Raw genomic sequence first — 57,671 nt, forward strand, 5'->3', positions numbered from 1 at the left:
TGCGAGACGCGTTGGGAAACCTTGCGTTACAAGCGGGCGAGGACATTGACGCGAGGTGGGCGTTATTGGACGGGGTAGGATCCACTGTGGCTCAGGTTGTGGGTGGTTCTGTGACAGAGCTTGCAAACTATTCGCATTGGGGTTCTCAGGATTTCGAGTCTGTGGGGTGGGATGCTGCTGTGAACTTCACGGGTGAGACCACTGATGCTGGTTACGGGTTGAGTATGTATCTGTCGAGGACGTATGATCCGATGGCGGGGGTGTGGTTATCGCAGGATTCCTGGCGTGGGTTGTTGATGGAGCCTCAAACGGTAGCCCGGTATGGGTACGTCCTTAACAGTCCAACAACGTTGACGGATGAGTTAGGGTTCAAGCCGTTAGGAAAGTGTGATGGTCCGTGTCAACCCTCGAAACCTCCGGCGGGTAAGTATCTGTGTTATATCAACGGGAAGCCGTATGAGTGTAACGAGGCTGCGGGTACGAGCCGTCCGGTAAATCCGACGGTGACGCAGGGGTATAAGAACCAGGTGGTGTATCAGGCGAGCGTGAGTAAACCGCAGGTAAAACCGAAACCTACGCCCTCTACGAGACCGCAGGCAAAGAGCCCATCGGGTAATAACGCCTTTGTTGCTGAGACTCACTGTGCGGGTGCGGGGAAGTTTCAGCGGTGTCAGGAGCGTGGTTCTGCAGCTACGGGTGTTCCGTTTGCGTTGTTGTCCCACTACTTTTTTGGTGGCGGCGCAACCGTCTACTTAGACTGGGGCTACTTCAAGCGAGATAGGGCTTTTTATAATTGGGTTTATGCAAATCTGGCAGTTGGTCAAGCGAAGCAGTACACTCCTCTCGGAGATAACCTTTCGATGCATATGGCTATTGGTACATACACGATAACGAGAACGTCGCAGAATTGTTTTACTGTGTATTATTTATATAATTTTGATCCAGATAAGTGGACGAATGTTCCGTATCTTCCTCTTTATGTGGGGAACAAGTGGGGCTTGCGCGTTCTTTTGAGGTGAAGGCTACTGGGTGTTTTTGATGGGGCATGTTAGATTCAGGAAATTTTTAAGTTCTTGGAAGATGAAGTTTTTCGGGATTATTTTTTTGGTGGTTTTTCTTTCGATCAGCATCTTTGCTTTGTGGTTATCCGGTTACTCTGGGCGGTATCTTGCGGCGGTCTTAGCGCCTGGAATAAGTTTGGGTCAGTATGAGATTGTGGGCGGTGGTTCTTGGGGAGTGTTCAATGCTGCTGGCCATGTATTGATGCGAGTCGAGCCTGAAACTGTTCATCGCCTACTGGAGAGCAAGAAGGTTTTTACAAATTGTGACACTGCGTTAGAGTGCCCGTCTCCTCTCTGGGCACCTAAAAACTATGTTCTTGAAAATGTATGGGACGACTTGGAAGGGCATGGCTTTTACGTTCGGGATCAGTGGTTCTGCACGTATAAAGGAGAAGGCGGAACGCAAATTGCTGACCTTGATGTTATGTGTGTAAATGAGTCCGAAAATCTAGTATATTTTGGTCGGTATTATTCTTAGAGCTTCCTACGTAAGTTCCCGGGCCGCTCCTAATAGCACTACGGGCAGCGTGAGCGCGGTGGTAGAGGCTGCAAAGCTCGGGTTGTGGCCAGTCAGAGCATTTGGTGTATTTTGGGCGTTTCCTCGTACGCGCCAGATTAACATAACAAAGTATTATTCAACTCTTTAAAAAACAACTCATAGTTATCAAAATTCACGCGAGTCTCCTATTGAAGAAAGACTAGTTATGCTGCTAGCTTTAACATCGCCAATTATATAGTTTCAATAATTTAGAAAGAAAACCAATGTCGCTTCGCTTGTCCAAAACAATGACGTTCAAAAATACAGTAATCGGTTATGGCGCGCTCTTTTCTCTCATCGGTGCCACTTTAAAGCGACTCCGCAGGCCGCATCGGCTCAGGAATTGATACCGGAACAGTCACGAGTATCTCTCTCCGAGCTTTCTGCAATCAGCAACACAGAAATCTCGCCCACAGACTGGCAAGTAGCTATCGATGGCCTGATTTCTAGCAATCTCTCGAGAACGGCAAAAACGCTACCGACAGTCATTGAATACACTTTTCAAGTTCCTGTTGAAGGCCGCACAGTGGCATTTACAGTCGGCACACCACGAGACGGCCTTATAGCACCTCGTCTCGGTGTAGGAGAAGACAAGAATGGGCCTTATATACTCTTCAACCAAACCGATCAAGATTTCATTGCAGCGGGTACTTTCTGGGTTGTCGGTGCAGCACTATGCGCTATCCCCGCTGTAGGCTGGGTCGGATGTACAGCGCTCACTGCCCTGCTGGCCGCTGTCGGAGTGTTTCTGGCTAACACCGGAAAATGCAAGAACAACAAGCAACTCAAATCCTATATTTTCAACCCCACTGTCGGACGTTTTTCTTGCGTCTAGCTAACGCTTTTATCTCATGAAGTGGTTGTTTCTTTTTACGGTGTTTTTAGGCGTAAAAAGAAACAACCATTCAGGATGGTAAGAATAGCTCCTCTACAGAGGTATCCAAGACTTTGGCAAGCATGAAAGCCAGCGGGAGGCTTGGATTGAGTTTGCAATTTTCGATCGAGATAATGGTCTGTCGTGAGACACCGCACCGCTCCCCTAATGTTGCCTGCGACCAGCCTTTCGCTAAACGCTGAGACCTCACGTTATTCTTCATCCGGCTCTCCCCCATATGATCTCACCAGCAGACGGTATCTCACGCCGTAGTCGATCAGAATCAGAAGAAGCAAGGCCACCGGAAGAGCCCATCCTGGAATCACGGGAAAAAACAGAAGGATCGCTAAGGAAAACGTGATCACCACAATCAAGTCGCGGAATACAGCAACACTCACACGATTTGCGATTAAGTTTTCTATGCTCGATTCGGATCTCGTAAAATTTTTCTTTTCGTGCCCTCGCTTAACCGTCAGCACTCCGATGAGAAGTCCGAGAGAACATATACCATAAGACACCCATTTTACCCACGGGGGTGGTGGAACTGGTTGAAGATTTATCAAGCCCAGTAGCAAACCGTATGCAACCATTACGATCACAACAACAGAAAGATACTTAATCCAGAGCTTCATCGGAGTCCTTCACGGGATATGGCACAAAAATATGCGTAAAGACATCTTTACATATCGCTGCTGCCTGTACAAGCAAGAATCAAAATCAGTATGCTGAAGTGGTTGCACATGTGCGGCAAAAACCGAGAGACACCCCAGCCCGCTCATCTTTAAGTAGGCGGGTCCTTTTAGTACCCACCTGACGAAGAAACCGCCCCGTCTGACAAAAATTCTTCTATATTACGAAAAGCCCTTACTCTCCCAAAGCGGCCAAGAAACGCCTGTGAAATCCTGCGATGTCAACGCTCTGACTGGGTTTGCACTTACCAGGCAGCGGGGAGAACAGAGATTTTTGAGCTTGATGTTATGTGTATAAACCAGTCAGAGCATTTGGTGTATTTTGGGCGTTACTATTCTTAGGGAAAGAGTAGTTGCCAATGGCTACTGGTGTAGGAGCGATGATGAGAAATGATGTTGTTCCGGTCTTTGAATGTGAATGGTGTGTAACTAAGCTGCTGAGGCCTGGGGTTGCTCCGGTTCGAGCTTAGGGACTCCGTCGTTTAGCGACTGGAGAGAATAATGGAGTAAATTTACATGGCAATAATACTGAGGTGTATCGCTGTTGATATGAGTCAGCTTCCGGAATCTTTTGTGGACGAGCTGGGTGAGTCTATGGGAGAGACCAGGTTTCACCTGACTCTGAATAAGGAATATATGGCGATGGGTATCACTAACCAACGTGGGGAATGGTGGTACTACATTGAGGATGACTTTGGTAGCAGTTATCCGATATGGCACCCTCGGGCGATCTTCGTGGAGGTGGATGACCTAATTCCTGAGAATTGGGTCTCTTGTGATCACGTGGGTTACAACGGCGAGAAGTACACGACGGTAAGTTTTCCTGAGTGGGCTCGTGATCCGTATTTCTATGAACGGCTTGTTGGCGGGGACGAGGTAACGGTAGCGATTTATGAGGCTGAGCGGGAGAAACTTTTGGTTCCGTATCGCCCGGCACCTATCGAGCCTGAGGAGGATAAGTTCTATCGGTATGGGTTTGAACTTGGGGTTGGATGAGTGAGATTTCGGTTCTTGGTGCCAGTAAGCTCGGGTGCGGGGTTAGCAGCGAGTGCGGGACGGAACAAAAGGGGATTCGTGTTGAAGAGGACAGTTGTTCTTTCGGAGCGGGGGCAAGCTGAGTACAATCGGCACAGGACGCTTCAGTATCTTTTGATTCCGTTTGCCCTGTGGAGCGCTATTTCCCTTGTGTCACGGCTCGCAGGTGGTTCTTCAGCGTCTTTCGGTGATTGGCTTTCAAAGAATGGCAGCCCCCTCTCCGTCGGTCTTCTCCTGGCGGTCGCAGTAGTGATTCTTATGATGTATGTTCTTGCTTACAGCCCTAGGAAGAAGCTGCGTATGATTCAGCGCAGTGGTTTTTCTGGTGACCTATTTCTTTTGCGCAGGTCGTTTGGTTTATTTCCCGATCTTGAGGCGAAGGGCGGACAAAAGCTTTTTAGTATTTTTGAAGACGAAATTATGGTTGTGGGCTTTTCCGTTGAGGAGGTGCTGATCTGGGGTAACCGGCAGGGGGCGCTCCCGTATGTAGCTCTAAAGCTTTCTGAGATACGTGATGCTCGTTTGGGGTATGGACGGTCGATTTCCGGTAAATCGTTGGGTCTTGAACTGCGGATCAACACCGTTCCTGAAACCAGGGTCGTTCTGTTACTTCAATCCAATGAGACCCTGGGCTTCTTTCGTATCGGCTATGAGAGGCTCACCGCAGTTGTGGATAGGGTGGCGGCAAGCCTCCCCTAAAAGCGGGTTGTGCTTGGTGAGTAAAGCGCGTTTTGAGCCATTAAAACCTCAATATTTTGCATCTACTCTGGGGCTAAACGTAAAGTAGGGGGGTTGAGGTGGGACGCAAATGGTTGGCGTTCACGAAGCACCGTTAATCCACTGCGCAACCTCGGGCGTCAGATCCACGCTGCTCCTGTTCCTCGCGGAGAAAAATTTATCACGCTCACCCCTCAGCGTGTGCTGCAATAGAAGAGGGCTCCAGGGGCTCCTCGAGATTTCTCAGCTGTTTGTCGGGGAGTGGCTGCCGGGTTGATCTGATCTTTATCCTGTAACAGTTATCCTGAGGTGTACGAGTGTGTGGTGATGGGAGGTGTCTAGTTCTGGTCAATATGGAAGAGGCTGCCGTGCAGGAGCCCCCTCGGTTATTACAGGGTGTTTCCGCGAGAATGAGGATGCAGATAATAAACGTTGTCGCGCTGTTGCTGATGGCGTTTATCCTGATTGACGGTGTATGGGTGCTTCTTTTCTTTTTGGACGAGTCTTCCCTTCAGGCGTTCCTGGCTGTTGTTATTGTGGGGGCGGCACTGCTGCTCATCCTGGCCGTGTGGAGTGTGTGGCGGATCCGGGCGGAGCGTCGTTTGGGCTACACAACGCTTGAGCGTAGGTTTCGTCACCTGTATCAATTGGACGCCAAAACGGGCGCCGTGATTCGGCAGCCGGGAGAGGCCTTTCCCGAGAAAATAAGCTGAGACCCGAGGCCGGGACGCGGACCAAAACGCTAGGACGTGGGGCCGAGTGCCGGGGCGTGGATCCGGATACACGTCCCAGCATTTCGGAGACGCGGAACCGAATCGCTAGGAAGCGGCCACAGACGCCCCTGACGACCGGGGATTCTCGGCAAGCATCGAGTCGATGATCGCGTCCACCTCCGCAAATGACAGGTCGGGGTGCAGGAAGGCGAGGCGGGCCACGGTTTCACCATCCCACGCGCTGGGGCTGATAAACGCGGTTCCCTGCTGAAGAAGCCGCTGTGCCCACTCGTTATAGTCGGTGGCGTTCCATCCCGCGCGGCGGAATACCACCACCGACAGCTCGGGTTCCCAGAGCAGTTCGAGTTCCTGCGATTCCCGGATGCGCTGGGCGGCGTACTGCGCCAATTCGATTCCTCGCTCGATGGCCACGCTGTAGGCGTGGGTGCCGTGAACGGAGAGGGAGAACCACAGGGGGAGTCCGCGGGGGCGCCGGGTGAGCTGGTAGGCGTAGTCGCTGGGGTTCCATTCGGTGGGCGAGCCGGTGTGGATGACGTCGAGATAGGATTCGTCCTGCGTGTGCACCGCGCGGGCAAGGTGCGGTTCTCGGTAGAGGAGAGCCCCGCAGTCGAAGGGGGTGAACAGCCACTTGTGCGGGTCGATCACTATGGAATCTGCCCGTTCGATTCCCGTCAGCCTGTCCCGAAAGTTTTCCGAGAGTAGGAGCGCCCCGCCGTAGGCCGCGTCGATGTGGAACCACAGGTTTTGCTCCGCGGCGAGGAGGCCAATCTGGTCGAGTTCGTCGATGATTCCGGCGTTTGTGGTTCCGGCGGTTGCCACCACTCCCACCACGGTTTCCGGGTTGGGGTCGGCATCGAGGGCGGCGCGAAGCGCATCGGCGGTGAGGCGGTAGCCCGGGGTGGGAACAACCAGGGCCGTCATGCCCAGTAGGTTGAGGGTGTTGGCCACCGAGGAGTGTACCTGGTCGCTCACGGCGATCCGGCAGGTGTGGTGTGGGATACCGCGGCGGCGGGCACCCGTGTCGCGGGCCACCGCCAGGGCCGACATATTTCCGGCGGAGCCTCCGCTCACAAACGCACCCCCGGCCCCCGCGGGGAGTCCGGCCTTAGTCGCGAGGAGCTGGAGCACCTGGTTTTCGGCGGCGATTGCGCCGGAGGCCTCAAGCCACGACACCGCGTGAAGCGAGGAGGCCGAGAGCACCATGTCAAAAAGGGCTGCGGTTTTGGCCGGGGCCCCTGGGATGAAGGAGAGGAAGCGGGGTGAGTCGCACGAGATCACGGTGGGCTCGAGGTGCGTGGCCCACGTGGACAAAACGTTTTCCACGTCGCGACCCTCGGGGCCGATCAGGTCCGAGAGAGCCTCGGTAATGTCGTTGGCGTTACCGGTGCGCCCCAGGGGGGTCGGATTAAGGCTGAGCCGATTGCGGACGTGAGAGAGAACTGCGTCGCTGATTCGCGGGTCTAGAGTGTGCATCAACCAACTTCCTTGTGTGGGCGACCGGGTGTGGGTCATCCGTCAATCGCGTAAATGGACTCTATCAGACCCATAAACTCCTTGTCACGTTGGCCGTGTGCCGGGAGGGTTCGGATGGTGCCGGATGGTGCGAGCGGTGACACGGAAAGCGGAGCCGTGACGCGGCTACGACTCCAGCGCGAGGAGGAGGCGCCCAAACTGCTCCTCCGACTCGCTCAGGTGTCCGCGCATGTAGCGTTCTGCGGCGGCCCCGTCCTCCGCCATGATGGCGGCGGCAACAGAGGCGTGCTCCAGGCGAAAAACGTCGGCGAGGCTCGTGCGCTCGCCGTAGACGCTGTGCCAATCGGAGTGGAACCAGAGGGTGTTGGCGCTGAGAAAAAGTTCGGTGCGGGCATCCGCAACCGCCCGGTGGAGAACCGGGTTGCCGGAGGCCTCGGCGATCAGTAGGTGAAAGTTTGTGTCGACCCGGTGATACGCGCTGAGGTCCGGAACCTCCTGGTCGAGAAGGTCCACAATAGCCTTGCGGATGGCCGTAGAGCCGCGTTCAGCCGCGAGCCTGGCGGCGGCGGGTTCAATGATTCTGCGGTATTCCATGTGGTCTCGCAGCATTTCGCGGAACTCGGCCGCGATGAAGGCGCGATCGTTTGCGAGGTCTGTGGGGGGTTCGAGCACGCGGCTTCCGCCGCCTCGGCCCAGGGTGGTCTCCACCACGCCCTCGGCGGCGAGCGAGCGGATGGCCTCGCGCACCGTGTTGCGGCTCACGTCGAGCGCCGCGGCAAGCTCGCGTTCCGTGGGGAGCCGCTCCCCCGGGGTGAAGCCTCCCAGGGCGATGCGCTTGCGGAGGATGCCCGCGACCGTTGTTGCGGATGACTCCCGAGAGCGCGTGCCGGGTGGGGCGGGCGGCTGTTTAACATCATCCATATCTTCGACGATAGCGCGAAAAGACTGTAGAGACTGCGTTAAAGAGGCAAAAAAATTGCACGAAAGTGTTGCGGCGATCGTGTTCGGGGTGTGAAAGTTCGTGCAAATGAGACGTTCACATTTGACAGTGGGCGGGATGCGGCGGTATCTTTTCACAATGAATTTGGGTCAAGTTAGACCCAAATATCTGATCGATGCAGAGTAGCACGGTTGAAAGGGGCCACTCGTGAGCACAGCAGTAGATACCAACCCGTCTTCACCCTCACCCGCAACACCATCGCAAAGCACTCGGGTGAACAAGCCATGGAAGGTCGCCTCGGCTACCCTTATTGGGACGAGCGTCGAGTGGTACGACTACGGCATCTACGGATTTGCTGCCGCTGTTGTCTTTCCCACGGTTTTCTTTCCCACCCTCGATGCGCCGGTCGCGATCCTGGCCTCCTTTGCCACCCTCGCGGTGGGATCTCTGGGAAGACCCATCGGCGCGGCCATCTTTGGCCATATCGGGGATCGCCACGGACGAAAGAAGTCCCTTTTTATCTCGCTCATGCTCATGGGGCTTATGACAGTAACGATCGGCCTATTGCCGGGCTACGCCGTCATCGGGGCTGCCGCGCCCATGATTCTGCTTCTTATCCGCATTATGCAGTCGCTTGCGGTGGGTGGTGAGTGGGGCGGAGCGCTGCTCTTTGCGGTGGAGAGCGCGCCGAGGCGTTGGCGGGCGCTCTTCGGCTCCTTCACCCAGATGGGAAGCGGCCTCGGGTTTTTCATGTCCTCCGGCGCTTTTAGTCTTATCGCCCTTCTGGGGGACGAAGCCGTGCTGGAGTGGGCCTGGCGACTGCCGTTCCTCGCCTCCGCCGTGCTCATCCTCACGGGACTGTACATCCGCTATCAGCTTGAGGAAACCACGGAGTATCAGGCTGTACAGAGGGAAACCGAGAAGAAGGCGCGTGTCGCAAACCTCCCGCTCTTTGAGGTGCTGCGCAGCTCCTGGGATGTGCTGCTGCTCGCGATCGGAGGGTTCCTCGTGACCATCGCGGGCTTCTACATCATCGTGAACTTCATCTCTGCCTACTCGGCGGATCAACTGCAACTCTCCGCCGGAGACATTGCCAACGCCGGCATGGTGGCCTCCACCGTTTCGATTGTCTTTACCCCGATCGTGGCCATTGTGGCCGATATGTACGGGGTGCGCCGGATAACCATCCTGGGGTTGGCGCTGCACCTGGCGGTGGCCTGGCCAATGTTTATGCTGCTCGATTTGGGAACCTCGTGGGGTCTTTTTGCCGCGATGAGCCTCGGAATGTTTGTGAGTACCATCGCCTACGCCCCCATCGGCACCCTGGTGTCTGGCTGGTTCCCGGCCGAGGTGCGGCAGACCGGGCTCTCGCTCGCCTACCAAATATCCGGGGTAATCGGCGGTGGCCTCACCCCGATGGTGGCACAGTTCCTATCGATACAGGACGGCGGTGGATGGAGCACGGTCGCCCTATTTTTTGCGGGCATGGGTGCGGTGAGCCTCCTCTGCGTGCTGTTCAAGCGCGGCCCGGGGTATCTTAGTTTTGGCGATAAGGCCACCGCGGGTGCGCAGGAGAGGAGCCTTTAGTGTCTCATACCGTTGAGGAGGCTGTCGAGGAGCAGCGCGCGGCGCTGCTACAACTGAGTCACAGCATCCACGCCGAACCGGAAATAGGGTTTGAGGAGCACCGGGCGGTGCGGCGAGTAGCCGACTACCTGGCGCAGCACGGGATCGACTCGACAATCGGCGGATACGGTCTGGCCACCTCACTCGAGGCGCGGGTGGGTGAGGGCGGTCCCGTGGTGGCTTTTCTCGCGGAGTACGACGCGCTTCCCGACATCGGCCACGCGTGTGGACACAACGTGATCTGCGCCGCCTCCGTGGGGGCTTTTGTGGCCCTCGCCTCACGAATCCGGGAGATCGGCGGCACGGCCGTTTTGCTGGGAACCCCGGCCGAAGAAAACGGCACCGGGAAAGAAATTATGGCGCGGGCGGGTGCCTTTAACGGGGTCGATGCGGCGCTGATGATTCACCCCCACGGCGGCCCGGATATTACCGAGACCGCCTTTTTGGGGTTGCGCGAGGTAGAGGTAACCTTCCGCGGGCGTTCGGCCCACGCGTCTGCGGTTCCCCACCTGGCGCTTAACGCTCTCGACGGTGTGGTGGCCGCCTATCAGGGGGTGGCTGCGCTGCGTCAACACATTCTTCCGAGCGATCGGGTACACGGGATTATCACCCACGGGGGCGAGAGTCCCAACGTGATCCCGGCCCACGCATCGGCTCACTTTTATGTTCGTTCGGCCAGCCTTGAGCGGTTGGCCGACATCTCACGTCGGGTGCAGCAGATTGTCGACGGGGCCGCCGCGATGTCGAACACTGCGGCGGAGGTGCGCTGGGATGCCAATCCTCCCTGTGTGCCGGTGCGCTTTAATCGGGCTCTGGGTGAGCGATTTATTTCACATCTTGGTGCACGGGGGCGTACCGTACACCGGGATGATCCGCGCGAGGATGCCAGCACCGGCTCCACAGACCTGGGGAACGTGAGCGTTCGGGTGCCGTCAATTCATCCCATGGTGGGAATCGCGACGGGTGCGGGGATCCACACGCAGGATTTTGCGAACAAGGCAGTGAGCGCCGAGGCGGACCGGGCGGTTATCGACTCGGCAATTACCCTAGCCCACACGGCCGAGGAGTACCTGGTCTCGGAGGAGCTTCGGGTTCAGGTGCGGGCCGAATTCGAGGCGGACGGTGGTGTTGTGGATCTTGAACAGTTGTTCGCGTGAGCGTGGCGAGGGCATAACTGGAGCGTGCCCTCGCCGCACTATAGAGGGTGGTGTTAGCTCCAGGAGGCGGTTCCCCCTCCCGTTCCCAAGACGGTTGATATCGCTCCCGCAAGAATGTAACCGAGCAGGTGTGAGTTACCGTCAAAGAAGTTAATCTCAAGGCCGAGTGGTGTTGAGTTTATCTGGAAGCTGACCGTGTCGGAGAAGAGCCGAGCGAGATCGTCCGTGTGTAGTCCGGCGTTGACCAGTACTCCCGCCCCGGGGGTAAATAGTCCCCCGGCATCCCCGTCGAGGTGCTTGCTGCTTCCGCCGCCCTTCATATCAATGTGTAGACGAGAGTAAAAAAGGGCCCCGATGACGGTTCCTGAGACATCGTAGACCTGGTCTTGAGTACCCTGAGAGGTGGTGTCCGAAACGGTGTGTGCCGGGCGTTCCTGTGCGGCGGTCGGGGAGGCGTTGGCCGGGCCGGCGGTGAGGAGCGCTCCCGTTGCGAGGCTGAGTCCTACCGTGAGTGCCAGAGCCTTGACGATTACTTTTTTCATGATCTTCTCCTTATTAACTGGTTATCGATTCACGAATCCGTTTCTTTCACTGTTCATTTCTCGTGGCGAGTATCACGCTGCGCGGGGGATGACTTTGCCGTGTAAAACGGTCATCCATCGTGGCGACTTGGGGGTCTCCTCGGTGAATCTTTATTCGCTTGCCCAAAGCGTAGTTTATAAACCTAGTTTAATTAAAAGGTTTTCTTATGATTTTGCTGAGTGTTGTTGGCGCGTGACTTGGCTTCTCGAGGCGTTTGATCGCTTTGTTGAGGGTGCCCAGCGCTGTCCGTGTGTGAATGCTCATACTGAGGATGTACGACTTTTTCCGGTTTATTGACCGGGGTGTGCGGGTGTGAGTCGGAGTACCTTTCTGGTGGTGATCCTTAGTGCAGCTTCCACACGAGTACGCCCCGTGTCGTCTCAATGCGTCGATACGGGGCGTACGGTTTAGGGGGTGTGTAATTTTTATGCGGTGATTGTTTGCGTGAGCGCGACGAGGGCATGACTAGAATGAATTCTCGCCACGCTGCAGCAGAACCTTAGGGTTGTTGTTTAGACCAGGACGCGGTTCCGCCGCCCACGCCGACTACGGTTGAAACTCCTCCTGCTTCTAAATGACCGAGGAGGTTTGAGCTGCTGTCAAAAAATAGCACACTAAAACCAGCCGCGGCGGCGGTGATCTGGAAGCTCACCGTGTGGGCGAAGAGTCGTTCGGAATCATTTGTAGACAGGGTTCCTGTGACTAAAGCTCCTCCGCCCGGAGTAAATATTCCCCCGGCGTTCCCCTTGAGGGTTTCAAATACCACGCCGCTTCCGTCTTGCACCTGAACGCCAAGCTGAAGATAAAAGATAGCGCTGGCGACGTTTCCAGTAACATTATAAGTTTCTTTGAATTTTTGGGAACTTACCGTTTCTGAAGGGGCGTGGATTGTTTTTGCTGGGGAGCTGCTTAACTGGGTGGCGTTGGCGGGGCCTGCCGTGAGTACTGCTCCTAATGCGAGACCGAGTCCTGTCAGGAGGGCTAGGGGCTTACGTATGGTGTGTTTCATCTTCTCCCTTGATTCTTATCGACATTGGTAATTTAGTAAGCCTCTTTATGTTGTCAGTGAACAACATGGCTAGAGGCAATTAAAGCAATTATAAAAATATCAGTGAAAATATAATTCATCCATGGATTATGCTGATAAATTTTGCTTATAATCCTAATTATATGACTCTGGCATATAAATGGCAATAAAATAACGTTGCTTATGTTATTTCTTTGTTGCGCAGGGATAAGTTCGAGATCGGGGCGTCTGTGGCGGGGATTCCCCTACCGACTCAGCAATTGACCGGGGTCATCCCGCGGTGGAGTGTCTGGTCTCGCAGGGGGCGGAGGTTCGGCTTGAGGTTAGTACCACCAGGATGCGGTTCCTCTCCCGGCTCCAAGCGCGGTTGATGCTGATTCCGCAAGGATGCGGCCGAGCATCTTCGTATCACTGTCGAAAAAGCTCACCGCAACACCACCTGGTAATGAGACTACCCGGAAGGTTACCGTGTCGGATTGGAGTCGTTCGAGGTCATTGGTATAGAGCTCAGCGTTAATCAATGCTCCTGTCCCGAGGGTAAATATGCCATCGGCGTTGCCGTCGAATCTTGGAGCGCTTCCGTTCTCCATCTCAATGTGTATGCGAGCGTAGGCGAAGGCTCCTATGATGGCTCCGAAGGCAACATAGGTCTGCTCTTGTGTATCCTGCGAAGGTGTATCTGAAACGGTCTGTGCCGGGCGTACCTGTGCGGTGTGTGGAGGGGAAGCGTTGGCGGGGCTGGCTATATGAGCTGCACCCGTTGCGAGACTAAGCCCTGCTGTGAGGGCGAGGGCTTTATGGATTGCATTTTTCATAATCTTCTCCTTGTTGCTGGTTATCGATTCATGAATCCGTTTCTCACTGCTCATCTTCTCGTGGCGAGTATTGCGTTGTGCGAGGGGTGATGTGTAAAACGGTCATCCATCGTGGCGACTGGGAGGGGTCGTCTCGGTGAATCTCTTATTGCTTGCCCAGATTATAGTTTATGAACCTGGTTTAATTAAGAGATTGTTGTGCGATTGTACTTGGCATTTGTAATACGCAGCTTTTTGTCTGAGGGTGTGCGTGTTTGTGTGATTGCGCTGGTGGTTTTCTGCCCGTGAGTGCCTGTTGTGCTTTCCGGTGCTCGCCTCTGTGGAAGCCAGATCCCCATGCGAGCGCGCCCCGCATCGTCTAGCGTATTGATGCGGGGCGCAGCGAGTCTCTCGAGAAACCGGTACGGCTCTCTAGGCGGTTGTGGTTGTATACATCATGCGGCAAACCGCGTTATCGTGGTTGCCAAATAGAAGTCTGTCGATGGATAGCGGTCCGGACCCCACCAGGGCGATTGCGAGCGCTCCCGCCGCCAGCGTGAGCACAAATTCGTAACCGCCATCCTGAACAAAAATTCCAGAGGGAGCGTGGACCATAAAGAGGGCGCCGAGCATGCTGAGGGTAAGTAAGAGGGCAAAGAGTCGAGTAAGAACTCCGAGAATGAGAGCAGCTCCTCCCACAAGCTCCAGAGTGGCGACGGCAATTGCTGCGATGTCTGCGGCGGGGATGCCCATCTCGGTGAAGCTTCCCTGCGTTCCGGCAATCGTAAATTCAAAGTATTTTTGCCAACCGTGAGCAAAGAATATAAACCCAAAGGTAAGGCGAAGAATCGTTGAGGCAACGGCAAGGTTTTGTGCGGTACGTGTCATTCGTTCACTTTCGTTGAGGGGGTACGAGAAGTGGGCCGACAACGATGATGCTTGGAGGTTGGGGCCGCAATAAAACACTGGCAGAAATGTTTGACCCAAACCTCATCTTTCAGCCTTTGCAGATATTTTTCCCATGAATTTTCCAGGAAAACTGTGTCTACTCGGTCGCTGTGAGCGACATTAAAGCAATTTAATTTCCTTTAATGTGTCTTAAAGTGCGCTCAGAGCGAGTGTTGGTGAGGCTGGGATACTTGGGTGTCTCTTGCGGGGTCGGACAATCCGACCCCGCAAGGACGGCGTGCATTGGTAGTTCGGGGGACGTCACCACCAAGGCTGCCTGGTTGTCCGTGTCGTCCTTGCCCACGAATATGAAAATTATATCAACCGAGTTTATTATTTTTGTTCCGATAGAAAAGAAATAAGATCCTTTGACCTACTGTTCAGCTTTGGTTTACGAGGTGTTAGCGATCAATCGAGATGCGTCAGGCGCACGCGGCCACTGCCGAACCTACTGCTCAGCGTGCAGGTGGGTGGCGTTAGCGTGAACCCCCCAATTGCGCGGCGACCGTGAGCGCCTGGGTATCGGTGAGCGTGGCAACATAGTCGATCACGGCACGCCCCCGGCCACGCCGACGCAGGCTGTTCTCGTCGGTGGGCCCCCGCAGGAGCTCAGGGTTATCGCGGTGGAGAGCACGGTAGGCCTCCGTGGTGGAGTCCACCCACTCGACCAGGCGGCGCGGCGCGCGTACAGCATCATTCGGGTCGGTAAGCCACTCGTCTAGGCCCAACACAAGCGATTCGACGATGCGGGCCTGGCCCCGCTGCGATGTGGCGAGGGAGGGATTTTCCAAAACAAAACGGGAGTGCACAAACTTAAGCACCAGCACGTCGTGCCAAGCCTGGCGCTCCAGCTGAATGTGTCCGCTGCGAACGTGCGGGTTGGCTTCTACCACGATCGACCCCTGAAGCCGCTCCAGCCAGCGGTGGGTAAACATCGAGAGCGTGCGCTCGGTGGCAGTTCCTCCGTCAAAGGGAACCGCGAGAAGATCCTCCACAAGTTCGTTATTAATTCGCTGGACGGATGCCCGAAATGCGTCGTCATCGGCAATCCACGTGTCCCGCGCTTTAATGCGACGCCGAAGAATCTCCAGGGAGTAGCCGGGGTTGCGCGGATGCTCCAGCAGGCTCTCGAGGGGTGCCTCCGAAAAAGCGCGCTGCTCCCGCAGCCAGGTGCGTAACTCGGCGGACACCGAGGGCTGCTGAAGCACCCCCGCGCGGTAGAAGTCGTCGAGGTCGTGTATTGAGTAGGCGATGTCATCGGCGATATCCATCACCTGACACTCGATAGTCTGCTGCCACCGCCCAATCTGCGGATACGCCGACCTCACCGAAGCCGCCTCGTGCGCGTGCAGGCTGTAAATAGAAAACTTATGGGCCCCGGACGAGTCAATATCGCCAACACCGTGGGGTCGCTCGTGGAGTGGCAGATCGCTGTGGTTTAGCCACTCTCTCCGGCTCCACGGATACTTCAGTACGGCCGCCCGAACCGCCGCCGTGAGGTTCAGTCCGGGCTGGGCAGCGCCGTGAGTATCAAGCTCGGTGAGGATGCGGAAGGTTTGAGCGTTCCCTTCAAAACCCTCCGGTAGACCAAGGTGCTCTCGCGCAACCCGGTCAAGCACGCGTTCCCCGAGGTGACCAAAGGGCGGATGTCCCAGGTCGTGTGCGCTCGCGGCGGCCTGTACTACAATCGGATCACAGCCTCCCAGGCTCTCCACTATGTGCCCGGCTTGACTCTTATCGTGGTGCAGATTGACGGCTATTGCCCGTCCCACCGAGGTGACTTTAATCGAGTGGGTGAGCCTATTGTGAATCGTTGAACCCAGGTTCGCCTGGGGGATCACCTGGGTTACGGCAGAGAGCCGTGAGAAGTAGGGGGAGAAACGGAGCCGTTCCAGGTCGGTTCGGTAGTCGTGTGTGGCATGAGCGCCGGGAACGGGCGCCTCGGACACGGCGCGGGCATGCCGGGGATCGTCGTGTTTTGTGTGGGAAGGACTGTCGGGCTCAAGGCTGTCCCGGGACTGCCAGGGGGCATTGGGTGTGTGCACTGGTGAGTCTTGCTGTGTTGCGGACTCCGCTGTGTGGGAGCGCGACTGTGGTTGAGGGTCCGACACCGTGTGAGTACCTCCTGATTGTGGTCTACATCAATGGTAGGGCGTGCCTCCCCCGTCTGCACACCAGATGACTCTAATGTCTATTCTTAGCAGGACCGAACAACCGCGGTTGGTGGCTCAGTCTTCGGGTGCAACAGTATCGTGAGGCTTAATCAGGTGCGCTTCCAACTCTGAACACCCCATAATGGCCTCTATACACACGGCGCTACCACCCACCAGAAAGCTTCGGGCGTAGATATCCGCACCGACAAACCAGGCGTGACCTTCTGGAATCCAATACATGGGCACTCGATTGAGACGTGCGATTTTTGCGCTCACCGTTGTGTTGAGTGTGTCCTCGTGGAGGTGTATCACACGATCGGGAGGCACGGTTACCCGCGGTTTTTTGTTGAGGGTTGAGGGGGAATCGCCATAGCCCTCCCGTGTTAAAAAGGTGAGGCTCTGGGCTTGCGTATGTTTCTCCAGCAATCGGGCAAGTGTGAAGGCCGTAGCGGAGTCCGCCTGACCCATCGGGGGCTCCTCAGCAACCTCCCGTAACCTTGCGGGGTCGGTAGAGGTAAGAACATCCGACCACTGGGGCCACCAGCTTCTCTCCATAACCTGGGGAGAGAGCTCTCCCCAGCGAAGAGCGTTTCCCCGTGTCGAGCGGGCGGGAAATGAGGACACGAGCGTACGCGCGAAAGGTATCGGGCATACGGCTCGACACTGTGGAAGGGTCGGCCCTGTTCAGATCTTCTAGCAGTTCTTGTGTAGTAGCCATCTCTGTCTTTCTACGTCTATAGCGTATTACCCAGCTTAAAACCCTTCTCGGAATCGCCCTCGCGGGTGTAAGAGAATCCATCGGCACCGATTGTGACGGCCATCTCCGAGTCGTCGGTGCGCGCGATCACCGGCTGCGGGTTACCGTCGAGGTCGAGCACGAGTGAACCGTCGGTGTACCAGGAGGGAACAACCGGGTTGCCCCACCAATCGCGTCGCTGATTATCGTGAACATCCCAGGTGATTACGGGATTGTCGGGGTCGCCCGTGTAATAGTCTTGCGTGTAGATTTCCACGCGGTGACCGTCGGGGTCGCGTAGGTAAAGGTAAAAGGCGTTTGAGACACCGTGCCGTCCGGGGCCACGTTCGATGTGATCCGAGAGGCGCAGCGATCCGAGCTTGTCGCAGATTGCGAGGATATTGTGCTTCTCGTGGGTGGAAAACGCAACGTGGTGCATCCGGGGGCCGTCACCGCCCGTCATCGCGGTGTCGTGCACGGTGGGTTTGCGGCGCATCCAAGCGGCGTACACGACGCCCTGCTCATCCTGAATGTCTTCCGTGACGCGAAAGCCTAAGTCTTGCATGAACCTGGTGGCGCGCGGCACGTCGGGGGTGATCTGGTTGAAGTGATCCAATCGCACCAGCGCCCCGGGGGTGTAGAGATCGTAGCGCCAGGCGAGGCGTTCAACGTGCTCTACCTCGTGGAAAAACTCGTAGGGAAAGCCGAGGGGGTCTTCCACTCTCACAGAATCGCCGATGCCCCGCGTAAAGCCGTGCGGGCGGCGCTCGACCCGGCAGCCCAGCTCTTCGTAGAAGGCCACAGCCAGGTCGAGGTCTTCGGGGGTGCGAACCCGATAAGAGAACGCGGCCACAGCGGCAACCGGCCCCTGACGCAGCACCAGGTTGTGGTGAATGAACTCTTCGAGTGAGCGCAGGTACACGGCGTTTTTGTCTTCGGCGGTGACGGTGAGGCCGAGGACGTTCACGTAGAAGTCTCGTGAAACCTCAAGGTTAGTGACGATGAGCTCCATATACGCGCAGCGCAGGATATCGGGGGCGGGCGACGTGGGTGTGGGCACCGGGTTGTTGGTGTTGATAGAGGTTTCTGTGGTGACGTAGAAACCGGAGGAGGTTTTGGTGCGGTTTTTTATCTCAGACATAGGGCATCCTTGCAATACGAGAAATAGGGGATTATTTTGCTGTTCCAAAACGCGGAGAGTGCGACTCGTTCAGCGTGATGTGAACGGCCTGCTGGTCGGTGTAGAAATCAATCGAGCGGTAGCCTCCCTCGTGGCCGAGGCCCGAGGCCTTAACCCCGCCAAACGGGGTGCGCAGGTCACGCACGTTGTTTGAGTTGAGCCAGACCATGCCCGCCTCAACGGCCTGGGCAAAATTGTGGGCCCGTTTGAGCTGCGAGGTCCACACGTAGGCGGCGAGCCCGTAGGCGGTGTTGTTTGCGAGCTCTAGAGCCTCCTCTTCCGTGTCAAAGGGGGTGATAGCCACAACCGGGCCGAAGATTTCCTCCTGGAAAATGCGAGCATCGGGCGCGACATCGACAAAAACCGTGGGGGCAACATAGTTACCCGTGGGGAAGCCCTCGGGGCGTCCGCCACCGGCCACCAGGCGCCCCTCACTCTTGCCGAGCTCAACGTAGCTCATCACCTTGTTGTAGTGCTCCGGGTGCACAAGCGCACCCACTTCGGTGGCCGGGTCTGAGGGGAGGCCCACAACAACGTTTTTGGCACGCTCCGCGTAGCGCTCCACAAAATCGTCGTAGATCTCACGCTGCACCAGGATTCGACTGCCCGCGGTGCAGCGCTCACCGTTGAGACTGAACACACCAAAGACGGTTGCGTCGAGGGCGGCCTCAAGGTCGGCGTCGGCAAAGACGATGGCGGGGCTTTTGCCGCCGAGCTCCATTGATAGGCCCTTGAGATAGGGTGCAGCATTGCCAAATATGATCTGCCCGGTACGGCTCTCGCCGGTGAAAGAAATAAGGGGAACGTCTGGATGTTTCACGAGGGCGTCACCCGCTTCCTCGCCGAGTCCGTTCACGAGGTTAAACACGCCGTCGGGGATGCCCGCCTCCCGGAATATTTCGGCCCACAGTGAGGCTGAGAGTGGCGTGAATTCGGCGGGTTTGAGTACTACGGTGTTTCCGGTCGCTAGCGCGGGCGCGAGTTTCCACGATTCCAGCATGAAGGGGGTATTCCAGGGCGTGATGAGTCCCGCGACGCCGATCGGTTTGCGGTTGACGTAGTTCATCTGGCGGTCGGGCACTTTAAAGGTGTTGTCGTGCTGTGCCACGATGAGATCACCGAAGAAGCGAAAGTTTTCTGCGGCTCGTCGTGCCTGTCCCCGGGCCTGGGTGATGGGCAGGCCCGAGTCAAAACTTTCTAGCTCGGCAAGCTGCGCGTCCCGCGATTCCACAATATCGGCCACTCTGTGCATGATCCGTGCGCGTTCCCGGGGGAGCAGCCGCGGCCAGGCGCCGCTTTTAAAAGCTTTTTTTGCGGCGCTAACGGCCAGGTCAATATCGGCCTTTTGTCCCGCTGCGGCCCGAATGTAGGTTTTGTTTGATACCGGATCAAGAACATCAAAGGTTTCTCCGCCGACGGAATCAACAAACGTGCCGTCGATGAAGTGACGGATTTTATCGGGCAGTCCGGTGGGTGGGTGCTGGGTCATGATCCTGTCTCTCGTTGTGGTGCGGGTCGTGGATTACGCTGTGGGCTGTGGGCTTGAGGTGGGTGGGCTGTAGGTTTGTGATGCGGATGTGTGGTTTTGTGGTGTGGGCCGCCGTGCTGTATTAGGCGGCCGGGGCGGGAAGGGCGTGTTTGTTTTGGTGTGCAAGGACCGCCTCAAGTGTGGCTAGGCGGTGGTTGCGTGCTGCTAGCTCGATGTCGATACCGGGTGCGGGGGCTTCGATGAGCTGTAAAATACGCTCGTGCTCCGTGATCGATTCTTGCGCTCGGTCGGGTACAAAGCTGAAGGATGATTCGCGCAGCAGACTCATGCGGTTCCATCCGCGGTGAACCAGGTCGAGGATGTGGGGGTTGGGGCAGCTCTCGAAGAGGACACTGTGAAACTCTAGGTTGAGGGCGGTAAATTGTTTCGGCTCAAAGTTGTTAAGTGTGTCGCGCATGTTCTCGTTGATCTCCCGTGCTCGGGTCATCTGGGCGGGAGAGATATTCGGGGACGCAAGGGCTGTGGCCGAGCCCTCGACAAGCGCGAGGGTCTGCATGGTGTGCAAGTACTCGGTCTCTCGGAGGAGAGCGACCTGAGCGCCCACGTTGCGCTCAAAAGTAACCAGGCTCTCGGCCTCAAGTCTGCGAATCGCCTCGCGCACCGGCACCACAGACATACCCAGCTCACGCGCAAGGGACGCAAGGCCCAGGCGAAAGCCCGGAGCGTATTGACCGGCATCGATTCTTTTGCGGAGTACACGGTAGGCGCGCTCAGATTTTGATTCGGATGCTCGAGGGGAGCCTGAGATTGTGCTCACACTTGTGTCTGGGGTGACATCTGTTCGTGGTCTTGTGCGTGTCTTTGATCCCGTGCTCATGCCTGATCCGCCTCGTATTGGGCTCGCCACGCGCTATTCATGGGGAAAAGGCCATCGACCGATGCTCCGGCGGCTACCTGTTCGGCAATCCAGGCATCCTCGTGTTCTTGCCGGACGGCGTCGGCCGCAACCTCGGCGAGTAGCGGTGGGGGGATCACAATAACACCGTCGCGATCGCCCATGATGATGTCCCCCGGTTGTACTGCCGCGCCGCCGCAGGCAATCGTGACGTCGGTCTCCCACGGTACGTGTTTGCGTCCGAGCACGCTCGGGTGAGGACCCTGCGAGAAGACGGGGATGTCAAACTCCCGCACCGCAGCGAAGTCGCGCACCCCGCCGTCGGTAACGATTCCGGCGGCACCTCGCACCTGGGCGCGCAGTGCAAGTACGTCTCCCACGGTTCCAGTTTCGGGAATTCCCCGTGCCTCGATAACAAGCACCTCACCCTCAGCTACGGTGTCGAAGGCGCGTTTTTGCGCGTTAAAACCACCGCCGTGCTGAGCAAAGAGATCGGGGCGGAAGGGGATAAAGCGGAGGGTTTTTGCGGTGCCGAGTATTTTGGCGTGTTCATGATTGGGGTGAACTCCGTCGATAAAGATGTTTATATAACCTCGTTTACGCAGCGCGGCGGAGACGGTGGCCACCGCAACACCTGAGAGTTGGGCACGAATTGTGTCGGTGAGAACGGGTGCCGTTGCTGGTGCTTGACTTGATCTTGATCCTGATCCTGATCCTGGTCCTAGTGCCTGTGCCTGTGCTGTGGCGGTTGCTGCAGCTGGGGTTGGCGTTGTTACCGGTGTTGTCGCTGTCGCCAGGGGAGTTGCTCTGCCCGCGTTGACGGCGGCCGCGTGTTCCTGCTCGCTGCCCCAGGCCTCGATTCGCTGTAGGTCATCGACCCGCGGTGTGGCGCCATATTCTCCAAAGGGAATGTTTCCCTGAGTGATCGTTGTAATCAGTTTTCCGGTGGTGGGGTTTCCGGGTGCTTTGGGGGCGTCAACCTCAACCTCAACCGTGTCGCCGGGTAGTACAACGGATGAGCCTGCCGGGGTTCCGGTGAGTATCACATCGCCGGTTTCGAGGGTCATCAACTGGGAGAGGTCAGCGATAAGCCGACCGAAGGTGAACGCAAGTGTATCGCTTGTGTCCTGTTGCACGAGTGTGCCGTTGACCCAGGTGCGTACGCGCCAGGCGTCTTCTGCGATTCCCGCGGTGGGAATGAGTCGCGGCCCAATGGGGGTAAAACCGTCGCCGCCCTTGGAGCGTACATTTGATCCCTTATCAACCGCGCGCAGATCGTAGAGGCCAAAGTCGTTGGCAGCGGTAACCTGGGTGACGTGCGACCAACCATCCTCGGGGGAAACTCGGCGCGCCGGTGTGCCAACAATGAGGGCAATTTCACCCTCGAAGGCGAGGAGTTCGGTATCGGCGGGGAGCTCAATGCTGCTCCCTGTTGCCGCCAGTGAGGAACTCGGCTTAAAAAAGTAGGAGGGCTGGGAGGGGGTGCGGCCGCGCTGCGTCATGCGCGAGGGATAATTGAGGTGTACCGCAATGATCTTACCGGGGCTTGCAAATCCTTCTATCATGGCTGCCTCTCTGCGTTGTCGCTAGGAGCAAAGCTCTCTATCAGGTTTTCGGTTTCACGAGCCAGGATCGATACATCGGCTCCTACCGCAACAAAATCGGCACCCGCCTCCAGGTAACGCTGGGCATCGGCTCTTATAAAGGCGTTGACCCCCACCGGCTTGCCGGCCCGCTTTGCGATGTGGATGACCTCTAACACGCGAGAAACAACCTCGGGATGGTTTTGCTGACCCAGAAAACCCATCGAGGCGGCCAGGTCCGAGGGGCCGATAAATACTGCGTCAACACCATCGACGTTAAGAATACGTTCGACATCTGCAACCGCGTCGACCGATTCGATCTGTACCGTGAGACTGATGGTGTCGTGCGCCCCATTAAGGTATCCCTCCACACGATTCCAGCGGGAGGAGCGCGCAAGTGCCGCACCAACTCCCCTTACCCCGTCCTGGGAATAGCGGATTGCCCGCACAATGTTCTCGGCCTCCTCGGCGGAATCAACCATGGGGATGAGCAGGTTCTGAACGCCCAGATCAAGATACTGTTTAATGAGTACCGTGTCGTCGCTGGGGAGGCGCACGAGCGGTGTCACGGGATAGGCCGACATTGCGTAGAGCTGAGCAAGCACGGACTCCAGACTGTTGGGCGAGTGCTCCACGTCGATAAGTATCCAGTCACACCCGCTACCTGCAACTATCTCGGCCACAACCGGGTTGGCAGAACACACCCACAGTCCGAGGAGTGCCCGATCGGAAGAGGCCAGGTGATCTCGCAGGGTAGCGGGGAGGTCTAGACGAATCGGCATGTCACCGACCCCAATTGCCCGTAGTCCGCGTGTATTGTGTCGCCGCGCTCGACCCACACGGGGCGAGTGAAGGAACCCGCCAGGATAATCTCGCCCGCGCCGAGTGACTGCCCGTGCTGGGCGAGTTTGTCGGTGAGCCAGGCAACCCCCATTGCTGGATGACCCAGCACGGCGGCGGCAACCCCCGACTCCTCGATTGTTTCGTTGCGATAGAGGAGAGCGGATACCCAGCGCAGGTCGATCTCATCCACTCTGACCGGACGTCCCCCCAGGACCATCGCGCCCATCGCGGCGTTATCACTGATGGTGTCGATGATGGTGCGACCCTCAAGCTCGAGGCGTGAGTTGAGCACCTCAATCGCGGGCACCACATAGGCGGTCGCGTCGAGAACATCAAAGATGGTGGTGTGGCGGCCGGTAAGAGGCTTGGAGAGAACAAACGCCAGCTCTACCTCGATGCGGACGTTTGAAAAACGGTTGAACTCTATGGTCGAGCCCGTTTGATAGACCATATCGTCGTGGATAACACCGTAGTCGGGTTCGGTGATTCCCGTGGCGACCTGCATAGCCCTCGAGGTGAGGCCAATCTTGTGGCCGACCAATCTGGCACCGTGTGCGACGCGGCGATCCGACCACACTTTTTGTATAGCGTACGAGTCTTCGATAACCATATCGGGATAACGCGCGGTGAGGCGCGGCAGGGTTATGCGTTCGCGATCAGCTCGTACAAGCTCATCGGCGATAGTCTCAATCTGAGTGCGGTTGAGCACGTATCCTCCACTTCGTCGGGTAGTGTTCAAATCGTATACGATCTGCAAGAGGCGGCAACAGTATTCTCGAAAAAATATTTGGCAGCGGAGATGCTTCTCCCCCTATGTGACACGTGCCGATGTGACCCATAGGCCGGGTCTACATGCTGATAACCTGAGGTTCCGAAACCGCCTTCAGGCCCTCTACCCCAAATTCACGACCGTAGCCCGAGTGCTTAACCCCGCCAAAGGGCACCATCGGGTTGAGCGTGCCGTGCGCGTTAATCCACACGGTTCCCGAGTGGATACGCGCGGCAATCTCTCTGGCCCGCTCTCGATTCGCGGACCACACCGAAGCCCCCAGTCCAACTTCAAGCTCGTTGGCCAGGCCAATAACTTCGTCAAGATCGGTATAACGGATGATCGGTAGTGCCGGACCAAATTGCTCCTCCACAACCAGGTCGTTGTGGGGGTCGATATCGGTGACGAGGGTGGCGGGATAAAAATTGCCCACGGCCTCCCTGTTCGGGTCGCCACCCAGAACGACCCGAGCCCCCGAGGCCCTGGCCGACTCTACTAGGCGGTCAACAATCTCGTACTGCGCCCGATTCTGCAGGGGGCCCAAGACGTTCTGTTCCTCAAGACCTCTGCCCATGGGAACATTTTTGGCAAACGCGGTGAGTTCTGCGACCACCTCGTCGTAGACTGAATCGTGCACGTAGAGCCGTTTCATGGCGGCACAGGTTTGTCCCGTATTAATAAATGCACCCCAAAACAGGCCCTCGGCGATTTCCTTGGGATTGACATCGGGGAGCACAATCCCCGCATCGTTCCCCCCGAGCTCGAGCGTGAGCCGCGTGACGTTGTTTGCGCTCGCCGCGATGATTTTCTTGCCTACCGGGGTAGAACCGGTAAACATGATCTTTCCGATTGCGGGGTGGGTAACCATTGCTTCGCCCACGGTGCGGCCGGGACCTGCAACCACACTGAGCACACCCTCGGGAAGTACCTGATTGAGCACGGAAGCCAGGGCGAGGCCCGAGAGTGTTGTGGTTTCAGCTGGTTTGGTGATGACGGTGTTGCCCATGCGCAGTGACGGGGCTATCTGCCAGATCGCTATCATCATGGGCCAGTTCCACGGGGCGATTGCGCCAACCACCCCGATGGGGCGATAGTGCATCTCTGCGTAGCTTTCTCCGTCATCCACCAGCACCTCCACTGGGAGCTCGGTGTCGGCCGCGCTGCGTAACCAAACGGCGCAGGCACCAACTTCGAAGCGAGCATTGGGTCCGTTGAGTGGCTTGCCCTGTTCGCGAGAGAGCAGCTCGGCAAGGGCTTCGGCGGACTCTTCAACCGCATCGGCCGCCCGGTGCAGATAGTTTCTGCGTTTTTCGTCGCTGAGGGCGGCCCAGGATATTTGAGCGGACGTGGCCCGTGTAACTGCGGCCTCAAGATCAGGAACACCCTGCACGGGTGCCTGGGATATGAGTTCTCCTGTGGCTGGATCGAAGACGTCTCGTTTTTCGCCGTGTGCGGGCGTGATGGTAGCAATAAGGTCTGTGTAATTTTGCATGGTTCTCCACCTCGAGTCCTGATTTTGTTGATACTAAATCTAGGCGTTTTTTTGGGGAACGGGTTGCTTGTGGGGGTAGTGAGGTTGTCCGAGGGTGAACAGGTGAGAGGCGGCGGTAAACGGGTTACCGCCGCCTGATCGGTTATTGGTAGCTAGCCCTACCTGTGCTTTCTATGTGATCCATCAGCATCACTCCTTAGGGTTGAGCACCCTCAGGAGTTGGACTCGGCAAGATCGTCTGAGCTCCATTGAGGAAGCCTGCTTTTGTTGAGACATAGACGCCGGGCTGGCCGGGCAGGCCACAGACGGATCCGCCCCTGCTCACCACACCGATTTGATAGTAGACGTCTTTGCCGTCTTTGCGTCCCTTTTTGACGAGAGGACCACCGGAATCACCGTGACACCCATTAGCTTTCTCTTTTCCCGCACAAATATTTGCATCGGTGACGGGTTGCATGCCGGGATAGCCGTCCCAGGCAATCTGACACTCGTCGAGGGGAACGAGTGGCACCGTAACCTTTTGGAGTTTGTTAGGAAGGTAAGGGAAATCGGGGTTCGTGTTGCCCCACCCCATAACGGTTGCGAGAGTTCCCGCTCCGAGTAGTGCGTCGGTTCCCGGCGTGGGTAGTGAAACCGGCAAGATACCATCAATGCTCTCGGACAGTACAACGAGCGCTACATCGAGTGATCTATCAGCCTCAACCCTTAGAACCCCGCGAGTCTGTCCAAGAGACGTGTTGTTCAGATCACTGCGCCCAACTGTCACGCTGAGCCGCGAAACGTCCGTAATGTGATCAAAACAGTGCGCTGCGGTAAGCACCGCATAGCTGTAAAGTAGCGACCCCCCCCGCAGGTATGTTTGCCATTCACCTGAATGGACGCCATAAATTCGAATTCTTTGGGGTCGGCATCCGATCCTCCTATTATGCGAGGTGATATGTCGGGCTGGGTTGCCGTCTCGGAGCTTACGACTTCAGGGGTCTCCTGCGCCTGTGCACTCATGGCTCCAGAAGTAAATGCAAAAGCGCCAATCGCAACTGAAGCAAGCCCTGTCATGAATGACTTATACATACAATCTCCTTTCCTGTTATGTTTTAGTGATTAAGGAGATTAGCGCACTTAAATATTTAACAATATATATTTGAGTTTAAATATATTAAAGTTTAGTGAACACTATGCGCAGTGCCGCACGGTTTGAGTGGGGGTGGTATGGGTTTGGGGGTGCTGTGTGGTTTGTTTTTGAGAGTGCCTGTTTTGAATTTACGCTTTGTTTCCCAGTGGGTGTGTGGTTTACAGGATCTTCTCAGGATAAATAACTTTTTTATAACGTCCCGTGGGGGTGGGGGAGTGTCTATCGTGTAGACCTGGGCTCCGGCGAGTATGAGATCGGGGGCTGGCGTTGACTCAATGGGCATGGGAGCAACCGTTTTCCGAGGAGTGGGGGGAGGAGGGGGCGCTGCCGCACGAGGCATCTGCCTGCGAGGGGAGATCCATTGCCGGGTTCTGATCCAGAAAACCGTGGGGTTTAAACCAGAACCCGGAGTAGTCGACCGGCATAATGGGCCAGTCTTCTGTCCGCGGAATGTGTGTGGGGCCAAAAACATGCCACAGCACGATGTCTTGGGAGTCGAGGCTGCGGTCTTGCGCGGTCCACTCCGGCAACCCGGCGCCCGGTGCGTGTGCGTTGGGGTAGGGCCCCGCCGGGAAGAGTTCATTGGGACTGTAGCGGGTTGCCCACAGGTGTTTTGTGGCAAAGGTGGCGCGCCCGTACACGGTTGATTCGGGCTGGGCCAGGAGGGTTGAGCGTCCCTCGGGAATGAGCCAATAGGCGGTGGGCTGGCCAACGTAATTTGTGCGCTGTGCGCTACGCACCTCCCAGACTCGGCTGCTCTGTGGGTTTGCCAGGCGCTGCGCCGCAAGCTCGTTTTTAAGGGGGGTTGTGTTCCACGTGAAGGCGTTGCCGTGCGGGTTGTCGGGGCCCGTGGGAATTCCACTCATCTCGACCTCGTGGAGGGTATTGTTTTCGCCATCGATCGCAACGTCGAGGCGTGCACAAAAAAGGTGCTGGTGCACGGGGGTAAAGATTCCCGGGGCAATTTCTGGGGCGTGCGGGTCGAGAGTACCGGGTGTGTTGGCGCCCGCAAATACGATTCCTGTAGCCTTTGCCTCAACCTGAATCGAACCGTCGAGGTAGAAGTACCAGAAGAATCCGTAGTCGTAGTTGCCCACGGTTGAAAAGTAGCTAACCACAAGCCTGCGACTGCGGCGCACCTCTGTTTTTCCTTCGAGGTCGGTGTGTTTCCAGAGAATGCCGTAGTCTTCCTCGTGCATACACACCACCTGAGGAATTTTGACGGGGTTGCCGTGATCGTCGGGAACAAAGCCGTCGAAATAATGAATGACCCCGAGGCAGTCACAGCCGAGTGACAGGGAGTTTGCGCTTTTCCCGAGCAGATACTCACCGGCATCAAAGTAGCTGATCCAGTGTCGGCTCTTTGTGGTGTCACCGTAGGGAACCACCATTTCGGGGACACTTGCCCGCGTGATGATCGGGCGGTCTTCTTCGCCATCGCGAAAGCTAATCTGATTGAGGATCAGACCCTCCTGCTGGCTGAAGCCCACTCGAAACTTCCAGTTTTGCCACTCCACCAGGCTGCCGGTGACGGAAAAACTGGGGCCCTCCGGCTGGGTGATTTCGATGGGCTTGAGTGAGGTTCTTGCAGGGCCCTGAACATCCAGAGTGTAGTTGCCGTGCTGCTCGGGAACGGGAACATCACCCTCGTCTTCGCAGCGGATGACGGCTGATTGCGTGAGATCAAGGTGTAATATCAGCCCCTCAACGGGGTGTGCCCAGGGGCTGTCGTCTTCATGAAAACGAAGGTAGGTGAGTGAACGAATAATGCGTTTGCCGTTTTCTTCTTCCCGATTAAAGAAGCCCGGGGCAAGGGGGGAACAGAACGCGAGATCCATGTGCTTTTCGAGGCCGCGGCGCTTCATCGCAGCCTGCCACTCGGGCGAGGCTTTAACAATGCGCTCTGCGGCTTCGTACTCCTCAAAGAGGTATTGGGGTTGGCCGTAGGGGGCGGTCGTGGTGGGCAACGCCCGGTAACTTTCGATATTCCCGTGGGTGACGGACACGATAATCTCTGTGGACTCTCCCGTGTTGCGGTCAAGCAGGGTGACCAGAATGCGGCGATTGATGGGGTCTCCTGAACGCCAGGAGACAACCTCTTCTTTGGACGGGTCTATAAGCAGCATGCGAGGCACGCGGGTGTGAAAAGAAAAATGCCCGGCCTCATCGAGGATGGAGCGGGCCGTGGCTATCTCGTCTCCTGTGAGAGGGTCGAGCGGATGACCCGCTTGGAGCAGCGTGGTGACCCGTTGTCCGTGAGTGTGGGTGTGATCTGGCGTGTTCGTCATTGAAGGGTGTCCTTATTGTCGAGCGATATGTCTAGAAGTGTAGGGGTTTTTCGTGCGGAAAGGAGTGCAAATTCGCTTATGTGGATAATACTTGTCTTGTGGAAGACTAATGCGCGATGTGTCATGCGTGGAATTCGCCTTTTGCTCCGTGAGGGCTTGCCTCGGTTGAATCGTGGGGGTCGACGGGATTGAACGTGGAGTTGCTGAGTAGCGGGGTCTCAGCGAGATTAAAACGCTCGAGATCATTGCGTAGATCGGCATAGACGGCGGGTTTTTGCCTGCGCAGATAGGTCCCGTAGAGGAGACCACCGAGGAGCGCCACAACCAAAAGCAGCGGTAAAAGGCGAACGGCAAGCGCATCCGATCCCGCGACAATGTCAAAGTTTGCGATCGCGAGCACAACGATGGTGACGAGGGCAAGAAAGCCAATACCCGGAGCAAGGAGGGTGCTCCAGAGCCTGGGATCGCGCTTCATGCGAAAGTACACAACTACCGCCAGGGCGGCGAGAGCCTGCAACACAATGATACTGAGGGTTCCAAAGCCCAGCATGGCGGGGACGAGGGAGGTGAGTGGTTCCGCGCCCGCGAGTGCAAAAAGAAGCGCCACGGCCGCCGCAAAACTTGCCTGCACAAGGCCTGCACGCTGGGGTGCCCCGTTGGGACGGGTGGCCGCGAGGGAGTGAGGAAGTATGCGCGCCCGTCCCAAGGCAAAGAGATATCTGGTGGCGGAGTTATGGAACGCCAACATGGCCGCGAAGAGACTGATGAGCAGGAGGATCAGCATGACATTGAGGAGGACCGGGCCGATGTATCGCTCGGCGAGGCTAAACACCAGGTCGCCGTTTGCGAGGTGCTCAAGCGCTACCTCCTGAGCGTCGTGTACCCCTATGGCACTCACAACCGCCCAGGTGGTGACCGCAAGGATCACCCCGATGCTGATGATGGCCGTGTAGGTGGCGCGGGGGATGGTGCGGAGGGGGTTGCGGGCCTCCTCGCTAAAGAGGGCTGTTGCTTCAAAACCGAGGAAACCGGTTGCGGCCAGCAGGAGCCCGATGGGGAGAGAGCCCGCGAAGACGACTTCCGGGCTGAACGCCTGAATATTAAATCCGGTATTGACGAGCACCGAGATGTCAAAAACGATAAGCATGAGAACCTCAAGGAGGAGCGCCACTCCTAGAATCTTGGAGCTGAAGCCAATGCCTTTGCGACCCATGAGAAACGAAACAACAATTGATGCGAGTCCCCACACGTACCAGTGAAGGTCGAACCCGGTGAGGTTGGCAATGATGGTTTGCATAAAGAAGCCGCTGGTGCCGATGGTTCCCACCACAAAGAAGTTGTACCCGATTGTGGCGATGAGGCCAGCGATGAGGCCTCCGGTGCGGCCCAGGCCCCGCACGACAAAAGCGTAGAACCCGCCGGCGTTGACGAGCTGTTTGGACATCTGCGCGTAACCGGTTGCAAAGAGGAGAAGGATAATCGCGACGATGAGAAACGAGGCGGGGGTGCCGCCCCCGTTGCCGAGCGCGATTGCGAGTGATGCAACCACGACGATTCCCGTGAGGGGTGCTACTGCCGCAAGGACAAGAAATACGATTCCTGCCACACCCAGGGCATTTTTGTGGAGGGTTGTGTTGACGTGAGATTCGGACACGATCAGGCTCCTTTGCCGTAGCGGTACTTCCTAAAAATCATTATGACCCGGGGTGCTTGACGGCGGGCGAAAACCCCTTGGACGGGAGTGATCGTTTTGCCACTGAAAGTGTGTGCGGCTGAGAAGGTGGAGATCACAATGCGGTTCAACCAATGACGGGGGCCGTGAAACGAGAGGAAAGCGTGCAATGAGTAGTTCGCACAACGGTGTTCGGCGTCGTGTTGTTGTGATTACCGGTGGGGGAACCGGTATCGGGGAGGCGGTTGCTGAGCGGTATGTTTCTGAGGGGGCGCAGGTTGTTATCGTGGGACGGCGGCCCGGGCCTCTGGAGGAAACAGCCGAGCGTCTTGGTGTGGTGGCGATCGCCGGTGATGCGTCAGACAGCGTGTCTGCGCGATCCATTATTGATCGGGTAACGACGCAATTTGGTGGTATTGATGTGTTGGTGGCAAACGCCGGAGGGTACGGTTTTGCCGCGGTGGGGGAGACGTCAGACACGGAGTGGGACGCTGCAATCCGGGCGAATCTTTCTAGCGCGTTTATGATGGCGAGAGAGGCACTGCCCGCACTTCTTGAGGGGAATGCTTCCGGTTCCGCCGCCCCCGATTCCGGTCTGGGTCGGAGCCAGGGAAAAGAGATCGTGATTGTTTCCTCGCTCGCGGGGCTCTTTGCCGGTCCGTCGGTTGCGGGTTACACGGTGGGAAAGCACGCGCTTATCGGTCTTACCCGGAGTCTCGCTCGGGACTATGGCCGCAGGGGCGTCAGAGTAAACGCGGTGTGTCCCGGCTGGGTGAGAACTCCCATGGCCGATGCGGAGATGGACGAGTTTGTGGCGCATATGCCAGACCTGAGGGATCGTGATGAGGGTTATGTTGCGGTTACGCGGGATGTTCCGTTGGGGCGGGCGGCCGAGCCATCTGAGATAGCGTCGGTGATTCGTTTTCTCGGCTCAGCGGAGTCATCGTATATGACGGGTGCGGTGCTTGTGGTGGACGGCGGGGCACACATCGTTGATCTGCCAACGCTTGCTTTCGAACACGCCGGTATGTAGAGCGGCAGGACACCTAGGCAGTGGTGGATGGCAGGCGGCGAGCTTCGCTTGGGGAAATGCCGTAGTGCGCTTTAAATACTCGGCTAAAGTGTGCGGCATCCACAAATCCCCAGCGTGAGGCGAGAGACGATACCGTGTGGCTGGCGAGCACGGGGTCGAGAAGGTCGGCCCGGCATTTTTCTAGGCGGCGTTCTCGGATCCAGGTGGAGACCGTTGTGCCTGCTCGGTGGAAGAGCGCGTGTAGGTGTCGTGTTGAGATGTAGTGTGCTGCGGCAATGCTGTGGGGTGAGAGGTCTTGGGAGTTGAGGTTCGCGTCGATGTGGGCATAGATTTTTTGCAGCAGAACCTGGTGGGGATCTTGTGGGACACGTTCGGTGTCGAGGATGCTTGAAAACAGGGTTCCTAACAGGTCGAGGCTTGTTATCGCGAGTTTTGTGCGTACGCGATCCGTAAGTCGTGTGAGTTGGGAGGGAAACTGTGAGAGATAGGCGGTGATCACAGGTGCGAGGCCGCGGTGATCACTGAGCGAGGTAGCCGTGAGCTGTTCGGTGAGTGGCGCTGGAAGGTCGAGACGATCTTTAGGGAACATAATGATGAGGTTGCGAAACTCTTCGTTAAACAGTAGCGAGTAGGGCCGCGAGGTGTCGTAGACAGAGAGTGCACCGGGACGCATTGTGAGTTCTTTGCCGTCCTGTACCAGGGTGCTTTTTCCCGAGAGTAGAAGACTGACTTTGTAGTATCCGCTGCCGCCACGTGAGATAGTTTCGGGTGTGCGCTCCACGAGGTGTGGTCCGGCCCAAACCTCGGTGAATGCGATTCCATCAGCGGTGGCCGAGGACAGGCGGGCAGTGAAGGGCGACTCTTGATGTCTGCTGATTCGGAGCGGCACAAAAGAGTTTGAGACGGCGTTTTTAAACGCAAAGAGATTATCGGTTTTTAGGGTCGGCGCTGAAGCACGGCTGTGAGTTGGCGCCTTTGCAAACTGCATTTTTATCACCTCACGCACAGGCTACACCTTAAATTTCTTGGAGCGAAGCCTCAAGCGCTTCGCAGAGGATAGGAAGCTCTTGGGGACCGAACGTCAGCGGAGGGCGAATCTTGAGCACGCTATCGTCTCGTCCGATACGGGAGATGAGCACCCGGCGCTGTTTCATCGCTTCGACAACCCGCTTGGCCAGGTGAGGCGCGGGAGCGTTATCCACCGCAAAATCGAGACCGAGAAACATGCCTGTTCCCTTGGCTGCACGGATGAAGCTGTGCTGCGAGGTGAGCTGGGAGAGGCGCTTTTGTGCCGTGACCGAGAGCTGTCGCGCGCGCTCCCTGAGACTGTGGTCTTCCATCTCTAGGAGTACGGCTTCTGCCACAGCTGCGGACACGGGGTTTCCCGCAAAAGTATTAAAAAACTCGTTGGTGGAGCCGAACTCTTCGAGGAGTTCTTCTCGCGTTATGACGGCGGATACAGGGTGTCCGTTTCCCATGGGTTTCCCCAGGGTGACGAGGTCGGGGCGGATGCCCGCATACTGGTATCCCCACATGTGGCTTCCCGTTCGCCCGAATCCGCTCTGCACCTCATCGGTGATGACCAGACCGCCAGCTTTTCTTACCCGCTCCGTTATTTGCGCGGCGAGTTTGTGAGGTAGCCGGGGCAGGCCCTCCGTAGAGAATAGTGGGTCGAAGAGGCACGCTGCGACCCCGTATCCGGCCTCGCGAAGGGAATCGATTGCGAGATCGAGCTCCGCGAGGGTCTCGGCGGCAACCTCGTGCTGTGGGCGCGGGTCGGAGTCGAGATCGGGGACCCTGATCCCACGAACGTGGGGGCCGAGGGGTTCCCGCGTTTTTAGCCCTGTGGTGAGCTGGGCAAGCGTGATGGTGTTTCCGTGATAGCTGTGATCGGAAACGATGATGCCGGTTGCGCCGGTGTGCTGGCGGGCGATGCGCATTGCAAGCTCGTTTGCCTCGGAGCCAGAGTTGCCAAGAAGCACGCGGTCGAGACCCCGATCAAACGTGCGGAGAAGGCGTTCGGCGTAGAGAACCACCCGATCATTGAGGTAACGGGTGTGGATGTTCAGCGTGGCGGACTGCGTGGTTAGCGCCTCTTGTACCCTTTTATTAGCATGCCCAACATGGGGAACGTTGTTGTAGCCATCGAGGTAGCGATCTCCGTTTATATCGGTAAACCACACGCCCTTGGCGGACACAAATTGCAGCGGTTCGTTATAGAAGAGCGGGGAGTGCGGACCGAGCGTTGCATTGCGGCGGGCTATGAGCTCTGGTGTGGTGATCATTAGTGGTGCTTTCGGTTGGTCATTGGACGGATTTCAGGTATGAGTTGACGGGATTATGGAGTATGAGCTGACCGAGTTGTGTCTTTTGGGTTTGAACCAGTAAAGAATTAAATGGTGTTTATTCCGATTTTGGCATATAGGGTTTAGGTGCGACGGTTATTCTCCTCGGGAGATTAGTTTTCGGGAGAGATGAACAATGTGAGGGAGTAGCGTTGTGGCGTGGAACTCTGCTGTTTCTTCTCCTCGCCTATCTGCTGCCCATCCGAGATAGGTGAGTCCACGCGCCAGAAGGATTGCGGGAAACGCCGCGTGATCGGCTGCGTCGAGTGGGCGAACCGCATGGTATCCCCGAAAAAGCGCGTTATGATAATCGGGGTAGCGCGGGTGCGGGGTATAGAAGTAGAGTGCCGTGGCAAGATCGAAGAGGTGCCAGCCCGGCGCGAAGTCGTCAAAGTCGATCAGTACCAGACCGCTGGAGGTTCGCAGGATATTTTCTGGAGTGAGGTCAGCGTGGATGGGGCCGTAGCGATGTGGCTGTTGGCCATAGGCGAGAAGAACCGCGCGAATATGCTCTATGGCGCATTCAACTATGCGGCGTCCTTCGCTCTGCAGCTCGGGGAGGCGGAGCGGGTCGCCCCATACCGGGTTGGCTCCCACCAGGCCTTCAAGATCCCAGGCCTGCCGAGGCGTTGTGAGAGTGTAGCCTGAGCGCTCGGTGGCGTGGTGGGCCTGTGCCGTAAGCGCGCCGAGCGCTAAAAAGTCTGCGGGATCGAGTGTTGCGGTGCCAAAGACACCGGTGCGTTCGTCGCCAAAGTTTCCGCTGTTGGTAATGAGCTTTTGCACGTCGACCTGGTGTAAACCTGCGGGGTGGGAGGTGCCCACCGTGCAGAAGGTGTGGCCGCTGCGGGTTCGTAAAAAGCGGGGAACAGCAACCCCCTGTGAGTGAAGCGCCTCAACAAAATCGAGCTCGCAGCTCAACTCAGCGTCGCTGTGGTACCCCCGGCGGTGCAGGCGGACAACAAAGCCGCGGCCTTGATGACGGAGTGAGAAGACGAAGTTTTCGCGATTCTTGAGGAGGGTGAGAGGCGCCTCTGGGTGGACGTCGTAGGAATGAAGCGCCTCACGGGTGAGTTCTTCTGCAGAGACGAGATCAACGGTGTTCATCGGCGGCCTTCCGGGGAGTGTAGCTTACGCTAGCACGAGCAACCCTCTTTTTCTAGACTCGGAGTCTAGAAAAAGAGCTTGGGGGGACGACTCCGAGCTGTAGAGGAATATCAATTTTGCGTGATCTCGGGTGATCGTGGACCACGCCGGGTGGTCTGGTGTGATCTCGGAGGGGTCGTGTTCTCCCGTCGGTTATTGAGAAGCGTGTTTACACTTGAGGAAGATGTCAAAGACTATTCCTGAACCCCGACTTCGTGAGCGCAATCATCTTCGCACCCGAGAGAAACTCATTGATGCTGTTCTTGAGGTCATTGCCGAGCACGGAGTTGATGGCGTGGGCATTAATCGAGTTTTGCACGGGGCGGGTGTGGCGCGCGGCACACTTTACGCGCATTTTCCCCGGGGACGAGATGAACTTTTGCGTGCCGCCTATGCGAGGTTGAGCCATCAGCTTGTTGCTCGTACGCGCGATGCCGTGTCCTCTGCGGAGGGGTGGCGTGGTCAGGTTCTTGCCCACGCACGCGAGGTTTTTAAGCTGGCGGCAGACTCCCGCACCGGATATTTTTATAACGTTTCCGGTCCTGCGCTTGTTGCGAGTGGCCGGGAAAGTGGTATCGGTTCTGGCGCGGGCATCCTCATGATCGAGGAAACGCTCAAGGAAGCCCAGCAAGTAAACGGGTTGGAGCAGGAGCTTGACTCGAGGGTGACGGCAATCCTGCTGGTGGGTGCGCTTCGCGAGGCCGCGGTCGAGGTTGCCGCGGGAAATTTGAGCGTGCGGCGCGCCTCTGAGGGGTTTGAACGGCTTCTCGGTTCTCTTACGTGAGAACACACAGTTCAGGGGAGTCCGGCTCTTTGCACAGGAGGCTCCCGTATTCCACAGGAAACAAAATCGGCTATTGAAGTGACGATGCAGTCCCTGTACTGTAATCTCAACCCCGCGAGGGGCTTTTCTCACGAGTTACATGTCATCGTTTGTTAAAAAGACAAAGGGAGTCTGGAGGTTCTATGTCGAGCCCGTCTGTTCCGGAGAAAACCCGACGTGAGTTGCGCCGTGTTGCAGCCGCGACCGTTATTGGCACCACCATTGAGTGGTACGACTTCTTTGTGTACGCGAGTGCTGCGGGCCTGGTTTTTGGGAGACTCTTTTTTGAACCGATGGGTCCGCAGGCGGCGACCATTATTGCGTTTGCAACAGTGGGAGTGAGTTTCTTATTTCGCCCTCTAGGCGCGTTTATTGCCGGTCACTTTGGCGACAAGATCGGTCGCAAAGCGATGCTGGTGATCACGCTTCTCCTCATGGGCGCGGCGACAACGCTCATCGGCATCTTACCCACCTATGAACAGGTGGGTATTCTTGCTCCCGTTCTGCTCACCCTGTTGAGAATCCTGCAGGGACTATCAACAGGTGGCGAGTGGGGAGGCGCGGTTTTGATGGCGGTGGAGCACGCTCCCTCTCATAGGCGGGGACGCTACGGAGCGTTTCCGCAGATCGGGGTGCCCATCGGTTTGTTGCTTGCCTCGGGTGTCCTCGCCCTCATGACGGGTGTGATCTCGCCGGGGGAGGCCTTCCTGGAGTGGGGCTGGCGGGTTCCCTTTCTCCTCAGTGTGGTCTTGATCGCGGTGGGCATTATTGTGCGTCGGGCGGTGAGTGAAAGTCCGGTTTTTAGCGAAATTTCCGAGCGTAAAGAGCAGAGCAGTATGCCTGTGGTTCAGCTTTTCCGTCGCCACAGCCTCCTGGTTCTTTTGGCCGCGCTCACCTTTGCGGGTAACAACGCGGCGGGCTACCTCACCACCGGTGGGTTTATCCAAAACTACGCAACCACGCCCGAGGCAGAGGGGGGTTTAGTGGGCATGGAGCGCACCCCGGTGCTTCTTGCCGTCACGGGTGCCTCGATAGTGTGGCTGATTTTTACCTTTTTGGCGGGAGTGATCTCCGACAGGATCGGGCGTAAAAACACCTACATTATTGGTTGGATATCGTTTCTTGCGGTGGTTTTTGTTCTCTTTCCCCTTGTTAACACGGGTAATGCGTGGTTTCTGCTGCTGGGTCTCTCGTTATTTTCAATCGGTAACGGCCTCACCTACGGGCAGCAGGCGGCCTATTTCTCCGAGCTATTTCCAGCTTCTATTCGTTACTCGGGGGTCTCTATTACCTACGCGATCGGGGCTATTCTCGGCGGGGCGTTTGCCCCCATGATCTCCACGGCGCTGGTTGCCGCAACGGGCACTGCGCTATCGGTTGCGCTGTATATCGGTGGTGTGATGGTGATCGCGTTTACGGCAACCCTGCTCCTGTGCGATCGCACGGGAGTTCCTCTGGGTGCCAGTTATGAGGTCGAGCAGACGAGGGGACACTTCGTCTGGCAGCGTCATTCGGTCGAATCAACGGGGTAGAAAACTATTGAGGCGCGATCACCCTGTGGCATTCTCAGGAATTTCCTGAGTCGTGCCACCTTGGTACGGTTTTGAGTCGATCCTCGATATCGCGAGAAACAGCATCCCTTACCTTCCGAGATATTACAGTTTTATAACAAGAAACTTTGGTAGCTAACTATATGGTTTATATTGTTTTTAGATGAAGCACGTGCATCGGTCACTTGGCGTTTAGATAATTTGATAGAGATATGTTCTATTAATTAATCTAGTCAATAATTTCATATTCAAATAACTAGAAAGAGCAAAATCGATGAAGAAAAAAATCTGTGCTACAGCAGCATTGATCGCCCTACTCAGCACGTTCGCCCTGTCCACACCGGCGCTAGCCAACACAGAGTCAACAACCGACAGAGGAGTCACCAGCGTTGCGCCTCGCGCCTCTTTTAACGTTGAGGTAAATATAGCCAGTTACATCTTTTATAGCCAGATAGAGGTTTGGGCAAATGGCAAGAAGTTCTATGGTGATGCGGGAGGTGTTGGACTCCCCGGCCCCGCAAAAGGCTGGGGTACCTTGAGCACCGATGACTTTGATCGGTTAGTCAAACTCACAAACAGCTTCCAAATCAACAGTCTTGCAGTTGGTGTCAACATTCTCTTTTACGGCCCCGGGACTGAACTTCTCGGGTCAGCTCTCGTTGGAGGGATAGGGAGCGCCGTGGGAATCTTCGGAGGTAGTGGCCGCTGGTCTTAGATTTTTTCTTTACCGTCTAAACGATACTTAAGAATTACAGGGCACCATTAACGCGTCTCCTCTTTCGTTCCTTATCCTCATGTCTGGAAAGTAGGGAACGGAAGAGGAGACGCTACGTTGGTGTAGCAGCAGTGGCCAAGCGAGAGCATCAATAGGGTTTAAGGATTTTGGCGACGCGCTACGGAACAACCTCGATAAAAAGCGCTGCCGCCTCCCGGGTCGCCTGGGCAACCGCGACCACCGGGTTGCCATCAGTATTGACCGGTGACGTCTCGCGATAGTCGTAACAACCGCACGACCTGCCGAATACTGAACCCGGTGTCTTGTTGCAGATACCGTGCGATCGCTATGGTACGCAGTAATCACCTCGGACCCGTCCAAGGTTTCCCGACTGAGGTGTGTGACGTACTCTTCCCGTCGCGTTTGTGACGCGGGAGGGGAGCTAGATCACGCCCTCCGACCAGGCGTCGGGATTGCCGAAGCGGTGCGCCGTGATTGTAACCGACTGTTCGCGGAGGAAAGGCAGCATTTCCACGCGCCCGGCCAGTGTGACGGGGTCGAGATAGAGCGCCAGATCGGGACGGCCACCCGCCGCGGTAAAGGGATCTGCGGAGGGGGTTCCTACCACTCGGATGCGTGCTAGCTCGGTCTGCTTGAGCGTGGCGAGCCACTCAGCGTCGGTCTCGGAATCGACCGTGAGTCCCCCGCCGCGAGCCGCAGTAACCAGGGGCGCGGGTAGCGCGAGTCCGGTGCTGACGGGGGCGAGGCTATTGGTGCGAACCGCAGCGATAAGCACGCGTACGGCATCCGTTATTGAGGCGGACTCGCTGATACGGACACCGGTGGGTGCGGGCAGATAGCGAAACACGTTACGCTCCACCCCGAGGGCGGACACGTCGGCTGCTCGGTTAAACTCCGTATTCCATGCGGATTCGTCCAGTTGGGCGGCTGTGACGAGCGCCTCGATATCCACGTCATCAATGCTCTCGGCGGCGCGCAGGAGGCTGTTTACGAGGGTGCTGCTGCTCGCGGAGCTACCAGGAGCGGAGATGGTGTTGTCAGCGACCTTGTCAGCGACGCCAACCGATGCAACCTCAACCCCTGCGGGTCGCCACGTTCCAAGACCAAAGAGGTAGTTGGGGCCTCCCGCTTTAGACCCCGCGCCGATGGCGGAGCGCTTCCAACCGCCAAAGGGTTGGCGTCGCACGATAGCCCCCGTAATGCCGCGGTTAACATAGAGGTTTCCAGCCTGAACGTGACGCAGCCAGTAGTCAAGTTCCTGTGAGTCAAGCGAGTGTAACCCCGCGGTGAGACCAAATTCGGTGCCGTTCTGTACGCGCAGGGCATCTTCGAGAGTAGGAACGTGCATCACACCGAGCACCGGCCCAAAGAATTCGGTTGTGTGGAAGCGGCTTCCCTCGGCAACACCGAGGCGGATTCCGGGAGAGTAGAGACGTCCGGTTGCGTCAAGAGCGCGGGGCTTAACCGCCCAGCTCTCGCCAGCATCCAGCGTGTGGAGCGCCCAGTCGAGCTTGCCCGAGGCCGGTTCGATGATGGGTCCCATCTGCGAGGCGGGATTGGTGGGGTAGTCCACTCGAAGGCTGCTGGCCGCATCGATGAGTTGGTCCCGGAAGCGCCGCGACTCCCCCATGGATCCCACAAGAATCACGAGGCTCGCAGCCGAGCACTTCTGTCCGGCGTGGCCAAACGCGGAGTAGACAACATCGGCAACGGCCAGGTCGATATCGGCGCTGGGAGTTACGATGATGGCGTTTTTGCCGCTGGTTTCGGCGAGCAGGGGAAGGTCGTCGCGCCAGGAGCGGAACAGCTGCGCGGTCTCAAACGCTCCCGTCAGGATGACCCGCTCCACGGAGGGGTGTGAGATGAGCCTCTGGCCCAGTTCGCCCTCCTCGATATCGGCAAGGATGAGTAGATCCCGGGGGATTCCCGCCTGCCAGAGAATTTCGGTGATGACCGCCGCGCAGCGCTTGGCCTGCGGTGCGGGTTTTACGATCACGGCCGATCCCGCGGCCAGGGCCGACAGCATGGAGCCCGTGGGGATTGCGATGGGGAAGTTCCAGGGCGGTGTCACCACAGTGAGCTTGGCCGGATCGAAGGTTGCACCCTGCACTCGTTCGAGCAGTTCTGCCTGCTCCGCGTAGTAGGTGGCAAAGTCGATGGCCTCGGAGATTTCGGGGTCTGCCTGATCCACCGTTTTGCCGGTTTCTGCGGCGGCCGCCTCGATGAGGTCGCCGCGACGGGCCTCAAGTCCCTGGGCTGCGCGGCGCAGGATCGCGGCGCGGGCCGAGGCGCCCGAAGCTCCCCAGGAGACCTGTGCCGCGCGAGCTGTGGTGATGAGTCTGTCGACCTCGGCGGGGTCGGTGATCGCTGCCGCGGTGATCCGCTCAACGCCCAGCTGCGATTCGACGATGCGCCCGGTGATATCGTTTGCCCAGCGAATGTTGTCTGGCAACGAGGAGTCGGTGTCTGGGGTATTCTCAAAAGGCCCCGTGGGGAGTGCTGCCGCGTCCCGAAGTCGTGATTGCGTGCGATTGGGGCCGGGAACCTCGGTATCAACCTCGGCGAGTGCGGTCAGGAAGCGGTTCTTTTCACGCTCAAAGAGTTCGGGGTTCTTGGTGAGCTCAAACACGGCCGACATAAAGTTTTCCGGGCTGGCGTTTTCTTCCAGGCGGCGCACCAGGTAGCTGATGGCCGAGTCAAAGTTCTCGGGGAGAACTACCGGGGTGTAGAGAAGGAGCGTTCCCACATCGGCGGTGATTGCCTTGGCCTGGCCCTCCGCCATGCCCAGGAGCATTTCAAACTCTACCCGCTCGGACACCCCGCGAGCCTCCGAGAGCAGGTGTGAATAAGCAATGTCAAAGAGGTTGTGACCCGCAATTCCGAGGCGAACGGCATCCGTGTTCTCGGGAGTGAGTGCCCAGTTGAGCACGCGCTTGTAGTTGGTATCCGAACCCTGCTTGGTGTTGTAGGTGGCGAGTGGCCAGCCGTGTGTCACCGCCGCGACGTTTTCCATGGCGAGGTTCGCGCCCTTAACTACGCGCACCTTAATGGGTGCGCCGCCGCGCGCGCGGCGCGCCTTGGCCCACCGGGTGAGATCCTGCAGCGCCGCCAGGGCATCGGGCAGATAGGCCTGGAGAACAATGCCGGCCTCAAGCGTGAGAAACTCCGGCTTGTCGAGTAGCTGCTTGAGAACCTCGATTGTGAGGTGCAGGTCGTGATACTCCTCCATGTCCAGGTTAATGAACTTGGGGGTGCTGGAATCTGCCGCCAGGGTGTAGAGGGGAGTAAGTCGCTCCACCACTCGGGCGACTGTGCGGGCATAGTCCCACAGGCTCAGGTCGTTAACAACCGAAGACACCTTAATAGAGACGTAGTCAACGTCGGGGCGCTGGAGCAGATCGTATGTTCCCTGCAGGCGGCGGTTTGCCTCTGCGTCACCAAGAACCGCCTCGCCCAGAAGATTGATGTTAAGGCGGTTTCCCCCCGCGGTGAGGCTCTTGATTCCCGAGTCTAACCGGTGTGGACGGGCATCAAGAATAAGGTGATTGACCATTCCGCGCAGGACTCGGCGCGCGATGGGAACAACGATTCCGGGAAAAACGGGGGCCATCTTGCCGCCCAGAGTAATTGCGAAACGCATATACGCGGGGAGAAACCGGGGGGCGTCTGCCGCAAGCTGTTGCAGGTTCTGGGCGGCCACCCGCAGGTCTTCCGGACGTACCACACGATCAACAAACCCCAGGGTGAAGGCGAGTCCGCTCTTATCCTTCAGCGTTTCCGCCAGGAGGGCGGCGGAACTGCTCGGCGCGTAGGCTTCGCTTGCGGTCAGCCACTTTTTCACGAGGGCAACAACTTCGTCGCCGTTGACCTGCTCGTCACTTGGGGCTGAGAGGGAGGGGATATTAAGAGACATGGGTGTTCCTGACGTGTGGTGCGATGCTATTTTCTTCTTTCTCGACCCTAGATGGTACAAGCGTGCATTCCTTTAGCCAACAGGCCAATAATTTGCGATAATTATGGTTCAATTGGACAATGGACTCTCCTTCGCAGCCGGGCATCGGCCTTCGCGCGCTCCTCACCACGGTTGGGCAACCCCTGGTTGAGCTCATCTCTTCCACATCGCGACGTGATACGAGGGTCACCTCGCTAGCCCTCGTAGAGGTTGCCGAACTGAGGGAACGGAGCACCCCCGCAGCGGATGCCCTGCTTCTTGTGGGTGCACGAGAGGAAGATCTCCCCGCGCTACTTCCCCTCGTAGGCTCCGGCACGGTCGTCTTTATTAAGCTGACCGAATCTTTTGATGTCGATGAGTATGCGTCAGTGCTGCGTGCGGCCGCCGCGCGTAACGTGCGGGTTGTCCGGGTGCATCACGAGGCGGGATGGGATCAATTCATGAGCATCCTGCAGAGATTGCTCTCAGACACCGCCCGAATGGGTTCGCTCAACTCGACCGAGGCCGTCGCGGAAGAGGTGGGGGACCTTTTTGCTCTGGCCGAAACGGTTGCCGTACAGGTAAAGGGCCTGGTCACAATTGAGGAAACGGGTGGTGAGGTGCTCGCGTATTCTCGGGCGAATGAGGGCGCTGACGAATTGCGAATATCCTCGATTCTGGGTCGGCGCGGTCCTGCCGAGCAAATGCGCCGCCTGGGTGACGAGGGGATACTCGCCGCTCTTGCCGGCGAGGGGGGTGTGCTGCGGATGCCCGCAAACCCCGCGCTCAAACGCTCTGCTCGACTGGCTGTGGGTATCCACAGTGAGGGTGAGCACCTCGGGATTTTATGGGTACAGCAGGGTCTTCACGAGTTGGCAGTTGATGCTGAAACCCTGCTGCCCGGCGCTGCAAGGCTTGCTGCGGAACTCATGCGGGAGCGAGTTCACGCCGCGCATAGCGGCGATAACCTGGTTCTTGCGGGTGTGGGCTTGAGCACCGATGTTCACAGTGAGGTGGTGACCGAACCCAGTGTGGCTGAGCGCTACGCCCTGGCCACCCTGATCAATCCGGGACCCGGTGATACCGTGGCCCTTATCGGGTTTACGTTTGTGACAGACTCTCACCGATCCGTGTCTGCTGTGATGAGCTACCTGAGATTACACGCCGCGAGCTACCGGAGACCAATTGCCCTGGCCGCCCGGGGAGAGCGCATCTACGGAGTGGTTGCCACCTCGAATCTTGCTCAAGTGGAGCGCTGGGCCACGAGCGCTCTCGACGATGCCGCGGTGCGTTTTGGGCCCGGGCTGCGGGCCGCGCTGGTGGATTCTCCCGAGGGAATGGGGGGCCTTGTGGGTGCGCGACGCTCTGCGGACCACCTGCTCGACAGCGTGATCCGCGACCCGGCGCGATATCCCGTGGTGGTGTCTCTTGCGGCCCAGCGTTCAGAGGCCCTGCTGCGAGAGATGCTTCTCGTGATTGCCGCCAACCCTTCGCTTCGCGATCCTCGACTTGATGCTCTGAGAGAGCAGGATGAGCGACACGGCAGCCAGCTTGTGCCGAGCATTCGAGCGTATCTAGATGCGTTGGGTGACGTGCGAGCCGCGGCTCTTGCTTTGGGGGTTCATCCGAACACGCTGCGCTATCGGATTCGGCGCGCTCAATTGGTGAGTGCTCTGGACCTGGGGGACTCGGTAACGCGTGTTGTGATGAATATTCTTTTGCGCCTCTAGCAGTGATGTGGGTCTCCCCATTGTTAGGTTTTGCCTCTTCGTATTTGCTGTTAATGACTGTTTAGCAAGTTTTTGTAGTGTTACACTATAACTTGTTTGTTTTATATCAACTTTGGGGGGTTGGTTTTCTATGGGTAGGCGCGTGCGTTTAACGGCTGTGAGTGCCGTTGTGGGTGTTGTGATTGCGGGGACTCTTGGGGTCATTCCCGCAGGTGCGCTGTGGTCCGTGCCGGGGTCGATGACGGCATCGGTGCAGACTGACCGTTTGGCTGCTCCTCCCGCGCCGACGGTAGCGGCTAGAGCAGCTAACTCACTCACGTTTAACCTGGCTACACCTGGGCAAAAAAGCGATACATTACCCACGGAGTATATGCTGGAGCGTTCGGCAACGCAAGATTTTAGCGACTCTGTGATGGCTTCTCGGGGGGAGGCTACGCGGGTTGTGGACACGGGTGGTTCGTTCCCTCCGGACATGCGTGATTATGGTTTTGATTCTATCTCTATCGGTTCGTCATCGGCGTGTGGGCTGCGTGAAGGTTCAGTGTGGTGTTGGGGTGAAAACAGCCTGGGCCAATTAGGGCAGGGAACCACAACGGGGTTTTCTGCTACCCCGGTGGCTGTGAAGACCTCGACAGAAGCTTCAAGCTCTTCGCTTCCCTTGAACGCGCGGCTGACCCGCGTGAACGTGGGTGAAAACGTTGCGTGTGCCACGGACGGTACCACGGTGTGGTGTTGGGGAAGCGGAAACCAACTACTACTGGGAATTTCCGGTGGGGTTGCGAACACCGCGACCATTGCATATCCGCGCCAAATACCGAGGGGATCGCTACCTGCTGGTCGCGAGATTACTGATCTCAGCGTGGGTAGATGGCACGCCTGTGTTGTGGTTAAAGATGGCGGGGGTCACTGCTGGGGCAGGGACAACAGCGGCGAACACGGCGTGGGTCAAATCTCATCCGGTTCCAACACCCCGAGAAGAATTTTCACGGCGGGGACCGGTGGCTCACAGGTGCCTGCTAATGCAACGATAACGAGTGTTGTTGCGGGATACGCGCGGACCTGTATTGTAGCGTCGGGGGCTGCGTACTGCACGGGATATAATCCGAATGGTGCTGGCCAGGGAAATGGTTCAACAACCTTTAACGTAACGGCCATGCAGCGGGTTATGCAGGGTGGTAATGATAGCCAAATTCCAGCTCTTGCAACGATTACTGAAATTTCACTCCCACAAACAAGCGTTATCGGGAGTGGTAGTGCTACGACGGGGAGTGTCGGCGCGTGTGTAATTGCGGATGGTCGTCCCTACTGTTGGGGTGGCCGGGCTTACGGCGGTGTGGGTGACGGCGGAGCGATGACAGGTTTTACGCTGTATCCTCGGGCTGTTGTGGGTATTCCTGACGGAGAAACGAGGGGAATTTCTTCTGCCCCGCATAACTCGTGTGTGGTGCACAGCAGCGGAGACTCATACTGCTGGGGTGTAAACGGTAGCGGTCAGATGGGTGCGGGAAACACCACCGCCCAAGGCTCTGCGGTTGTGGTTCCCACCCCTCTGGGGAAGACTATAAAGGCAATATCGAGTAGCACATATTCGGCAGCTTTAACTGACTCGAACACTCCTACTCTGGGGAATCGTTGCTGGTTGTTTACCGATGGCACTGCCGGGTGTGCTGGGCGGGGCGTGAACGGGCTCTTGGGAGAGGGTCCCGAGGGTCGATTGAATGCGATCAATAGTACAGTGGGGAGTGTTGTTGCGCCGCAGATCGCGGTGTGCGAGGCGGGTGCTGTGTCTCTGGGGGCGCGGTGTATATTGCTTCCCGGCACGGGGTACTTCTACCGTCTCTCGTATTCGATCGGCGAGTGGCAGAGTCCGCTATCAGAGGTGTTCCGGGTTGAGACCACGGCTCGGTAGAAGCCCCCACGGTCAGGTGGCGTGACACGGCTCAGCGTTCAGAGGCCCTGTTGCGTGAGATGCTCCTCGTGATTGCCGCCAACCCCTCGCTCTTGGGATTCATCCCAACACGCTGCGCTATCGGATTCGGTGTGCTCAATTGGTGAGTGGTCTGAACCTGGGGGACTCGGTAACGCGTATTTTCCCACTTTTAGGTTTTTGTCTCTTGAAACCTGCTGCTAAACACTGTTTATCAAGGTTTTGTAATAGCATGGTAAATTTTGTTATTTATTTCAACGGTGGGGGTTGATGATGTGCGTAAACGCGTGCGTTTAACGGCGATCAGTGCTGTTATTGGTGTTGGGGTCAGTCCCATCAGCTTCAGATAGGAATCAATGGGAATCAGACTGTTGTTTATTCGCTTCCTCGGCACGTGTCGGGGCTTCCTGCTGGAGAGATTACGAACCTGAGTGTTTCGGACCGGGCGCACACTCGTATGTTGTGACGAAGGATCAGGGTAGCTATTGCTGGGGAGTAAACGGCTCCGGCCAATTAGGCTTGAGTAATGCTGCGACAGCGTTAATGGCTGCTTTGGTTCCAATTCCCGCCGGTAGACGAGTTGTTTCAGTGTCAGCAAATGGATACTGCGACCCTAGCGTCCTCACTTTTTCAACTTGCTGGAAATCGATGCTGGGTGTTTTCCGACGGCACCGCCGGGTGTGCTGGTTCTTGGCACGGTGTATTTCTACCGGCTTTCATATTCGATTGGCGATTGACAGAGTTCGCTATCGGAGGTCTTCCGGCTGCGGACCGCAACTCAGTAGCCACTCCGCTATCCGTCTTTTGGGGCGGGTGTCGCAAGCCAGGGGCACCCGCCCTACACCTTTTTAAACTCGCATAAGTTCGCGGCATCCCCGTTCTCTCGAGAGTGAGGAGATGTTCATTTTGCCTTGGGTGAAATCCTCTTTCGCTCGGGTGAAAACCTCCTTTCACCCCGGTTGAGTAGGGTCTTTCCCAGCTTAGGTGCATTAGCATAAAGTTGCGCGACATTGTTTTGTAGTTAATTCTGGGGGTTAATATTCGTGCATAAAAATATTCAAGTTGCGGTTAAGGTCGCTTTTAGTGTTGCAATTGTTGGAGCTCTAGTTCTTGTGGGAACTGTGCCTGCGGGAGCCCTATGGTCAATGAGGGGAGAGGCGTCAGCCACGGTGCAGACTGACCGGCTGCACGCCCCTCCCCCGGGAAAAGTAGTGGAGAACTCGGGCGAATCGCTCGTCTTTAACGTGGAAAACGGTGGGCAGCAGAGTGAAACGCTGCCCACCGTGTATGCGTTAGAACGTGCAACCACCGAAGATTTTACGGACTCTGCGTTGATTTATCAGGGGGAATCAACGCAGATTACAGATACCGGTAGCTCTCATTCGGACTCTCTGTGGGATGTCCAGTACACCGATATAGCCGTGGGCAGTGCCGCCTCGTGCGGCATCGGCGGTTTCGGAGGAGGAGTGTGGTGCTGGGGAGACAATAGCCTGGGGCAGTTGGGTCAGGGTCATACCACAGGGTTTTCCGCTACTCCGTTGAGGGTGCAAACCTCTGCTGACAACCCTCTGTCTGATCTTCCAGAAGGCTCGAATATGAACTTCAGGATAAGTTCGGGAGCTGACATGATGTGCGCTTACAGCTCGAGGGATATGTGGTGCTGGGGTGCGGCGGTCGGAGTTCAATTTGGGATTCCGGATGACACCTCAACCGTTGTGAGAAGCCTCCCGCAGAGAATCGAGGGACTACCCCTCAGTGAGAACGTTAGTATTAGTGCGGTCAGTGTGGGAGGCGCTCATATCTGTGTGTTGATGTCGGCTAATGTCGGACTGTATTGTTTTGGACGCGGTGACAATGGCAGGCTTGGAACCGGTAACCAGAGGCACCAGAGCGTTCCGCAGAGGGTTGTTCAGGGTGGAGCCTCACAACTCCCCGCAAACGTTCGAGTATCTGAGGTCGTGGCCGGGGCCGATTTAACGTGTGTTATTCCTGAGTCCAGAATGGCTGTTTACTGCGCGGGTCAGAACCGCGACGGTGGTTTGGGAAACGGTACGACAACAGACTCGGCCTACATGAGGGGGATAGAGGTGGCTGGCAGCGATCTTGGGTCTGTGGCCGGCAGTGTAAGCTTTAGGCATGTCATGACCGGTTCCACCGGGGCGGACAGGGACGGATTTAGGGGTTCCGTGTGTGTTCTTGTGGACCGGGAAGGAGCGTTCTGCTGGGGATCGGGGGCGCACGGGGCTCTGGGTACTGGAAACACACGATCATCGCCGTTAGCGCAGCGAGTGCTTGGTCTTCCGCGTGGAGAGTGGAGTTGGCCTGGCAGGGGAAGCACTCTCAGCTCCTGTGCCAGAAACGCTTCCGCACTATACTGCTGGGGTGCAAACGGAAGTGGTCAATTGGGCGTGGGGCATGCGGCGGCAGCGCTTACCGCGGTTATGGTTCCGATCCCCGCAGGACAAATTGTTTTTCAGGAGTCATCAAGCGGCGGTTCTGATCCGGATGCGGTGATTCAAGGTTTAGGAACGCGGTGCTGGCGCTTTAGCGACGGCACTCTGGGATGCGTCGGGCGTGGTACAAACGGTGCTTTGGGTGAGGGGGACGAGGGGCGTTTGGGCAGCGTTAACAGCACTATTGGTCAGGTGATTACGCCGCGTTTACCGGTGTGTGCCGCGGGTGCTGTAGCGTGGGGAGAGAGGTGCGTGTTGGTGCCGGGCAGGGTTTATTTTTATCGTCTCTCGTACACTATCGGTGAATGGCAGAGCCCGCTGTCTCGGGTTTTTCGAGTGGAAACCGTGACTCCTCGGGCTTAGCGCGGTACCACAGCCGAGTGTGACATACTCAGACTTGATTGGTGGGGTGCTCGTTTTGAGCGCCCCACCACATTAATTGTTAGAGACTATGCCAGTGGGTGGTTGCGTTATGTAATTGCCCTTTATTGGTGATTTTTCCTGGGGAAACGTCTGCTTCTTTGATTCAGGAGGAACCCTCCCGTGAGAGCCAGGAGCAGAGCGGCAATACCCAGCAGGCCCAGATCGGGTGTTCCCGTTTGGGGGAGGGCTTTGTCACTATCGGGTGCAGCTTTGGGGGCCTCCGTGCGGGGAAGGGGTGAGGTGCCGCCGGAGGGATGCACAAAAACGCTGACGCTGGCCCTGGCCGGTTCCATCAGGTTGGGGGCAAAAGCGGGGGTGCTGCGGGTGCTGCGTACCGTGACGGTGGCGGTTATTGCTCCTTCGTCTGCAAAGGAGTGTGTGGTGAAGACCGACCACCCGTGCTCTGTCCTGACGATGGTGGCGGGGGAGGAGTGCTGCGCGACGGTCTGGGCTGAGTGCTGCGCAGCCGTTTGGATACCCGCTTCTACTTGATTATCGGGTGAGATGCTCGTCCACTCCACGGTGGCGTGGAGGTCACCCACGTCTGCGCCGTTTGTGATCACGGATGCCAACTCAAGAACGGCTTCTTCACCCGCAACCGCGGTGAGGTTGGTGTTTGGGGTAACGATTGCCTCCGCGTATTCGGGGCTGACAACATCCGGCACTCGGTCAGCCTCTGCCGTGCCCCAGGTGAGATGCGCGGGCGAGGTGCTGAGCGTAAAGTCGAGGCTGCCGCCGTTTTGAAGGTGGCTTACGTCGACCCAATTGGCGGTGTGGGGCGAACCGTTAATGCTGAGCGCCGATACGTAGTCGGGTAGGTTGGCTCGGGCGCCGGGGGCGGTTATCGTGAGGATTTCTCCGCTGTCGAATCTGACGGTAGCCGCCGAGACCTTGGGCGCATTGAGGGCGAGGATTCCTGAGCCGGGAACAACCGGCTGAAATCCGAGCGAGGCCATCACGTACCACGAAGCCAGTGTGCCCAGGTCGTCGTTACCCACACCGCCACCGGGGGTGTTGGGGTAGCGATTGAGGTTGGCCGCGAGAACATCACTGGTTTTAGTGGGCTGCCCGATGTAGTTGTAGAGCCACGGGTTGCCGATGGTGGGCTCGTTGCCGGGGTTGTAGCCGATGCTGGTGTAGTACGAACTGCCACCGGGTGCCCAGGAGGAAGGTGAGATGCCCGGGCTTTGGGTAAGGGCATCAGTGTTGAAATAGTAATCGAGACGCTCGGAAAACCGATCTGCCCCGCCCATCTTGTCAATCAAGCCGCCCACGTCTTGCGGGGTCATCCACTGGTATTGCCACTGGGTTCCTTCGTGAAAGCCGGAGGTTTTCACGTCTGCTTTTTCTGCGACCGGCACAAATTGGTGATCGGGGGTAACCGCGTTAACAATGCCCGTAAAACCACCGCTGAGTGCAACATCGGGGTTCCACAGGTTGCGCCAGTTTTTGCCCCTTTCACGGAACTCGGCGGCGGTTTCTGTCAGACCCAGCCGCTCCGCCGCGGCTCCCACGCTGGCGTCGCTGAGCGCAAACTCCATGGTGGATGATCCGCCGTGGCGGTACTCCTCATACTGCTGGCCCAGGCCCGGCACAAGTTCGGAGTGGAACGGGATGTGGCCGTGTTCGTTGTAGAACTCCGCGCTCTGGCGACCCACGGAGGCTACACCCGCGGGTGGGGCGGTGGTGGCATTTTCGATGAGATAGTCCCAAAGCTCATCGGCGATGTCATCGGGAACCGTGCCGAGCGCAAAGTTCTCTGCTATCCAGGGGGTGACGGGATCGCCCGCCATGATGTTGGTTTCGAGGCTGCCGAGCGACCAGCGGGGAAGCCATCCGCCCTCGATGCGGGTGTGGAACATCGAGCGAACGATGTCCTTGGCCGTGTCGGCGGCAAGGAGGGCGTGTAGTGTGGCCTGTGAGCGGTAAGTGTCCCACAGGGAGAACGTCTGGTAGTAGGTCCAATCGTCGGCAACGTGGGTATTGAGATCCATGCCTCGATAGAAGCCGTCAACATCGCTTCCGATGGTGGGGGAGAGGAAGCTCTTGTAGAGCTGCGTGTAGAAGATCTTGCGCTGGCTGTCGTTTTGGGTGGTGACGTCAATCTTGCCCAGGCGGTCGTTCCAGGCATCTACTGCCTGGTTTACGGTGTCGTCAAAGCTCAGCGTGTTGCCGTTCTGGACTGTTTCGGCCAGGCGGTTGGCGCGGGCACCGTCAACGCTCACAAAGGAAACGCCCACCCGAACCTCAACGTCCTGATCATCATAGGTGTCAAACGTGGCGGCCGCGCCGTTGTGGCCGGAGGCTACCGTGCTCGAGGGGAGGCTCGTGAGCGCGGCGTCTTCGCCCCAAACCCAGGTGGTTCGTGCGGGGCGATCAAATTGCGCGCTGAAAAAATAGGGTGCCTTCTCGCCACCGCTGCCGCAGAATCCTCCGTTGTAGACCCACCCCTCAAGGGTACTGTCGTCTACCCAGGTGATGGAGCTCTCACCCGCGCTGCGCAGGGTTTGCCCCACGTTAAAAGAAATGTGACCGACGGTGTTTGTGAGGAACGTGTAGCGGTGCACACCCACCCGTTCGGTTGCGGTGAGGTCTACCTGAACATTGTTGTCGAGCTTCACCGAATACTGTCCGGCGGAGGCGCGTTCTGTGTACGGTGTGATTCCGGTGAAGACGCGGCTGCTGGTGGGAGCATCGGTGGTGCTGGGTGAGACGAGGACCTCGCCCGCTGCCGGGCATCCAGCGCTATTGATGTGCCTGTGACTAAAGCCCCACACCCGGCCCGCGTTATTGCTGTAGGAGGTGTTGGCAAAGGTGCTGCTGTTGTCGGGGCTGAGCTGCACCATGCCAAAGGGAACCGTGGCTCCCGGGTAGGCGTTGCCCTCGCTCTCGGTGCCCACAAAGGGGTTGACCAGGGCGGCCAGGTTTTCGGAGGCTGCCGGGGTTGCCGGGGCCGCCGGTGTCGTCGGGGTTGCGGCGGCGGGGGTGGTGCCCCCGGCGATTCCGCCCAGGCCCCCTATAAGAAGGGAGAGCGCGGCTGTGAACGCGAGTGGTTTGAAACGGCGGGAGGTGTTGGGTCGGGCAGTGGCGGGTTGAGAAGTAATCGGTTGGGCGGTACCTGGCCGGACGGAGGGGGTTGAGCCAGTGTGAAGGGCGTGGTGCTGAGAGATCTGTGGGGGAATCATAAACCGGATACGTCTCCTATGACAGGTGTGTACGAATTTTTTGTACAGATGTTTTCGAATATCATCCCACTGAGCACCGATATTGTCTAATTCTCTTGTGGATGGTTTCGGAGTGGCACCGTGTATTCTGCCAGGGAAATTCGTTAGATTTAACATGTTTAGGCGCTGTTGTGAAGTGTCAAGATGCTCCTAACTCTCGATTCGGGGCGTTCCAAAACCCTTTTAGCCTGAGACGGAGAGAAGGCCGCGTATGACTTTTCTTACGAGTTCTGCCGTGTGCATTTGTGAGGGCGAGACAGCGCTGTCCCAACGCTATGGCCGCTGGCACATACCCGAGGCCCCGGTGGCCTGGGCCTCGGTGAGCAAGCTCCTCACCGGTGCGACCGCTCGGGTACTTATAGATCAGGGTGTAGTGGACGACGACACTCCGATTTGTGACCTCCTGGGCGTGGCTGCGGGGTCTATCACCGTGAGGGAATTGATTGAGCACCGCTCAAAGCTCGCTCGAGTCCTCCCGGAACAAGAAAAAGACTTCACGGCACCGTACTCGGGATGGACAGCGGACAGCTTTGATCAACGAGTGATTTCCCGGCTAGACAGCCTTATCGGGCTGGAGCCTGGTTATTCAAACCTGGGGTACGCCGTGCTCGCTCGGATCATTGAGCGGGTCACTGAACTCCCCATCCTCGAGGCGGTTCGGCAGCTTGTTTCTATACCGAGCGGGCTGGAAAGGGATAGCCTGACGAACGCTGATAATTCCTCCCCCATTGCCAGAGCATATTCACTTCGAGGGACCCCCGTGAACGGCTGGGAGGTGAGCGGTCCCTGGATTGGTGCAGGTGGCTTTGCGATGACGCCGCTAGATATGGCAACGTTTATCAGCCGGAGCATAGCCCCGGGAGGTGTGCTTGATCCTCGGCGGGAACCTCATTCGTGGGAGGGTATCGTGCCACTGTATGCGCACGATGGCGCGTTACGTCAAAGTGGTTCTCTTGTCGTTATTAACCCGGACACGGGTCGAGTTGCTGTGGCCCACTCTCTCGGGGGCGTCCCCGGTGCGGGCGATCATCTTGCGGAATCTGCAATGAAAAAGGTTATGCGGGCTGTGCGCCGGGAAAACAACAATGAGTAGACGTTTTGCTTACGCCCTGGTGCATGAGGGTGTCCTGGTTCTTGGTGACCCCGACCCGCGGGGGAATCATCTGCGCCTCACCCCCTCAGGGATCTCTTTCTATACGAGCGCCGACCCCGACAGGGCTACTGTTCTACCGTGGGAGAGTATCCGTTCCATAACGGCGATGCCGCCACTCGCCCGCTTTCGCCCACCGGCGTGGATTTCGCTTGCTGCGGCTGCCGTTTCTGCGAGCATTGGTTTTGATTGGGTGCCGCGCGTTGCAGACATAGAGTTTCGGGTTGTTTTACGTGAGACTGCAGAGGATCACACCCGAGTGTGCAGCGGCTTTATTACCCGGGGGTATCGTCGGTCTCACTGCGATGCCATTCAGACGGCATTGCGTCTCTTGATAAAAGATGAACGTGCCCGGGCTCTCCTGGCCGACCCTGAACGGTTCCTCGCTAATATTGCACGGATAGCGGGGGAGTAGGGACACACGCAATGGATGAGGAAGATGTTCTGGCTTCTTATCAAAAAATGATGACAACCCGGTGTCGTAATTATCTTGTATGCATGTCTTGCGGTAAAGGCTCGCAGAGTAGAGATTCACCTAGTGATTGGATAACAAGCACGATAGTTCACGAGTTTGGGTTGCTATAAACGGATCGCCTTTCACCCACTTGTTAGGATTCTGGTAGGACAATTAAGAAACAAAGGTGTTGGGCATGTCGCGAGAAAAGTGGGGTTATCCACTTCGTGATCTATTTCTTCTCAGCGGTACTTAGTGATGCGGGTTTTCCCCTGGGTGCGGCCCTGATTGCTGGTTCGTTTGTGATTCGAGCCCTGTTTCAAACCGAGTGAGTTGTCCATGCTTCCGGGGTGTGTTGGTCTCTCACTAATTGATGAGCGGCTCGTGATCGCGGGCAGACCTGTTATCGTCGCCCATCATTGTTTGATGGATCGTTGCCGCCTAACTCAAAGATGCGTAGAGGGCCACCAGGCGCTCACCCACCAGGCTCCAGTCGAAGCCTTCGGCGCGATGGCGTGCCGCGACACCCAGCGTGTGGAGGCGCTGTGGGTCGCGCAGTAGCGGCTCGATTGCTGCGGCCCACACGTGCGGGTCTCGTCCGGTGAGGAGTAGGCCGGTTGTGCCGTGGACAACCGCCTCGCGGAGTCCGCCGGTGTCGGCGGCAATAACGGGAACACCGCTTGCCGCGGCCTCAAGTGCAACCAGGCCAAACGTTTCGGAGTAGGAGGGAACCATCACAAGCTTAGCCTCCCGTAACCAGGTGGCGAGCCGGTCTCGGGTTTGTGCGCCGATGAAGGTAATGTTGAGCCCCCCGCCCGCTTTTTGTGCGTCTTCGCGGAGCTGATCGCGGTAACCGGCGAAGTCGATGGAGTCTTCCCCCGCCACGATGAGTCGCGGGCGGATATCGGACGGTATGAGGGCGAGGGTCTCAACCGCCAGATCGATTCCCTTGAGGGGCTGGAGCCGGGCTGCGATAAACACGTATCCCGGATCGTTTGGTGCGGGCTTCGGTGGCTGAGATTCGTTGACGAAGGTGTTGTTTACGGATGCGCCGAGCGCTGCGGTTGAGACCGACGCTGTGACTGACGTTCCGGCTGAGACCGATGCTGTGGCAGCCACCGACGTGAGCGGCGTAAAGAGTGCATTGTCCACGCCGGGGGCAAGAACGGTGACGCGCTCGGGGTCGGCACCGCAGCGTTCGATGGCGGTTTGGGCTTCCGCCTCGCTAATGGCGATGATCCGGGTGGCTTCGCGGGCGAGCCGGGCCTCGGCCGCGACCCGCAGATGATCCTCCGGGGGTTCTCCGTGATCAAGCGGGGCACCCGGCAGGGCGGCGATGGAGTGGTAGCTCATGAGCACGGGCACGTTCCACTCCCGGCCCAGGGGAAGCGCCGCAATTCCCGACATCCAGTGGTGCGCGTGAATCAGGTCGAAGGGCGCAAGCTCGCGCATCGAGACCTCAAAATCGGAGGTGAGAACCCCCTGGGCGCTCTTGGAAAGCTCCTCGATTGGCCCGGCAACCAGGGTGCGCAGCGTGAGGCCCGGTCGTAGGAGTACGCTGTCCGGGGCGTTCGGGTCGATCTTTCTGGTGAGAACCTCCACCTCGTGCCCCAGGTCGGCCAGCGCCTCCGCGTGGTGCCTCACCACAACGTTCATGCCCCCCGCGTCGCCCCAGCCGGGAGCGTCAAACGGGTTCGTATGCAGTGATACGAGTGCGATACGCATGCGTGTTTCTCCTCAGGGGGAGGTAGTCCCTAGTTTCAAATACGAGACTAGCCTACCCCTATCGGGGCCGTTGAACCTCCGGTTTACGCCGTAAGCGTCCTTGGTTTGGGGATAGCGGAGACACCCAAGGAACGCTTCCGCGTAACCGCAAAGAGGGTGAGTAGGCAACCCACGATAAACCACCCGATGAGTCCCGCGAACGCTCCTCCCAGGCTGCCGGTTCCCTCGGAGATCGCCCGCATACCGTCGATTGCGGTCAGCAGAGGGAGCACCGAGAGAATTTGGTCGTACACGGCGGGGACGGTAGAGACGATACCGGCGGCAAGCGCAAGAACCGTGATGAGCATTGAGATAAAGCGACCGAACCCACCAAACACCGCAACCAGTCCCTGATTGACCGTGCTAAAGGCAACGCCCGCAACCGCGGAGAGTGCGGCAAACGCAAACCATTCACCCAGGCTGAGGGCGAGTGCAAACTGCATGATGCCCGCAACGAGCACGCCCTGAAGCGCACCGATAACAATTCCGGGAAGCAGGCCGCGCGAGGTAAGAGCAAACACGGATTGCGCGGCGGTCATAGCGCGGCGCGGGGTCGCGCGCAGCAGCAGGAAGCTCACGAGGGCACCCACCCAGAGGGCCAGCGTGGCAAAGAAGGGAACCCCGGTGGCGTCAAAAAAGTTGGCGCTGGAGCCGCCGGTGCTGATGGGGGTTGCGACAACCGAGGTCAAGTTTGCCCGTTCGCTCTCGGTTGTGGTGGGGAGGCTGTCGGTGGCCTGGGTGAGTCCGGTTCCCAGGGAGGTGATCCCCTCGCTGAGAGAGGAGACTCCCGCGGTGAGGTCGGTGGCCCCCTCTGCCAACTGTGTGGCCCCGGACTGTGCGGAAGCCGCGCCCGCGACCAGCCCGTTTGCGCCGGCGGCTGCCTGGCCTGCACCGGTGGCGAGGCTGCCCGCCCCGGCCGTGAGGCCCGCTGCGCCCTGGGTGAGCTGCGCCGCGCCATCCGCCAGCTGGTGTGCGGCGGCTGCGGCCTGTCCCAGGCCGGAGGTGAGGGGAGCCATTTGGGCGGCCAGCCCGGGCTGGCCGGGTTGCCCGTTAACGTATCCATTGGTGTATCCCACCGAGGTGAGAAGCTGTGTGGCGGCACCCGATACGACACCCATTTGGTTCAGCGTCGCGTTGAGGGCGGCGTTAAGCGCGTCACAATCCGTGGTGCAGGTGTCGCGGAGTGCCGCGATCTGGTTTGCCAGGGTGCTGAGCTCGGTGTGTAGTGCCTGAGTTTGTGGACCGGCGGCGTTTGCCGTGATGCCCGAGAGGGTGTTCATCGCGTCCGGAAGAGGGGCTAGCTGAGCCGTGGTCTGGTCGAGACCCGCCGCAAACTCGTTGAGTCCCGAGGAGAGGGAGCCCGCCCCCGCTTGAAGCTGCGCGGCTCCGCCGCTGAGCGAGCGCGCCCCGGTGGCGAGGGAGGACACCCCGCCGCTGAGCTGTTGGGCGCCCGAGGTGAGCGTGCCGAGACCCGAGCCAAGATCAGCCCCACCGGACGCGAGCTGTGCGGCGCCGTCTGCCGCCTGGCTTGCCCCGTCGGCCAGAGTGGTGGCCCCGGCTCCGGCCTCACTCAGGTTGTCGCCGAGCGTGTTAAAACCCACGTAGAGATTGTCGAGGTAGGTTTCGGTGAGCTGCTGCCCGAGCACCCGGCCAGCCGTGGCCGTGACGGTTTGGGCGAGCGCGGTGTCTACCAGCTTGCTCTGCGGGGACGTGGCGATGTCGAGCGTTGCCTGTTCGGCGGAAGCGGCATCACCCGAGAACGAGGTGGCCGCCGCGGAGAAATTTTTGGGGATGGTGACCACAGTGGCGTAGCTGCCGTTGGCCAGGCCCTCCTCGGCATCTTTTGTGTCGGTGATCACCCAGCGAAAGTTTTGGTCGGCGTCGCCGTCGACCAACTCTCCCGCGAGCAGCCTACCCAGGGGCGTGAGCTGATCGCCCCGAGTGACAGGCTCGTCATTGTTTACTACGGCACCCGTCATCTGATTGAGGCGGTCGGCGGGATTCCAGAGGCCCCAGACGAGGGTGGCCCCCAGGAGGAGCGGTACCAACACCAGGCCGAGAAGCGACCAGGGTGAGAGCTTTTTGGAGGCGTGGGCGCGATCAAGAGAGAGACGTGACATGGTTAGAGAACCTTCTCCAGGGTGGGGGCTGCGGTGTGGGTATCGAGATTGAGAACGGTGGGACGCTGGGTCTCTTCTGTGGCGAGAGCATCCAGCGTTTTGAGAAGGGCGGAGCTGTCTGCGCAGGCAAAAACGTAGGCCAGTGACGTGCCGCGCGATCGGGCGTGGTCACGGGCGTGTTCAAGGGCGGAGTGCACAGCGTCTATTCCCGCGGCATCAATGAGCGAATCCGCTGCGTCAACAAACACAATGCTGGGTGAGTCCGAGAGTGCGGCTCGCAGGTCGAGTAGCGGGTTGGAGGAGTCCGCCGCCAACACCAGGCTCGTGCGCGAGCGCACCCGAACCCCGCGCTGCGGCAGCACACTACCCGCAACCTTGAGCTGCCCCATAAAGTGGGGGAGCCTTCCCGAGAGCGTGAGCAGTAGCGCCCGACGGGCC

45 protein-coding genes (2 of these 45 running past the window's edge) are annotated in these 57,671 nt (G+C 58.0%); 17 read left to right on the plus strand and 28 right to left on the minus strand.

The window, feature by feature from the left end; translation table 11 throughout:
• The 3 genes from FrondiHNR_RS13110 to FrondiHNR_RS00465 form a co-directional block, all read left to right on the plus strand.
• Positions 1-1,019, plus strand: partial view of an RHS repeat-associated core domain-containing protein gene (locus FrondiHNR_RS13110; RefSeq protein WP_347567139.1) — the final stretch only. 1,972 nt of this gene lie to the left of the window's left edge; only the last 1,019 of its 2,991 coding nucleotides appear in the window; the start codon falls outside the window, past its left edge; its stop codon occupies positions 1,017-1,019.
• Between the two features lie 61 nt (positions 1,020-1,080).
• Positions 1,081-1,539, plus strand: coding sequence for a hypothetical protein (locus tag FrondiHNR_RS00460; RefSeq protein WP_279353294.1), 459 nt, complete (start codon positions 1,081-1,083; stop codon positions 1,537-1,539).
• Between the two features lie 403 nt (positions 1,540-1,942).
• Positions 1,943-2,434, plus strand: coding sequence for a hypothetical protein (locus FrondiHNR_RS00465; protein WP_279353295.1), 492 nt, complete (start codon positions 1,943-1,945; stop codon positions 2,432-2,434).
• A gap of 70 nt (positions 2,435-2,504) precedes the next feature.
• Here FrondiHNR_RS00465 and FrondiHNR_RS00470 read toward each other — a convergent pair whose 3' ends face one another.
• Positions 2,505-2,711 (minus strand): helix-turn-helix transcriptional regulator, encoded by a 207-nt coding sequence (locus FrondiHNR_RS00470; RefSeq protein ID WP_347567110.1) that lies wholly within the window; start codon positions 2,709-2,711, stop codon positions 2,505-2,507.
• The gene (locus FrondiHNR_RS00475) at positions 2,686-3,105 is read right to left on the minus strand and encodes a hypothetical protein (protein WP_279353297.1); all 420 of its coding nucleotides are present in this window, start codon (positions 3,103-3,105) and stop codon (positions 2,686-2,688) included. Before FrondiHNR_RS00475 ends, FrondiHNR_RS00470 begins: the two co-directional genes overlap by 26 nt.
• Positions 3,106-3,678: 573 nt before the next feature.
• On the opposite strand from FrondiHNR_RS00475, the gene FrondiHNR_RS00480 reads away from it, so the two are divergent.
• The 3 genes from FrondiHNR_RS00480 (at position 3,679) to FrondiHNR_RS00490 (ending at position 5,627) form a co-directional block, all read left to right on the plus strand.
• Complete coding sequence (locus tag FrondiHNR_RS00480; RefSeq protein ID WP_279353298.1) at positions 3,679-4,158, plus strand: hypothetical protein; 480 nt, start codon at positions 3,679-3,681, stop codon at positions 4,156-4,158.
• Between the two features lie 78 nt (positions 4,159-4,236).
• Positions 4,237-4,896, plus strand: coding sequence for a hypothetical protein (locus tag FrondiHNR_RS00485; RefSeq protein WP_279353299.1), 660 nt, complete (start codon positions 4,237-4,239; stop codon positions 4,894-4,896).
• Positions 4,897-5,330: 434 nt separating this feature from the next.
• Positions 5,331-5,627, plus strand: coding sequence for a hypothetical protein (locus FrondiHNR_RS00490; RefSeq protein WP_279353300.1), 297 nt, complete (start codon positions 5,331-5,333; stop codon positions 5,625-5,627).
• A 105-nt stretch (positions 5,628-5,732) separates the two neighbouring features.
• Here the strand turns inward: FrondiHNR_RS00490 and FrondiHNR_RS00495 are convergent, their stop codons facing one another.
• Together FrondiHNR_RS00495 and FrondiHNR_RS00500 are read right to left on the minus strand one after the other, a co-directional pair.
• Entirely contained in the window at positions 5,733-7,121 is a 1,389-nt protein-coding gene (locus FrondiHNR_RS00495) for an aminotransferase class I/II-fold pyridoxal phosphate-dependent enzyme (protein ID WP_279353301.1), read from the minus strand.
• Positions 7,122-7,286: 165 nt separating this feature from the next.
• Positions 7,287-8,042 (minus strand): GntR family transcriptional regulator, encoded by a 756-nt coding sequence (locus FrondiHNR_RS00500; protein WP_279353302.1) that lies wholly within the window; start codon positions 8,040-8,042, stop codon positions 7,287-7,289.
• Positions 8,043-8,268: 226 nt separating this feature from the next.
• Here FrondiHNR_RS00500 and FrondiHNR_RS00505 point away from each other — a divergent pair, with 226 nt between their 5' ends.
• A complete protein-coding gene (locus tag FrondiHNR_RS00505; protein ID WP_279353303.1) occupies positions 8,269-9,648 on the plus strand; it encodes an MFS transporter in 1,380 nt (459 codons plus the stop codon).
• Positions 9,648-10,844 carry a M20 family metallopeptidase gene (locus FrondiHNR_RS00510; RefSeq protein ID WP_279353304.1) on the plus strand — a complete coding sequence of 399 codons (1,197 nt, stop codon included), beginning with the start codon at positions 9,648-9,650 and terminating at the stop codon, positions 10,842-10,844. The genes FrondiHNR_RS00505 and FrondiHNR_RS00510 overlap by 1 nt, the downstream gene beginning before the upstream one ends.
• Before the next feature lie 53 nt (positions 10,845-10,897).
• Here the strand turns inward: FrondiHNR_RS00510 and FrondiHNR_RS00515 are convergent, their stop codons facing one another.
• From FrondiHNR_RS00515 to FrondiHNR_RS00590, 16 genes are all read right to left on the minus strand, one after another.
• The gene (locus FrondiHNR_RS00515; RefSeq protein ID WP_279353305.1) at positions 10,898-11,386 is read right to left on the minus strand and encodes a VapA/VapB family virulence-associated protein; all 489 of its coding nucleotides are present in this window, start codon (positions 11,384-11,386) and stop codon (positions 10,898-10,900) included.
• Positions 11,387-11,925: 539 nt separating this feature from the next.
• Entirely contained in the window at positions 11,926-12,435 is a 510-nt protein-coding gene (locus tag FrondiHNR_RS00520; RefSeq protein WP_279353306.1) for a VapA/VapB family virulence-associated protein, read from the minus strand.
• 341 nt (positions 12,436-12,776) lie between these two features.
• Positions 12,777-13,268, minus strand: a complete 492-nt coding sequence (locus FrondiHNR_RS00525) for a VapA/VapB family virulence-associated protein (protein WP_279353307.1) — start codon at positions 13,266-13,268, stop codon at positions 12,777-12,779.
• A gap of 411 nt (positions 13,269-13,679) precedes the next feature.
• Positions 13,680-14,135 carry a DoxX family protein gene (locus FrondiHNR_RS00530; RefSeq protein WP_279353308.1) on the minus strand — a complete coding sequence of 152 codons (456 nt, stop codon included), beginning with the start codon at positions 14,133-14,135 and terminating at the stop codon, positions 13,680-13,682.
• Between the two features lie 536 nt (positions 14,136-14,671).
• A complete protein-coding gene (gene dgt / locus FrondiHNR_RS00535) occupies positions 14,672-16,240 on the minus strand; it encodes a dGTP triphosphohydrolase (RefSeq protein WP_279353309.1) in 1,569 nt (522 codons plus the stop codon).
• Positions 16,241-16,423: 183 nt separating this feature from the next.
• Positions 16,424-16,972 (minus strand): hypothetical protein, encoded by a 549-nt coding sequence (locus FrondiHNR_RS00540; RefSeq protein WP_279353310.1) that lies wholly within the window; start codon positions 16,970-16,972, stop codon positions 16,424-16,426.
• A 110-nt stretch (positions 16,973-17,082) separates the two neighbouring features.
• Positions 17,083-18,225 (minus strand): 3,4-dihydroxyphenylacetate 2,3-dioxygenase, encoded by a 1,143-nt coding sequence (hpaD, locus tag FrondiHNR_RS00545; RefSeq protein ID WP_279353311.1) that lies wholly within the window; start codon positions 18,223-18,225, stop codon positions 17,083-17,085.
• 31 nt (positions 18,226-18,256) lie between these two features.
• Positions 18,257-19,753, minus strand: coding sequence for a 5-carboxymethyl-2-hydroxymuconate semialdehyde dehydrogenase (gene hpaE / locus FrondiHNR_RS00550; RefSeq protein WP_279353312.1), 1,497 nt, complete (start codon positions 19,751-19,753; stop codon positions 18,257-18,259).
• Between the two features lie 121 nt (positions 19,754-19,874).
• Positions 19,875-20,570 carry a GntR family transcriptional regulator gene (locus tag FrondiHNR_RS00555; protein ID WP_279353313.1) on the minus strand — a complete coding sequence of 232 codons (696 nt, stop codon included), beginning with the start codon at positions 20,568-20,570 and terminating at the stop codon, positions 19,875-19,877.
• Positions 20,571-20,626: 56 nt separating this feature from the next.
• Complete coding sequence (locus tag FrondiHNR_RS00560) at positions 20,627-22,213, minus strand: fumarylacetoacetate hydrolase family protein (protein WP_279353314.1); 1,587 nt, start codon at positions 22,211-22,213, stop codon at positions 20,627-20,629.
• Entirely contained in the window at positions 22,210-23,013 is an 804-nt protein-coding gene (locus FrondiHNR_RS00565; protein WP_279353315.1) for an aldolase/citrate lyase family protein, read from the minus strand. Before FrondiHNR_RS00565 ends, FrondiHNR_RS00560 begins: the two co-directional genes overlap by 4 nt.
• Positions 22,998-23,783, minus strand: coding sequence for a 2-oxo-hept-4-ene-1,7-dioate hydratase (hpaH, locus tag FrondiHNR_RS00570; RefSeq protein ID WP_279353316.1), 786 nt, complete (start codon positions 23,781-23,783; stop codon positions 22,998-23,000). Before hpaH ends, FrondiHNR_RS00565 begins: the two co-directional genes overlap by 16 nt.
• Positions 23,784-23,922: 139 nt before the next feature.
• Positions 23,923-25,335 carry an aldehyde dehydrogenase family protein gene (locus tag FrondiHNR_RS00575; RefSeq protein WP_279353317.1) on the minus strand — a complete coding sequence of 471 codons (1,413 nt, stop codon included), beginning with the start codon at positions 25,333-25,335 and terminating at the stop codon, positions 23,923-23,925.
• A 196-nt stretch (positions 25,336-25,531) separates the two neighbouring features.
• Positions 25,532-26,272, minus strand: a complete 741-nt coding sequence (locus FrondiHNR_RS00580) for a serine protease (RefSeq protein ID WP_347567140.1) — start codon at positions 26,270-26,272, stop codon at positions 25,532-25,534.
• A gap of 467 nt (positions 26,273-26,739) precedes the next feature.
• Positions 26,740-28,755, minus strand: coding sequence for a primary-amine oxidase (locus FrondiHNR_RS00585; RefSeq protein WP_279353318.1), 2,016 nt, complete (start codon positions 28,753-28,755; stop codon positions 26,740-26,742).
• 121 nt (positions 28,756-28,876) lie between these two features.
• Positions 28,877-30,409: an APC family permease gene (locus FrondiHNR_RS00590; RefSeq protein ID WP_279353319.1), complete on the minus strand. Its 1,533-nt coding sequence runs from the start codon at positions 30,407-30,409 to the stop codon at positions 28,877-28,879.
• Positions 30,410-30,596: 187 nt separating this feature from the next.
• On the opposite strand from FrondiHNR_RS00590, the gene FrondiHNR_RS00595 reads away from it, so the two are divergent.
• On the plus strand, positions 30,597-31,460 hold the full coding sequence (locus tag FrondiHNR_RS00595; RefSeq protein ID WP_279353320.1) for an SDR family oxidoreductase: 864 nt from the start codon (positions 30,597-30,599) through the stop codon (positions 31,458-31,460).
• A 13-nt stretch (positions 31,461-31,473) separates the two neighbouring features.
• Here FrondiHNR_RS00595 and FrondiHNR_RS00600 read toward each other — a convergent pair whose 3' ends face one another.
• The 3 genes from FrondiHNR_RS00600 to FrondiHNR_RS00610 all read right to left on the minus strand — a co-directional run bounded on the left by FrondiHNR_RS00600 (position 31,474) and on the right by FrondiHNR_RS00610 (position 34,909).
• Entirely contained in the window at positions 31,474-32,448 is a 975-nt protein-coding gene (locus FrondiHNR_RS00600) for a helix-turn-helix domain-containing protein (protein WP_279353321.1), read from the minus strand.
• Between the two features lie 28 nt (positions 32,449-32,476).
• On the minus strand, positions 32,477-33,745 hold the full coding sequence (locus tag FrondiHNR_RS00605) for an aminotransferase class III-fold pyridoxal phosphate-dependent enzyme (protein WP_279353322.1): 1,269 nt from the start codon (positions 33,743-33,745) through the stop codon (positions 32,477-32,479).
• Positions 33,746-33,901: 156 nt separating this feature from the next.
• Positions 33,902-34,909 (minus strand): phosphotransferase, encoded by a 1,008-nt coding sequence (locus FrondiHNR_RS00610; RefSeq protein WP_279353323.1) that lies wholly within the window; start codon positions 34,907-34,909, stop codon positions 33,902-33,904.
• Positions 34,910-35,132: 223 nt separating this feature from the next.
• On the opposite strand from FrondiHNR_RS00610, the gene FrondiHNR_RS00615 reads away from it, so the two are divergent.
• The 3 genes from FrondiHNR_RS00615 (at position 35,133) to FrondiHNR_RS00625 (ending at position 38,036) form a co-directional block, all read left to right on the plus strand.
• A complete protein-coding gene (locus FrondiHNR_RS00615) occupies positions 35,133-35,732 on the plus strand; it encodes a TetR/AcrR family transcriptional regulator (RefSeq protein WP_279353324.1) in 600 nt (199 codons plus the stop codon).
• A gap of 182 nt (positions 35,733-35,914) precedes the next feature.
• Positions 35,915-37,303, plus strand: coding sequence for an MFS transporter (locus tag FrondiHNR_RS00620; protein WP_279353325.1), 1,389 nt, complete (start codon positions 35,915-35,917; stop codon positions 37,301-37,303).
• A gap of 292 nt (positions 37,304-37,595) precedes the next feature.
• The gene (locus FrondiHNR_RS00625; protein ID WP_279353326.1) at positions 37,596-38,036 is read left to right on the plus strand and encodes a VapA/VapB family virulence-associated protein; all 441 of its coding nucleotides are present in this window, start codon (positions 37,596-37,598) and stop codon (positions 38,034-38,036) included.
• Positions 38,037-38,478: 442 nt separating this feature from the next.
• Here the strand turns inward: FrondiHNR_RS00625 and FrondiHNR_RS00630 are convergent, their stop codons facing one another.
• A complete protein-coding gene (locus tag FrondiHNR_RS00630; protein ID WP_279353327.1) occupies positions 38,479-41,970 on the minus strand; it encodes a bifunctional proline dehydrogenase/L-glutamate gamma-semialdehyde dehydrogenase in 3,492 nt (1,163 codons plus the stop codon).
• A gap of 119 nt (positions 41,971-42,089) precedes the next feature.
• On the opposite strand from FrondiHNR_RS00630, the gene FrondiHNR_RS00635 reads away from it, so the two are divergent.
• The 3 genes from FrondiHNR_RS00635 to FrondiHNR_RS00645 all read left to right on the plus strand — a co-directional run bounded on the left by FrondiHNR_RS00635 (position 42,090) and on the right by FrondiHNR_RS00645 (position 48,461).
• Positions 42,090-43,718, plus strand: coding sequence for a helix-turn-helix domain-containing protein (locus tag FrondiHNR_RS00635; protein WP_279353328.1), 1,629 nt, complete (start codon positions 42,090-42,092; stop codon positions 43,716-43,718).
• 142 nt (positions 43,719-43,860) lie between these two features.
• Positions 43,861-45,627 carry a hypothetical protein gene (locus tag FrondiHNR_RS00640; RefSeq protein WP_279353329.1) on the plus strand — a complete coding sequence of 589 codons (1,767 nt, stop codon included), beginning with the start codon at positions 43,861-43,863 and terminating at the stop codon, positions 45,625-45,627.
• Positions 45,628-46,688: 1,061 nt separating this feature from the next.
• Entirely contained in the window at positions 46,689-48,461 is a 1,773-nt protein-coding gene (locus tag FrondiHNR_RS00645) for a hypothetical protein (RefSeq protein WP_279353330.1), read from the plus strand.
• Between the two features lie 122 nt (positions 48,462-48,583).
• Here the strand turns inward: FrondiHNR_RS00645 and FrondiHNR_RS00650 are convergent, their stop codons facing one another.
• Positions 48,584-51,706, minus strand: coding sequence for a GH92 family glycosyl hydrolase (locus FrondiHNR_RS00650; protein WP_279353331.1), 3,123 nt, complete (start codon positions 51,704-51,706; stop codon positions 48,584-48,586).
• Positions 51,707-51,956: 250 nt separating this feature from the next.
• Between FrondiHNR_RS00650 and FrondiHNR_RS00655 the strand changes: the two genes are divergently transcribed.
• Both FrondiHNR_RS00655 and FrondiHNR_RS00660 read left to right on the plus strand, forming a co-directional pair.
• Positions 51,957-52,838, plus strand: a complete 882-nt coding sequence (locus tag FrondiHNR_RS00655) for a serine hydrolase domain-containing protein (RefSeq protein WP_279353332.1) — start codon at positions 51,957-51,959, stop codon at positions 52,836-52,838.
• Positions 52,831-53,310: a hypothetical protein gene (locus FrondiHNR_RS00660; RefSeq protein WP_279353333.1), complete on the plus strand. Its 480-nt coding sequence runs from the start codon at positions 52,831-52,833 to the stop codon at positions 53,308-53,310. The genes FrondiHNR_RS00655 and FrondiHNR_RS00660 overlap by 8 nt, the downstream gene beginning before the upstream one ends.
• 480 nt (positions 53,311-53,790) lie before the next feature.
• On the opposite strand, the gene FrondiHNR_RS00665 is transcribed toward FrondiHNR_RS00660, so the two are convergent.
• The 3 genes from FrondiHNR_RS00665 to FrondiHNR_RS00675 form a co-directional block, all read right to left on the minus strand.
• Complete coding sequence (locus FrondiHNR_RS00665; protein WP_279353334.1) at positions 53,791-55,074, minus strand: glycosyltransferase; 1,284 nt, start codon at positions 55,072-55,074, stop codon at positions 53,791-53,793.
• 83 nt (positions 55,075-55,157) lie between these two features.
• Positions 55,158-57,233, minus strand: coding sequence for a YhgE/Pip family protein (locus FrondiHNR_RS00670; RefSeq protein WP_279353335.1), 2,076 nt, complete (start codon positions 57,231-57,233; stop codon positions 55,158-55,160).
• Between the two features lie 2 nt (positions 57,234-57,235).
• Positions 57,236-57,671: the 3' end of an MMPL family transporter gene (locus tag FrondiHNR_RS00675; protein WP_279353336.1), read on the minus strand. Its footprint extends 2,648 nt past the window's final position; 436 of the gene's 3,084 nt are visible here — the last part of the coding sequence; its start codon lies beyond the right edge, outside the window; its stop codon occupies positions 57,236-57,238.

This window comes from Lysinibacter sp. HNR, assembly GCF_029760935.1.
In the GTDB taxonomy this organism is placed as follows: Bacteria; Actinomycetota; Actinomycetes; order Actinomycetales; family Microbacteriaceae; genus HNR.

Bases quoted from the DNA above. Each gene is read 5' to 3' on its own strand.
- FrondiHNR_RS00630 (WP_279353327.1), bottom strand. From the start codon at position 41,970: ATGTCTCTTAATATCCCCTCCCTCTCAGCCCCAAGTGACGAGCAGGTC.
- FrondiHNR_RS00500 (WP_279353302.1), bottom strand. From the start codon at position 8,042: ATGGATGATGTTAAACAGCCGCCCGCCCCACCCGGCACGCGCTCTCGG.
- FrondiHNR_RS00665 (WP_279353334.1), bottom strand. From the start codon at position 55,074: ATGCGTATCGCACTCGTATCACTGCATACGAACCCGTTTGACGCTCCC.
- FrondiHNR_RS00600 (WP_279353321.1), bottom strand. From the start codon at position 32,448: ATGCAGTTTGCAAAGGCGCCAACTCACAGCCGTGCTTCAGCGCCGACC.
- FrondiHNR_RS00620 (WP_279353325.1), top strand. From the start codon at position 35,915: ATGTCGAGCCCGTCTGTTCCGGAGAAAACCCGACGTGAGTTGCGCCGT.
- FrondiHNR_RS00655 (WP_279353332.1), top strand. From the start codon at position 51,957: ATGACTTTTCTTACGAGTTCTGCCGTGTGCATTTGTGAGGGCGAGACA.
- FrondiHNR_RS00575 (WP_279353317.1), bottom strand. From the start codon at position 25,335: ATGCAAAATTACACAGACCTTATTGCTACCATCACGCCCGCACACGGC.
- FrondiHNR_RS00605 (WP_279353322.1), bottom strand. From the start codon at position 33,745: ATGATCACCACACCAGAGCTCATAGCCCGCCGCAATGCAACGCTCGGT.
- FrondiHNR_RS00490 (WP_279353300.1), top strand. From the start codon at position 5,331: ATGCAGATAATAAACGTTGTCGCGCTGTTGCTGATGGCGTTTATCCTG.
- FrondiHNR_RS00625 (WP_279353326.1), top strand. From the start codon at position 37,596: ATGAAGAAAAAAATCTGTGCTACAGCAGCATTGATCGCCCTACTCAGC.
- FrondiHNR_RS00660 (WP_279353333.1), top strand. From the start codon at position 52,831: ATGAGTAGACGTTTTGCTTACGCCCTGGTGCATGAGGGTGTCCTGGTT.
- FrondiHNR_RS00460 (WP_279353294.1), top strand. From the start codon at position 1,081: ATGAAGTTTTTCGGGATTATTTTTTTGGTGGTTTTTCTTTCGATCAGC.
- FrondiHNR_RS00520 (WP_279353306.1), bottom strand. From the start codon at position 12,435: ATGAAACACACCATACGTAAGCCCCTAGCCCTCCTGACAGGACTCGGT.
- FrondiHNR_RS00565 (WP_279353315.1), bottom strand. From the start codon at position 23,013: ATGCCGATTCGTCTAGACCTCCCCGCTACCCTGCGAGATCACCTGGCC.
- FrondiHNR_RS00650 (WP_279353331.1), bottom strand. From the start codon at position 51,706: ATGATTCCCCCACAGATCTCTCAGCACCACGCCCTTCACACTGGCTCA.
- FrondiHNR_RS00560 (WP_279353314.1), bottom strand. From the start codon at position 22,213: ATGATAGAAGGATTTGCAAGCCCCGGTAAGATCATTGCGGTACACCTC.
- FrondiHNR_RS00515 (WP_279353305.1), bottom strand. From the start codon at position 11,386: ATGAAAAAAGTAATCGTCAAGGCTCTGGCACTCACGGTAGGACTCAGC.
- FrondiHNR_RS00525 (WP_279353307.1), bottom strand. From the start codon at position 13,268: ATGAAAAATGCAATCCATAAAGCCCTCGCCCTCACAGCAGGGCTTAGT.
- FrondiHNR_RS00530 (WP_279353308.1), bottom strand. From the start codon at position 14,135: ATGACACGTACCGCACAAAACCTTGCCGTTGCCTCAACGATTCTTCGC.
- FrondiHNR_RS00635 (WP_279353328.1), top strand. From the start codon at position 42,090: ATGGACTCTCCTTCGCAGCCGGGCATCGGCCTTCGCGCGCTCCTCACC.
- FrondiHNR_RS00495 (WP_279353301.1), bottom strand. From the start codon at position 7,121: ATGCACACTCTAGACCCGCGAATCAGCGACGCAGTTCTCTCTCACGTC.
- FrondiHNR_RS00475 (WP_279353297.1), bottom strand. From the start codon at position 3,105: ATGAAGCTCTGGATTAAGTATCTTTCTGTTGTTGTGATCGTAATGGTT.
- FrondiHNR_RS00470 (WP_347567110.1), bottom strand. From the start codon at position 2,711: ATGGGGGAGAGCCGGATGAAGAATAACGTGAGGTCTCAGCGTTTAGCG.
- hpaD (WP_279353311.1), bottom strand. From the start codon at position 18,225: ATGTCTGAGATAAAAAACCGCACCAAAACCTCCTCCGGTTTCTACGTC.
- FrondiHNR_RS00480 (WP_279353298.1), top strand. From the start codon at position 3,679: ATGGCAATAATACTGAGGTGTATCGCTGTTGATATGAGTCAGCTTCCG.
- hpaE (WP_279353312.1), bottom strand. From the start codon at position 19,753: ATGACCCAGCACCCACCCACCGGACTGCCCGATAAAATCCGTCACTTC.
- FrondiHNR_RS00670 (WP_279353335.1), bottom strand. From the start codon at position 57,233: ATGTCACGTCTCTCTCTTGATCGCGCCCACGCCTCCAAAAAGCTCTCA.
- FrondiHNR_RS00585 (WP_279353318.1), bottom strand. From the start codon at position 28,755: ATGACGAACACGCCAGATCACACCCACACTCACGGACAACGGGTCACC.
- FrondiHNR_RS00610 (WP_279353323.1), bottom strand. From the start codon at position 34,909: ATGAACACCGTTGATCTCGTCTCTGCAGAAGAACTCACCCGTGAGGCG.
- FrondiHNR_RS00595 (WP_279353320.1), top strand. From the start codon at position 30,597: ATGAGTAGTTCGCACAACGGTGTTCGGCGTCGTGTTGTTGTGATTACC.
- FrondiHNR_RS00615 (WP_279353324.1), top strand. From the start codon at position 35,133: ATGTCAAAGACTATTCCTGAACCCCGACTTCGTGAGCGCAATCATCTT.